Here is a 56,827-nt window from a genome sequence, read left to right as displayed (position 1 = left end):
ATCGGTCTGGTGCAGAACGACATCAAGCGCATCGTCGCTTACTCGACCTGTTCGCAGCTCGGTTACATGTTCGTGGCGCTGGGGACGGGGGCTTACTCGGTCGCCATGTTCCACCTGTTCACGCATGCCTTCTTCAAGGCGCTGCTGTTCCTGGGCTCGGGCTCGGTGATCTATGCGATGCATCACGAGCAGGACATCCGGAAGATGGGTGGCCTGTGGAACAAGATCCCGTTCACTTACGCGATGATGACCATCGGTACGCTGGCGCTGACCGGATTTCCGTTCACGGCCGGCTACTTCTCAAAGGACGCGATCATCGAAGCGGCTTACGCCTCGCACACCCAGTTCGCCTTCTACGGCTTCCTGATGACCGTGGTCGCTGCGCTGCTGACCTCGTTCTATTCATGGCGTCTGGTGTTCAAGACGTTCCATGGCGAGCCGCACGACAAGAAGCATTACGATGCAGCGCATGAAGCGCCGCTGTGGATGCTGGTCCCGCTTGCCGTGCTGGGCATCGGATCGTTCGCCGCAGGCTTCCCGTTCAAGGAGCTGTTTGCTGGTCATCACGTCGGCGAGTTCTTTCGGGAATCGCTGAAGATGAACCCGCACATCATCGAAGAGATGCATCACATCCCGGGCTGGGTGCCCTATGTGCCGACCGTGATGATGGTGCTCGGTTTCCTGATTTCGTATCTGTTCTATGTTCGCAAGCCGTATTTGCCTGTCGAACTCGCGAACCAGCATCCGCTGCTCTACAAGTTCCTGCTCAACAAGTGGTACTTCGACGAGCTCTACGAGATCATCTTCGTTCGCCCGGCCAAGTGGATCGGCCACTTCCTGTGGAAGAAGGGCGACGGCATGATCATCGACGGCCTCGGGCCTGATGGTATCTCGGCCCGCGTGCTCAATATCACGCGCGGCGTGGTCAAGCTGCAGACCGGCTACCTCTATCACTATGCCTTCGCGATGCTGATCGGCGTCGCCGGGTTGATCACCTGGTTTATCTTCGGCCTGGGGGGCCAGTAACAATGGCGTCCGTCATGACATGGCCGGTTCTTTCGGTCGTCACCTTCCTGCCGATCGTCGGTGCGATCCTGATTTATCTCAGCCGCGGCGACGACGAGGCTGCGCAGGGCAATGCGCGCTGGATTGCGCTCTGGACCACGCTGATCACTTTTGCGGTCTCGCTGATCCTGGTGATGCGCTTCGACCCGTCGAACGGCGACTTCCAGTTTGTCGAAAAGGCGCCTTGGCTGGCCGCGACCATCAACTACCATATGGGTGTGGACGGCATTTCGCTGCCCTTCGTAATCCTGACCACGGCCCTGATGCCGTTCTGCATCCTGTGCAGCTGGAAGTCGGTCACCAAGCGCGTCCGCGAATACATGATCGCGTTCCTGTTCCTGGAAACGCTGATGATCGGCACCTTCTCGGCGCTGGATCTGGTGCTGTTCTATCTGTTCTTCGAAGGCGGCCTGATCCCGATGTTCCTGATCATCGGCATCTGGGGCGGCCCGCGCCGCGTCTATGCCTCGTTCAAGTTCTTCCTCTACACGTTCCTCGGCTCGGTGCTGATGCTGCTGGCCATCATGGCGCTGTACTGGAACGCGGGCACAACGGACATCCCGACGCTGATGCACACGGCCGTGCCGCGGAGCCTGCAGACATGGGCGTGGCTGGCATTCTTCGCATCCTTCGCGGTCAAGATGCCGATGTGGCCAGTGCACACCTGGCTGCCTGACGCGCATGTGGAAGCGCCGACGGCAGGCTCAGTCGTACTGGCTGCGATCATGCTGAAGATGGGCGGTTACGGCTTCCTGCGCTTCTCGCTGCCGATGTTCCCGGATGCCTCTCTCTATTTCGCGCCGATGGTCTGGACGCTCTCCGTGATCGCGATCGTCTACACGTCGCTGGTCGCGCTGATGCAGGAAGACATCAAGAAGCTGATCGCCTACTCGTCGGTCGCGCATATGGGCTATGTGACCATGGGCATCTTCGCCGGCACGACACAGGGCGTCTCCGGCGCGGTGTTCCAGATGGTGTCGCATGGCATCGTGTCGGGCGCGCTGTTCCTCTGCGTCGGCGTCGTCTACGACCGCCTGCATACCCGTGAGATCGCGGCCTATGGCGGCCTCGTCAACCGGATGCCGATCTATGCGGCGCTGTTCATGGTCTTCACCATGGCCAATGTCGGTCTGCCCGGCACCTCCGGCTTCGTCGGTGAATTCCTGACGCTGATCGGCACCTTCAAGGTCTCGATCCCGACGGCGACATTCGCCAGCATCGGCGTGATCCTGTCGGCGGCCTATGCACTGTGGCTGTACCGCAAGGTCGTGTTCGGTGAACTGACCAAGCCTGCGCTGCAGGGCATCAAGGACATCACGTTCCGGGAAGGCCTGGTGCTGGTGCCGCTGGTCGTTCTCACCATTTTGTTCGGAGTCTATCCGAAGCCGGTGCTCGATATGTCGGCGGCTTCGATCCAGCTCCTCGTTAACAATTACGCTGCTGCAACGTCTGCCGTGAAGGCAGCCGCGCTGCTGCAATGACCGCAGCAGATCAGGATAACGCGCAATGACGATTACGACCGCCGGATATTCCCTGCTGCCCGTACTGCCGGAGCTGATGCTCGCGGTCGGCGCCATGGTGCTGCTGATGATCGGTGCCTTCAACGGACCGAAGGTCACGGGTCTCGTCACGACGCTCGCCGTCTGCCTGCTGGTGGTGGTCGGCGCGGCTGAAATCATGTTGCCCGCGGGCAAGCATGTCACTTTCGGCGGCAGCTTCATCGTCGATGACTATGCGCGCTTCCTGAAGGTGCTGGCGATCATCGCGTCGGCCGTGACGCTGATCTTGTCGCGTGAATTCCTTGCGGATCAGTCCCGTCGTATTTTCGAATACGCCATCCTGGTGCTGCTCTCGACGCTCGGCATGATGGTGCTGATCTCGGCCGGCGACCTGATCATGCTGTATCTCGGCCTCGAACTGATGAGCCTTGCGCTCTATGTCGTCGCAGCCTCCAACCGCGACAATGCAAAGTCGACCGAAGCCGGCCTGAAGTATTTCGTGCTCGGCGCGCTGTCGTCGGGCATGCTGCTCTACGGCGCTTCTATGATCTACGGTTTCACCGGCACGGTGTCCTTCGCCGGCATCGCCGCCGAAGCCAAGACCGGCAATATCGGCCTGGTGTTCGGCCTGGTGTTTCTGCTGGCCGGCCTCTGTTTCAAGGTTTCGGCCGTGCCGTTCCACATGTGGACGCCCGATGTCTACGAAGGCGCACCGACGCCCGTCACCGCCTTTTTCGCCTCGGCCCCGAAGGTTGCAGCACTCGCTGTGTTCACCCGCGTCACACTGACCGCGTTCCCGGGCATCGTGGTGCAATGGCAGCAGGTCGTGGTGTTCGTGTCGCTGGCCTCGATGGTGCTGGGCTCGTTCGCCGCCATCGGCCAGACCAACATCAAGCGCCTGATGGCCTATTCGTCGATCGGCCATATGGGCTTCGCGCTGGTCGGCCTTGCCGCCGGCACGCAGGAGGGTGCGCAGGGCGTGCTGGTCTATATCGCGATCTATGTCGCGATGACCCTCGGCACCTTCGCCATCATCCTGACCATGAAGCGCAATGGCCAGCCCGTTGAGACGATCAAGGATTTCGCCGGCCTGTCGCGCACCAATCCGATCATCGCCTTCTTCTTCGCGATGTTCCTGTTCTCGCTGGCAGGCGTGCCGCCGCTGGCCGGCTTCTTCGGCAAGTTCTACGTCTTCATGGCGGCCATCAAGTCGGGCCTGTTCGTACTGGCCGTGGTCGGTGTGTTGGCCAGCGTGGTGGGCGCGTTCTACTATCTGTCCATTGTGAAGCTCATGTATTTCGACGAGCCGGTCGGGAAGCTCGATCCGATGCGCGTCGAGCTGCGCACGGTGCTGGCTGTGGCGGGTCTCTTCAACGTGTTGTTCTTCGTCTATCCGGCGCCTCTGGTCAGCGCGGCGGCATTCGCAGCGAAGTCGCTGTTCTAGATGGTATTTTCGCTCGGTCCCCGAGCCCTCGCGGCGGGCACGAAGCTCGCCGCATTCGACACAACCGGTTCGACCAATACGGAAGCCATGGACCGCGCGCGCGCAGGCGAGCGCGGTCCTATGTGGTTTGTCACAACGGAACAGACCGCGGGACGTGGGCGGCGGCATCGGCCGTGGGTCGCTCCCCGCGGGAACCTCGCCAGTTCGGTGCTGGAAGTTCTTGATGTGACGCCCTCAGTTGCGGCGACGCTGGGCTTTGCGGCCGGCGTTGCCGTTGAGAAGGCGCTCCGACAGATCAGCGTCGAAGCCGCGATGCGGGCGCCGCAGTCGGCCGCGAATGATTATCGGCTGAAATGGCCGAACGACGTTCTGGCAGGCGGGCACAAGCTGGTCGGAATGAATCTGGAGGCGGAGGCAGCGCCGAACGGCCAGCTTGCTGTTGTCGTCGGCATCGGCACCAATGTGGTGGCGGCCCCCGACAATATGCCTTATCCGGTTGCTTGCCTGCATGCGATGGGTGTCAGCGCCAGCGCTGAAGACCTGTTTGCGGCGCTTTCGGACACCTGGCAGGAGATGCGCGGCATCTGGGATTCCGGCCGCGGGTTTGCCGAGATCCGGCGACAGTGGCTGGAGCGTGCAGCAGGGATCGGTCAGCCGGTGTCCGTGGACAACGGGGTACAGACGATTTCGGGAATTTTCGACACCATTGATGAGGCCGGTTGTATGATTGTCGCGACAGCGGATCGCCGGCGAATCCCTATTACCGCCGGCGACGTTCATTTCGGATCGGCCGCGTCGACAAGGACAGTACGCAAATGACGCGACCCAACGAATTGACCTTCGCACCGCTGGGAGGCGTCGGCCAGATTGGCATGAACCTGTCGATCTATGGCCTGGCCGGGAAGTGGCTGGCGATCGACCTCGGCGTCTATTTCGGTGACGAGGAGCATCTGCCCGGCATCGATCTGGTGATGCCCGACGTGCGCTTCCTGGAAAAGGAAAAGAAGAATCTCGTCGGTCTCGTGCTCACCCACGCCCATGAGGACCATTTCGGCGCCATCATTGATCTGTGGCCCAAGTTGAAATGCCCAATCTATGCGACGCAGTTCAGCGCCGCATTGTTCGAAGCCAAATGCGCCAGCGAGCGCAACCCGCCGAAGATCCCCGTCACCGTGGTGCCGTCGGGCGGCCGCATCAATCTCGGCCCGTTCGATATCGAGTTCATTCCGGTCGCGCATTCGATTCCGGAATCCCATGCGATCGCGCTGCACACACCGCTCGGCACCGTGCTGCATACCGGTGACTGGAAGATCGATCCGACACCGATCATCGGCCTGCCAACCGACGAAAAGCGGCTGCGCGAACTCGGTGATGCCGGCGTACTGGCCATCATCGGCGACTCCACGAATGCGGTGCGCGATGGCCGCTCACCGTCCGAAACGGAGGTTGCCGCGACGCTCACCAAACTGGTGAAGGCTGCCAAGGGCCGCGTCGCCGTCACGACCTTCGCATCGAACGTGGCGCGGTTGCGGGCCGTTGCCGAAGCGGCGCAGGCCGCGGGCCGCGAAGTGGTGCTGGTCGGCCGCGCTATGGAGCGCGTCGTGCAGGTGGCCCGCGAATGCGGCTATCTCGATGGACTGCCGGCTTTCCGTAACGCCGACTATTACGGCCATTTCCCGCCGGACAAGGTGGTGGCGCTGTGCACGGGCAGCCAGGGTGAAGCGCGCGCGGCGCTGGCACGTATCGCCAGCGACGATCATCCGATGGTGACCCTCAACAAGGGCGATACGGTGATCTTCTCGTCGCGGACCATTCCAGGCAACGAGAAGGCGGTCGGCACCATCATCAACGGTCTTGTCACGCAGGGCATCGAGGTGATCACCGATCGCGATGCGTTGGTGCATGTGTCGGGCCATCCGCGCCGCGACGAATTACGCGACATGATTTCCTGGGTGCGGCCGCAATTGTTGATCCCCGTCCATGGCGAGGCGCTGCATCTGCACGAGCATGCCAAGCTGGCGCGCGCCTGCGGCGTGCCGCGGACCATGATCGTCAAGAACGGCGACCTGGTGCGCCTTGCGCCCGGCGATGCTGCCGTCATCGACGAACTGCCGTCGGGCCGCATGTTCAAGGACGGCCTCATTCTCGAGGATTCCAAGTCTCGTGCCGTAAGCGAGCGGCGCCGGCTGTCCTTTGCCGGCTGTGCGTTCGTGGCACTGGCCGTGACCATGAAGGGCGAACTGGTCGATGACCCTGCGGTCGACCTGATCGGCATTCCCGAAAAGAACCTCAAGGGCGAGGTGATGGAGGATGTCGTGTTCGACATCGTCGTCAACATCGTCGAGAACCTGCCCAAGGCGCGCAAGCGCGATCCCGATGCGATGGCGGAGTCGGTGCGACGCGCCGTCCGCTCGTCACTCGCCGATCAATGGGGCAAGAAGACGATGTGCTACGTTCACATCCTGCAGGTCGAAGACTAAAAGCAAAGAAACAAAGACGACGGAGGACACCATGCTGGGCCGGCTCAATCATGTGGCGATTGCCGTCGCCGATGCGGAGAAAGCTGCGAAGATCTACGGCACCGCCTTCGGCGCCGAGATTTCCGCGACCGTGCCGCTGCCGGAACATGGCGTGATCACGGTGTTCGCGACGCTGCCGAATACCAAGATCGAATTCATCCAGCCGCTCGGCGCGGACTCGCCGATCGCCAAATTCGTCGAGCGCAATCCCGACGGCGGCATTCATCACATCTGTTACGAAGTGCCGGATATCATCGCGGCACGCGACAACCTGATCAAGGAAGGCGCGCGCGTGCTTGGCGACGGCCAGCCGAAGATCGGCGCCCACGGCAAGCCTGTGCTGTTCCTGCATCCCAAGGATTTCTCGGGCGCGCTGGTAGAGATCGAACAAGCTTCCGAAATCGAACAGTCCTGAGGACGCGATGGCCTATACGATCTCGACGTCGCTCGCGGTCTATTTCGTCATCTGGTGGATCACGCTGTTCCTGACGCTGCCGTTCGGCGTGCGCAGCCAGCATGAGGATGGCGAGGGCACCGACGGCACCGATCCCGGTGCGCCTGTGCTGGCCCGGATGGGGCGCAAGCTGATCTGGACCACGGTGATTTCCGCCGTGCTGTTCGCGGGCGGCATGTATGCGTATCGCATGGACTACTTCAACATCGAGCGGCTCTCGAAGCTGATGGGCGTGCCGATCTGAGAGCGATCTTTAACCTGCGGAGTCTGTCCTTTCAGGTGTCGATACGGAGCTGACGCATGAAGCGCTTTCTGCTTTTTCTGTTGCTTGGGCCGGCTGTCGGTTTCGCGGTTTTCGAGCTGCGCGAAATTGCCAGCGGCAGGATCATCGGCGGCTTTCCCGGCTTCATTATGGGATTGCCCTTTGCCTACTGGTTCGGGCTGATCCCGTCGCTGGTGATGTGGCTTGAGGACTGGTTCCTTGAAGACAAGATGCAGCTGTGGCCGAAGGTGCTGACCTCGGCGCTTACTGGCTATGTCGTGAGTATCGGGATGATGTTGATCTGGACGTCGGTGTCGATTCCGCTGCGTCAGATTCTTACATTCGGGATCGTCGGCGCGGTACAGGGCCTGGTCTGTTCGTGGCTGTCGGGCATCAAGCCGAAGGGTGGTGCGCTGTAATACGCGGCGCTTTGCATCTCCGAAAAAAGGCCGGCATGGATGCCGGCCTTTTTTCGTCTCGGACGATATGAAGTGTCGCTATCGTTGTCGGGAATCTGCCGAAAAAAAAGAGCAGGGCCGCAGCCCTGCTCGGAAAATTGTGTCGACCCTATTACCCCAAACTTTGGATTTTATCCTTGCTTAGCGGGTTGACGCTGCTTGAGCGCGTCAGGGCTCCTCCCGAGACTTGGACCACCAGACTCTGTCCTTACGAACCGCCTGAGCTGTGAGTCGTAGCTTAACTTTTTTTGTTTGTCACCAATTTCGGCAATGTGTGTTCAAAATTTAGGCCAAGGGTAGAATCGCGACCTTTTACGCGATTTCCGGTCACGCTGGGGTCGCTGTGGCCGACATCGGAAATGGAGATATTTGACAGCCTGGGAAGCAATTCGCCAGGCGAACGGAATTAAGCCCCGATTGCCAGCTCCATGTCCTAGACTGCCCGGCGTCCGACCCGTCGCCCTTGTATTTTGGCGGCCGATCCGGTTTCACTCGCGTTCTCCCGTGTCCCTCCGATTCCCAGGCCTAACCATGCGATTGTCGCGCTATTTTCTGCCCATTCTCAAGGAAACGCCGAAGGAAGCCGAGATCGTCTCGCACCGGCTGATGCTGCGCGCGGGCATGATCCGGCAGGAGGCCGCCGGCATCTATGCCTGGCTGCCGCTGGGCCTGCGGGTGCTGAAGAAGATCGAGGCGATCGTCCGCGAGGAGCAGAACCGGGCGGGCGCCATCGAGCTCCTGATGCCGACATTGCAGCTCGCCGATCTCTGGCGCGAAAGTGGGCGCTACGACGCCTATGGGCCGGAGATGCTGCGCATCGTCGACCGCCACAAGCGGGAGCTTCTCTACGGGCCGACCAACGAGGAAATGATCACCGAGATCTTCCGCGGTTATGTGAAGTCCTACAAGAGCCTGCCGCTGAACCTGTACCACATCCAGTGGAAGTTCCGCGACGAGCAGCGTCCGCGTTTCGGCGTGATGCGCGGCCGCGAATTCCTGATGAAGGATGGCTATTCGTTCGACATCGACGAAGCCGCGGCGAAACATTCCTACAATCAGATGTTCGTCGCTTATCTGCGCACCTTCGCGCGCATGGGCCTCAAGGCGATCCCGATGCGCGCCGAGACCGGACCGATCGGCGGCGATCACTCCCACGAATTCATCGTGCTCGCCGAAACCGGCGAGTCCGGCGTATTCTGCGACAAGAACGTGCTCGATCTGCCGATCCCGCCGGCCGATGTCGACTATAGCGGTGATCTCACGGGCATCATCAATCAGTGGACCTCGATCTATGCGGCAACCGAAGACGTCCACGACGCCGCGCGGTTCGAGAGCGAAGTGCCGGCCGAGCGGCGGCTCAACACCCGCGGTATCGAAGTCGGCCAGATCTTCTATTTCGGCACCAAATATTCCGACGCGATGAAGGCAACCGTCGCGGGCGCCGATGGCGCGGAGACGCCGATCCATGGCGGCTCCTATGGCGTCGGCGTGTCGCGGCTGCTGGGCGCGATCATCGAGGCCTGCCACGACGAGAACGGCATCAAGTGGCCCGAGGAAGTGGCGCCGTTCCGTGCTGCGATCCTCAACCTGAAGCAGGGCTCGCCCGATACGGATGCGGCCTGCGAGGCGCTCTACAAGGAGCTCTCGGCCAAGGGCGTCGATGTGCTCTATGACGACACCGACCAGCGCGCCGGCGGCAAGTTTGCCACCGCTGACCTGATCGGTGTGCCCTGGCAGATCCTCGTTGGCCCGAAGGGGCTCGCCGAAGGCAAGGTCGAGCTGAAGCGGCGCGATGACGGTTCGCGTGAGAATATCAGTGCCGCTGAGGTCGTCGCAAAGCTGACGTCCTGACGACTTATCCACTGTGTGGTCGCCGCATCACTCACGATGCGGCTAGAATAAGCCCGATTCGTATGGGAGTCGGGCGATGGATGATGCCATGAGCGAGCCAGTTCGAACCCCACCCTTCGCCGCCTTCGAATGGCTGCTGTCCGGACGCTATCTCCGCGCGCGCCGCAAAGAGGGATTCATCTCCGTCATTGCCGGCTTCTCGTTCCTCGGCATCATGCTCGGCGTCGCCACGCTGATCATCGTGATGGCCGTGATGAATGGCTTCCGCAAGGAGCTGCTCGACAAGATCTTGGGTCTCAACGGGCATCTGCTGGTGCAGCCGCTGGAAAGTCCTCTGACCGACTGGAAGGATGTCGCCGACCGCATCAGCGGTGTGAATGGCATTCGTCTCGCGGCGCCGGTTGTGGATGGCCAGGGACTGGGATCATCCGCGTTCGGTGCTGCCGGCATCTTTATCCGCGGTATCCGCTCTGGCGATCTCAATAACCTCACGTCGATCGCCAAGAACATCAAGCAGGGCACGCTCGAAGGCTTCGATGACGGGCAGGGTGTGGCGATCGGTCGGCGGCTGGCAGATCAGCTCTCGATCCACGCCGGCGACATGATCACGTTGATCTCGCCGAAGGGGGCGGTGACCCCGATGGGCACGACGCCGCGCATCAAGCCCTACAAGGTTGCTGCCGTCTTCGAGATCGGCATGTCGGAATATGACTCGACCTTCGTGTTCATGCCGCTGGCCGAGGCGCAGACTTACTTCAATCGCCCCTCTGACGTGACCTCGATCGAGGTCTACACCAACAATCCCGACAGGATCGACGAGTATCGCAAGCTCGTGACCGAGGCGGCCGGGCGGCCGATCTTCATCGTCGATTGGCGGCAGCGCAACTCGACCTTCTTCAATGCGCTGCAGGTCGAGCGCAACGTCATGTTCCTGATCCTGACGCTGATCGTGCTGGTGGCGGCGCTGAACATCGTCTCCGGCCTGATCATGCTGGTAAAGGACAAGGGCAGCGACATCGCGATCCTGCGCACCATGGGCGCCTCTCAAGGCTCGATCATGCGGGTGTTCCTGATCACGGGTGCTGCGATCGGCGTGGTCGGCACGCTGGTCGGCTTCTTTGTTGGACTACTGGTCTGCTTCAACATCGAGACGATCCGGCAATTCATCTCGTGGATGACATCCACGGAGCTGTTCTCGCCGGAACTGTATTTCCTGTCCAAGCTGCCGGCCGAGGTCGACGTCGGCGAGACCAGCGCGGTCGTGATCATGGCGCTGACGCTGTCGTTCCTGGCGACCCTCTACCCGTCGTGGCGCGCCGCGCGCCTCGATCCCGTCGATGCGCTAAGATACGAGTGAGTGACTGATATGGCGCAAGGGGCAGATGATGTACCGGTGGTCTATCTCCACGACATCAAGCGGCAATACACCCAGGGCGAAAGTGTTCTGACCATTCTCGACAATGCCAAGCTGGCATTGTGGGCGGGGCAGTCGGTCGCGCTGGTGGCGCCGTCCGGCTCGGGCAAGTCGACGCTGCTGCATATTGCCGGTCTGCTCGAGAGCCCGGATGACGGCGAGGTCTATGTCGGCGGCACCGCGACCTCGGGCCTGTCGGACACCGAGCGCACCCAGATCCGTCGCACCGATATCGGCTTCGTCTACCAGTCGCATCGGCTGCTGCCGGAATTCACCGCGCTGGAGAACGTCATGCTGCCGCAGATGATCCGCGGCCTGAAGCGCTCCGAGACGGTTGCCCGCGCCAAGGAAATCCTGGCCTATCTGGGTCTGGCCGAACGCATCACCCATCGCCCTGCGGAGCTGTCGGGCGGCGAGCAGCAACGCGTTGCGATTGCCCGCGCGGTGGCCAATGCACCGCGCGTGTTGTTTGCCGACGAGCCGACGGGCAATCTCGATCCGCATACTGCAGATCACGTCTTCAAGGCGCTGATGCAGCTGGTGAAGGCGACCAAGGTGGCGATGCTGATCGCGACCCACAACATGGAACTGGCTGGCCGCATGGATCGGCGGGTGTCGCTGGAAAACGGCAAGGTCGTCGAACTCGACTGACCCCGCCACTCGTTTCATTTGAGAGAGAAAAAGCGAGGCGCCGCGGACGGCGCCGTCGCTCAGTAGCTGCTCTTACGCTTGCGCTTCACGCGCGGCTGCTGCGGTGCGTAGGTCTGCGCATAGGCCAGCGCCGGATTGGCGAAGCAGGTCAGGCCGATGCCCGATGCCGTCGCGGCGCACTGCGCATAGGTGCGGTAGCTGCAGTCGTCGTCGTCATAGAGCGAGCGCATGCAGAACGGATAACCGCTCGGCGTGTTGAACGAGAACGGGCCGGGATCGGTGCGCTGTGCTGCGGCGGGCGTGACGGTGAGGGCCGAGAGGGCGCCGAGGGCGACCAGAGCAAGCAGGGCTGCGCGCATCGAATTCTCCTGCCGACTCAGATGGCCGGCTGCATGTGATCTCTGACCGGCACAAAGCCGGTCAGAGAGGTATTCGTCAACTCACAAAGCCGGATTCCGCTCCGCATCTGGCGCCGGAAACATGCCGTAACAGGGCTTGTTCGGCACACGACGCAATACGGCGTAGGTGATCGCCGGCGAGGGATGGCCTTGGCTGGCTGGGCGTAAAGCGTGCCGGCCTGCCATTTTAACCATCCCGAATATGAGGCGCGACGCGCCCGGATCGGCTGCTTGACTCAGGAACAGAATGAGAACAATGTTCTTCATATGTTCCAGAGATCACGGAGGCCACCATGTTGAAGACCTTTGTTGAAGAAGCCGCTGCACTGGCATCGATCGTTCTGTTCGTCGGCATGATTGCGGTTTGGGCGCAACTGATCCCCCAGCTGTGATCCTGCTCCCGGACGCTGGCTGCGAAGCTGGCGCCGGAACACTGGGGAAGCACTCTCCGGTGGATACGGGAACGCTCCCGGGGAATGACAAGCATTCCCTAGGGAATGCGGGGACGCTTCCGGGCCCGAGCGGGTTTCACATGGACTTGGCCGGGGGCAGGCATCACCATGGGACAGCGAGTCGGCCTGAACAGGCCGCCGCGATCCCCAGTGTCGATGACTGCCCAGATCGGGCGCTGCAAAGTCCGGAACGCCCCACGCCATGAGTCAGAAGCCCGCCGCCGCGTCGAATGCCGGATTTGTCCATCTGCACGTGCATTCGGCCTATTCGCTGCTGAAGGGCTCGATCAAGATCCAAAAACTGGCGGAACTGGCGAAGGCCGACCATCAGCCGGCGCTGGCGCTGACCGATAGCGACAACATGTTTGGCGCGCTGGAATTCTCCGAGAAGCTGGTGGGCTACGGCATCCAGCCGATCACCGGCTGCGAGGTCGCGATCGATTTCGGCGACCAGGATCCCAACGCCCGTAATGCGCTGAACGCCGTGATGCCGCGCATCGTGCTGCTGGCTGCCAAGGAGCGTGGCTATCAGAGCCTGATGAAACTCAACTCGCGCGCGTTTCTGGAAACCCCGGTCAATCATGCGCCCCACATCAAGCTGGAATGGCTGCTGGAGGAAACAGAAGACCTGATCGCGTTGAGCGGCGGTCCTGACGGTCCGATCAATCAGGCGCTGCTCGCCGATCAATCCGCGCTTGCCGCTGCGCGTTGCGACCGACTCGCATCGCTATTCGGCGATCGGCTCTACATCGAACTGCAGCGTCATGGCGCAGAGAAGGAGCGCCGCGCCGAAGCGGGTTTGATAGACCTGGCTTACGCCAAGGGCCTGCCGCTGGTGGCAACGAACGAGCCGTATTTTGCCGCCGCGGATGACTATGAGGCCCATGATGCGCTGCTATGTATCGCCGGTGGCAGGATCATTGCCGAAACGGACCGCGAGCAGCTCACTACCGATCATCGCTTCAAGACTCGCGCCGAAATGGCGGTTCTGTTTGCCGATATTCCCGAGGCATTGGCGTCAACCGTCGAAATCGCCGAGCGCTGCTCGTTCCGGCCAAAGACGCGCAAGCCGATCCTGCCGCGCTTCACGGTGGGCGCCGGCAGTAACGCTGAAGGTGCGGCCCAGGAGGAATCCGACGAGTTGCGTCGTCAGGCCGAGGAAGGCCTGCGCAAACGTCTCGAGATCCACGGCGTGTCGCAGGGCAAGAGCGAGGAGGAATACCACGCGCGGCTCGACTTCGAACTCAACGTGATCTCCCGCATGAACTATGCGGGTTACTTCCTGATCGTGTCCGACTTCATCAAATGGGCGAAGGCACAGGGCATTCCGGTGGGACCGGGCCGCGGTTCGGGCGCGGGCTCGCTGGTCGCCTGGGTGTTGACCATCACCGATCTCGATCCCTTGCAGTTCAATCTTCTGTTCGAACGCTTCCTCAATCCGGAACGCGTCTCGATGCCGGACTTCGACATCGACTTCTGCCAGGATCGTCGCGGCGAGGTGATCTCCTATGTGCAGCAGCGCTACGGCCGCGATCAGGTCGCGCAGATCATCACCTTCGGTACGCTGCAGGCGCGCGGCGTGTTGCGCGACGTCGGCCGTGTGCTGCAGATGCCCTATGGCCAGGTCGACAAGCTGACCAAGCTGGTGCCGCAAAATCCTGCGGCCCCTGTGACCTTGGCTGCGGCGATCGAAGGCGAGCCGAAGCTGCAGGCGCTCCGCGACGAGGATCCAATCGTCGCCAAAGCCTTCGATATCGCGCAGCGTCTCGAGGGCCTGACGCGCCACGCTTCGACCCACGCCGCAGGCATCGTGATTGGCGACCGGCCGCTGTCGCAGCTCGTGCCGATGTATCGCGATCCGAAATCGGACATGCCGGTCACCCAGTTCAACATGAAATGGGTTGAGCCAGCAGGTCTCGTGAAGTTCGACTTCCTCGGCCTGAAGACGCTGACGGTGCTCGATGTCGCCGTGAAGCTACTCAAGCAGCGCAATATTGACGTCAATCTTGCGACCACGCCGATTACCGACGCCAAGAGCTACGAAATGCTGGCGCGCGGTGAAGTGGTCGGCGTATTCCAGGTGGAAAGCCAGGGTATGCGGCGCGCGCTTGTGGACATGCGGCCCGACCGTTTCGAGGACATCATCGCGCTGGTCGCGTTGTATCGTCCGGGCCCGATGGCGAACATCCCGACCTATTGCGCGCGCAAGCATGGCGATGAAGAGCCGGAATATCTGCATCCGATCATCGAGCCGATCCTGAAGGAAACTTTCGGCGTCATCATCTATCAGGAACAGGTGATGCAGATCGCACAGGTCATGGCCGGCTATTCGCTCGGCGACGCCGACCTGCTGCGCCGCGCGATGGGCAAGAAGATCCGCGCCGAAATGGAAAAGCAGCGCGAGATCTTCGTTGCAGGCTCTGTCAAGAACGGCGTGCCGAAGGGGCAGGCCGATACGATCTTCGATCTGCTGGCAAAATTCGCCGACTATGGCTTCAACAAGAGCCACGCGGCGGCCTATGCGCTCGTGTCGTATCACACCGCTTATATGAAGGCGCATTATCCGGTGGAGTTCATTGCGGCGTCGATGACGCTCGACATGGGCAATACCGACAAGCTGTCGGAATTTCGCGCCGAGGCGCAGCGGCTCGGTATCAAGGTCGAGGCGCCGAACATCAATCGTTCGGGCGTAACCTTCGAGGTCAGCGACAACACGATCTATTATGCGCTGGCCGCGTTGAAAGGCGTCGGCGCTGGCGCCGTCGAGCTGATCGTCGCCGAGCGCAACAAGAATGGTTTGTTCACGTCGCTTGCCGACTTTGCGTCGCGCGTGAGCCCACGCGCCGTCAACAAGCGCATCATCGAAACACTCGCTGCGGCCGGCGCCTTCGATACGCTCGATCCACATCGTGCCCGCGTGCATGGCGGCGCGGATGCTATTTTGGCCGCCTGCCAGAGCGCCCACGTGGATACGACAATCGGTCAGGGAAACATGTTTGGCGGCGCGGCCGATGCGCCGACCATCATGCTGCCGCAGATCGACAACTGGCTGGCGGCGGAGAAGCTGCGCAAGGAATACGACGCTATTGGCTTCTTCCTGTCCGGCCATCCGCTCGATGACTATGCGACCGCCCTGAAGCGACTGCGGGTGCAGAGTTGGGCCGAGTTCTGCCGCGCGGTCAAAACCGGTGCTACGGCGGGCAGGGTGGCGGCTACCGTCGTATCCCGCATGGAGCGGCGGACCAAGACCGGCAACAAGATGGGCATCATGGGCCTGTCGGATCCGACCGGGCATTTCGAGGCGGTGCTGTTCTCCGAAGGGCTTGCCCAATACCGCGACGTGCTGGAACCCGGTACCGCGGTGCTGCTGCAACTCGGTGCCGAACTCCAGGGCGAGGACGTTCGGGCCCGGGTTCTCCACGCGGAACCTCTGGATGCCGCCGCTGCCAAGACCCAGAAGGGGCTCAGGGTGACCATGAAGGACACCAAGGCACTGGATTCGCTGGTAAAACGCCTCCAACCGCAGCCGAGCAATGCCGCCGGCGGAGGCGACGTCTCGCTGATCCTGCGCCTCGACCTGCAAACTGAGGTCGAATTCAAGCTCGAAGGCCGGTTCCAGGTGTCCCCGCAGATCGCCGGCGCCATCAAGGCGGTTTCCGGGGTGGAAATGGTCGAAACGCTTTGAGCTGGCAACCCGCGCGGTAAACCGGCCGAAGCCGCCGGATTTCCTTGCTTATCCCGGGAATCCGGCTATAAGCCGGCGCATCTCACACGGAAGCATGGCTTAATCGCCGTCCGGTGGCATCCGGGCTGCACGGCAGAATCCTCTGCCCGAACGCTCGTTTGCTCACACGCTTCCGGAGGAAACAACCGGAGAATTGATACTATGGCACTACCCGAATTTTCTATGCGTCAACTGCTCGAAGCTGGCGTCCACTTTGGCCACCAGTCGCACCGCTGGAATCCGAAGATGGCGAATTACATCTTCGGCGCACGCAACAACATCCACATCATCGATCTCGCGCAGACCGTGCCGTTGCTGCACACCGCGCTGAAGGCTGTGAGCGACACCGTCGCCAAGGGCGGCCGCATCCTGTTCGTCGGCACCAAGCGCCAGGCGCAGGACGTCGTTGCCGAAGCTGCGAAGCGTTCGGCGATGTACTTCGTCAATTCGCGCTGGCTCGGCGGCACGCTGACCAACTGGAAGACCATCTCCGGTTCGATCAAGCGTCTGCGCCACCTCGACGAAGTGCTGAACTCTGGCGACGCGTCGGCCTACACCAAGAAGGAGCGTCTGACGCTGCAGCGCGAGCGCGACAAGCTCGATCGCTCGCTGGGCGGCATCAAGGACATGGGCGGTCTGCCCGACCTGATCTTTGTGATCGACACCAACAAGGAAGACATCGCGATCCAGGAAGCTCAGCGTCTGGGTATCCCTGTCGCGGCGATCGTCGACACCAACTCGGATCCGAAGGGCATCACCTATGTGGTCCCGGGCAACGACGACGCCGGTCGTGCGCTGTCGCTGTATTGCGACCTGATCGCACGCGCTGTCATCGACGGCATCTCGCGCGCCCAGGGCGACTCGGGCTTCGATATCGGTGCATCGGCTGCCCCGGTGGCTGAGGCCATCCCGGCTCCGGAAGCAGGCTTCCAGGGGCTGGCCGGTCCGCGCGGCACCGCCGACGATCTCAAGAAGCTCACCGGCGTGTCCGGTGCGATCGAGAAGAAGTTCAACGACCTCGGCATCTTCCACTACTGGCAGCTGGCCGAACTCGATCACGACACCGCACACAAGATTGGCGAAGAAGTTGGTCTTCCGGCCCGTGCCGACGGCTGGGTCGCCCAGGCCAAGGGTCTGACGGCGGAAGCCGAGTAACGCGCAGGCGTGATCCCGGAACCGGTGTCCCGGTTCCGGACAAAATCATGCCGAGCGACAGCCAAGAAACTATTGTGCGGCCGTCATCCCGGCCGCACTTTCCATCTCTACACTTCTCTCGATGATAGTTCCTGCGGCGTAACGCGATTGACCAGCACCGGCTGGCTCGCAGGCGCCCTGACAGGCAAAGGGTTCAACGATGGCAACGATTACTGCAGCGATGGTCAAGGACCTCCGCGAAACCACCGGCGTCGGCATGATGGATTGCAAGAACGCACTGGCTGCCAATGACGGAGACATGCAGGCGTCAATCGACTGGCTGCGCGCGAAGGGCCTGTCCAAGGCCGCCAAGAAGGCTGACCGCGTTGCGGCCGAAGGCCTGATCGGCGTTCTCACCGCCGGCAACAAGGGCGTCGTGGTCGAAGTCAATTCCGAGACCGACTTTGTCGCGCGCAACGATCAGTTCCAGGGTCTGGTCAAGATGATCGCCCAGGTGGCGCTCAAGGTCGGCTCCGACGTCGAAGCCATCAAGGCTCACAAGATTGGCGAAGCTACCGTCGAGACCGCGATCACCGAAGCCATCGCCACCATCGGCGAAAACATGACCCTGCGCCGCGCCGCGACGCTGGAAGTCTCGGCCGGCGTCGTGTCGAGCTACGTGCATAACGCCGTGATCGAAGGTCTCGGCAAGATGGGCATCATCGTCGCGCTGGAATCCACCGGCAAGGCTGACGAGCTCGCGACCCTTGGGAAACAGATCGCGATGCATGTCGCTGCTGCCAACCCGCAGGCGCTGGACTCGGCCGGCCTCGATCCGGCCGTCGTTGCTCGCGAGAAGGAAGTGATGGCGGATAAGTATCGCCAGCAGGGCAAGCCGGATGCGATGATCGAGAAGATCGTCGAGAACGGCCTGAAGACCTATTACAAGGAAGTCTGCCTGCTGGATCAGGCCTTCATCCACGACACCGGTAAGTCGGTGGCGCAGGCCGTCAAGGAAGCCGAAGGCAAGGTTGGCGCGCCGATCAAGCTCGCTGGCTTCGTGCGCTACGCGCTCGGCGAAGGCATCGAGAAGCAGACTTCGGACTTCGCTGCCGAAGTTGCCGCCGCCAGCGGCCAGAAGTAAGACGAATTGGAAGACCTCCCGGCGATCTACGCCGGGAGCTGCCGCCTCGAAAGGAAGCGATCGCATCATGGGTGAGCCGCTCTATCGTCGCGTCGTGATCAAGGTCTCGGGTGAGTCTTTCGCCGGAGGCCAGTCATTCGGTATCGATCAGCCGACCATCGACCGCATTGCCGTCGATCTCATTGCAGCCCAGAAACTTGGTGTCGAAGTCGCGGTCGTCGTCGGCGGCGGCAATATCTTTCGCGGCGTCGAAGTCTCCTCGCGTGGTGTGTCGCGCCCGACCGGCGATAGCATGGGCATGCTCGCTACCGTTATGAACTGCCTGGCACTGGAAGCTGCGATCGAGCGCCACGCCGTGCCGGCCCGCACGCTGTCGGCGATGGTGATGCCGCAGGTCTGCGAACTCTTCACACGTGCTGCCGCACACAAATACCTGTCCGAGGGCCGCATCGTGCTGCTGGCCGGCGGTACCGGCAATCCGTTCTTCACCACCGACACGACCGCAGTGTTGCGCGCTGCCGAGATCGGCGCATCGGCCGTGCTGAAGGCGACCAATGTGGACGGCGTCTACAGCGCCGATCCAAAGAAGGATCCGAACGCGACGCGCTTCGAGCGTCTCAGCCATTCGCAGGCCGTGGAGGGGAACTACAAAGTCATGGATGCGACGGCTTTCGCGCTTGCCCGCGAGACCTCGCTGCCTATCATCGTGTTCTCGATCGCCGAACCGGGTTCGATCGGCGCCATTTTGACTGGTACTGGCCGCGGCACCATCGTCGCGGGCTGATTTTAGACGGGTTCGGAGCGCCATACCCGCTTCGCACCAGCAGGATACAAGGGAGAGCTGCATGGCCACCATGGCCCCATTCGACATCAACGACCTCAAGCGCCGTATGCAGGGCTCGACCCAGTCGCTGAAGCATGAGCTTGGCGGCTTGCGCACCGGACGTGCGGCAGCCTCGATGCTGGAGCCGGTCCAGGTGGAAGCCTATGGCAGCCACATGCCGCTGAACCAGGTTGCGACCGTCAGCGTTCCCGAGCCGCGCCTGCTGTCGGTGCAGGTTTGGGACAAGTCGATGGTCAAGGCGGTGGAAAAGGCGATCGTCGATTCCAATCTTGGCCTTAGCCCGGCAACCGAAGGCCAGATTCTGCGGCTACGCATTCCCGAATTGAACACCGAGCGCCGCAAGGAACTCGTGAAGGTCGCGCATAAATATGCCGAGGCAGCCAAGGTCGCCGTGCGCCACGTCCGCCGCGACGGTCTCGACATCATCAAGAAGCTCGAGAAGGCTCACGAGATTTCCGAGGACGACCAGAAGCGCCACGATACCGAAGTGCAGAAGGTCACGGACAGCATAATCGCTGAAATCGATCAGTTGCTGGCGGCTAAGGAAAAGGAAATCATGACGGTTTAAGCGTTAGAAGCCGCTTTTAAGCTGTTGAAAAGCGTATGGTCCGCAAATTGGTCACATATGTGCCGGACCATAGGCTGGGGATTTTAATCGATGTCGAATGCCGCCGCGCCCGCAAATGATGGATCGGACCGATCCACGCCTTTGCATGTCGCGATCATCATGGACGGCAATGGGCGCTGGGCTGCAGCGCGGGGGCTTCCGCGCGCCGAGGGCCATCGCCGCGGCGTCGAGGCACTTCGCCGTGTGGTGCGGGCATCCAACGAACTCGGCATCCAATATTTGACGATCTTCTCGTTCAGCTCCGAGAACTGGTCGCGGCCCGCATCCGAGATCAGCGATCTGTTCGGCCTGCTGCGTCGCTTCATCCGCAACGACCTTGCCACCCTGCATCGCGACGGCGTGCGGGTCCGTGTGATTGGAGAGCGCCAGGGCCTCGATTCCGATATCGCGTCATTGCTGAAAGAGGCCGAGGACCTGACGCGGGGCAACACCCAGCTCAATCTCGTGGTCGCCTTCAACTACGGCTCGCGGCACGAGATCGCCATGGCAGCGCAGCGCCTTGCGCGCGAGGTTGCCGAGGGCAAGCGGACGCCCGAAAGCATCAATGTCGATACGCTCGGCCAGTATCTCGACGCGCCTGATATTCCGGACCCGGACCTGATCATCCGCACGTCGGGTGAACAGCGGCTATCGAACTTCCTGATGTGGCAGGCTGCCTATAGCGAGTTCGTCTTCGTGCCGATCCACTGGCCCGATTTTGACAAGGCCGCGCTGGAAAGCGCCATTGCCGAATATGCCCGCCGCGAGCGGCGTTTCGGCGGTCTCGCCGCGAAAACCGGTTCGTGACCGGCGTGACCCAGGACGACAGTACGCCGAAGCAGGCGGATGACCGGGGGCTGCGCAATCTCTTGATGCGCGTCCTGGCCGCGCTGGTACTGATCCCCGTCGCGATCTTCGCCGCCTATACCGGTGGCTGGCTGTGGTTCGGCCTCGTGACGCTGGTGTCGGTTGGTCTCTTCCTGGAATGGCGGGCCATTGTCGGCAATCATGTCGGCTGGATCGGGCTCGGCGTCGTCTATGCCTTGGCTGCGTTTGCGGCGTCCATTGTCGTGCGCCTCGATCCCGTCTGGGGCTTCTCGGCCCTGATGTTCATTCTGTTGGTGGTCTGGATGACCGATATCGGCGGCTATTTCGCCGGGCGCGGCATCGGCGGCCCGAAACTGTGGCCGCGCGTCAGTCCGAAGAAGACATGGGCCGGCGCTATCGGCGGTTTTGTTCTCAGCCTTGCTGTGGCTGCCGGTTTTGCCATGAATGGTTTGGGCAGGCTGCTGCCGCTGCTCATGGTCGCAACCGTGCTGACGGTGCTGTCGCAACTCGGCGATCTCTTCGAGTCCGCAGTGAAGCGCAAATTCGGCGTCAAGGATTCCGGCCAGATCATTCCTGGTCATGGCGGTCTGCTGGATCGCCTCGACGGCTACGTGTTCGCGGTGGTGGCTGCTGCGGTGATCGGTCTTTTACGCGGCGGCGCAGATGGCGTCGGCCGCGGTCTTATGGTTTGGTGATTTGATGAGCGCTGTTCCCCTGCGAAATAACAAGCCCGCCGCGTCCAGTCTGCGCAGCATCACTGTCCTCGGTGCAACCGGTTCGATCGGCGACAGCACCATGGATTTGCTACGAGCGTCGCCCGAGCGGTACCAGGTGGAGGCTTTGACGGCTAACGGCAACGTCGAAGGCGTGGTCAAGCTGGCCAAGGAATTCAACGCGCGCTTTGTGGCCGTCGCTGATGAATCCAAGCTGGACGAACTCCGCGCGGCGCTCGCCGGCACCGGCATCGCCAGCGGGGCAGGGGATAGCGCCATCGTCGAGGCTGCAGAGCGTCCGGCCGACTGGCTGATGGCCGCCGTATCAGGCGCCGCCGGCTTGAAGCCTGCGCTCGCCGCCGTCGACCGCGGTGCAACGGTTGCACTGGCCAACAAGGAATGCCTCGTTTGCGCCGGCGATTTCTTCATGGATCGCGCCGCCAAAGCTGGCGCCTGCATCCTGCCGGCGGACAGTGAGCACAATGCTCTGTTCCAGGCGCTGGCTTCCGGCAGCCGCGAGGAACTGACCCGCGTCATCATCACCGCCTCGGGCGGACCGTTCCGCACCTGGGCTGCCGCCGATATCGAGCAGGCAACGCTGGCGCAGGCGCTGAAACATCCGAACTGGTCGATGGGGCAGAAAATTACCATCGACTCCGCATCGATGATGAACAAGGGCCTCGAAGTGATCGAGGCGTCCTATCTGTTCGCGCTGGCGCCGGACGAAATCGACGTATTGGTGCATCCGCAGTCGATCATCCACGGCATGGTCGAGTTCCGCGATTATTCTGTCATGGCGCAGCTCGGTTCGCCCGACATGCGCACGCCGATCGCGCATTGCCTGGGTTGGCCGGACCGCATTCCGGGCCGGGCGGCACCGCTCGATCTCGCCAAAATTGGTTCGCTGACCTTCGAGGCACCGGATTACGCGCGCTTCCCTGGCCTGAAGCTGGCCTATGACGCGCTGCGCACCGGCAGCGGCGCGACCACCGTCTACAACGCGGCCAACGAGATCGCCGTGGCTGCCTTCACCGCCCAGAAGATCCGCTTTGGCGCCATTGCACGGCTGGTCGAAGCCACCATGAATGAATGGGTGCGGGCAGGGAATTTGGCGCCGTTGTCGTCGGCGGATGACGCCATCGCTGTTGACCATAAAGCGAGAAAAATGGCTGCCACCCTCTTGCCTCAAATTGCCGCAAAGGCATCCTAGAGCATTGGGGACGGGGCCTTTGGCCTCGCGTTAGGGGATCGGGATGCTTGAGTTTTTCCAACATAGTTTCAATACGTTAAGCCACGGCTTTATCGGCTATATCATCCCCTTTCTGTTTGTCCTGACGATCGTGGTGTTCTTCCACGAACTCGGCCACTTCCTGGTCGCCCGCTGGAACGGCGTTAAGGTCCTGACGTTCTCGCTCGGCTTCGGTCCCGAACTGGCCGGCTTCAACGATCGCCATGGCACGCGCTGGAAGATTTCCGCGATTCCGCTTGGCGGCTACGTGAAGTTCTTCGGCGACGAGAGCGAAGCCTCGACCCCCTCAAGCGCCGCGCTGGAAGGCATGACGGCGGATGAGCGCAAGGGCAGCTTCCATCACAAGCGGGTTGGCCAGCGTGCGGCCATTGTGGCTGCCGGTCCGATCGCCAACTTCATCCTCGCGATCGTCATTTTCACCTGCCTGTTCACGTTCTTTGGCAAGCCGAGCACGACCGCCAAGGTCGACAGCATTCAGGCGGGCAGCGCGGCCGAGAAGGCTGGGTTCCAGTCGGGCGACATCATCAAGGCCATCGATGGCAAGGTCATTGGCAGCTTCTCCGACATGCAGCGCATCGTCGGCACCAAGGCTGGCGAGCAGCTGGCCTTCAGCGTCAAGCGCGGCGAAGCCACGGTCGAGCTGAAGGGCACGCCAGAACTTCGCGAAGTCAAAGACAGCTTCGGTAACGTCCATCGTCTCGGCGTCCTCGGCATTACCCGCGCGACAGCGGTTGGCGAAGCGACCACCGAGCGGGTCAATCCGGCGACCGCTTTCGTGCTGGGCGTCAAGGAAACCTGGTTCGTCGTGGACCGTACCATCGCCTATATCGGCGGTGTATTCACCGGACGCGAGGCGGCCGACCAGATCGGCGGTCCGATGCGAATCGCCCAGATCTCGGGGCAGGTGGCGACAATAGGCCTGACCGCCCTGATTCACCTGGCGGCGGTACTGTCGATCTCGATCGGCCTTCTCAACCTGTTTCCGGTGCCGCTTCTCGATGGCGGTCATCTTTTGTTCTATGCCGTCGAAGCCGTTCGTGGGCGCCCGCTGTCGGAGCGCGCGCAGGAGATGGGCTTCCGCATTGGCCTCGGTTTAGTGCTGATGTTGATGGTATTTGCGACCTATAACGACATTCTTCACCTGGCTTCGTCATGATCGAGGCTGGGGGTAACGTGGCCGATGGGCAACGTCTTGGAATGAAATTAGAATTGCAGCGCGAAAGGTCGTTTGCCAGTCAGGTAAAATTGGCTACAAGCTGGGCCACTAAAGGGATTCTGTCAGACCGTAGGGGTGCGGGCTGGCGATGGAATGATAAGGGCGCTTTGCGCATGATTTTTGGTTTGCGGGGTTTCCGGGGCGGCCTTCTTGCTGCTTCGATCTTGGTCGCCATGCCGGTCGCCGTTACAGCGACTGCTGCGCTCGTTTCTTCGACTGCCGTGGCTCAGACCGCCGCTTCGATTGTTGTTGAAGGCAATCGTCGCGTGGATGTGGAGACCATCCGCTCCTATTTCCGTCCCGGCCCGAGTGGCCGGCTGGATCAGGGCACCATCGATGACGGCCTCAAGTCGCTCATCGAGACCGGCCTGTTCCAGGATGTGAAGATCAATCAGGCCGGTGGCCGTCTGGTCGTCAGCGTCGTCGAAAACCCGGTCATTGGCCGTGTCGCCTTCGAAGGTAACAAGAAGGTCAAGGACGACCAGCTGAACGCTGAAGTGCAGTCGAAGCCGCGCGGGACGTTGTCGCGCCCGATGGTGCAGGCCGATGCCCAGCGCATTTCCGAAATCTATCGTCGCTCTGGCCGTTATGACGTCAGCGTCGTTCCGGAATTCATTGAGCAGCCGAACAACCGCGTCGACCTGATCTTCACGATCAACGAAGGCGCGAAGACCGGCGTGAAGTCGATCCAGTTCATCGGCAACAACTATTACTCGTCCTACCGCCTCAAGGACGTCATCAAGACCCGTGAATCGAACCTCCTGAGCTTCCTGGCTTCGGGCGACATCTATGATCCGGACCGCATCGAAGCCGATCGCGACCTGATCCGCCGCTATTACCTGAAGAACGGCTTTGCCGACGTTCAGGTCGTCGCCGCGCTCACCGAATACGACCCGAACCAGAAGGGCTTCCTGGTCACCTTCAAGATCGAAGAAGGCCAGCAGTACCGCGTGTCGTCGGTCGACTTCTCGTCCACCATTCCGCAGTTCGATCCGAACTCGCTGCGCAGCTTCTCGCGCGTTGGCGTCGGCTCGCTTTACAACGCGGAAGCGCTGGAGAAGTCGGTCGAGGAAATGCAGATCGAAATGTCCCGCCGCGGCTACGCCTTTGCCGTCGTGCGTCCGCGTGGCGATCGCAATTTCGAATCTCACACCGTCACCATCGGCTTCACGGTGGAAGAGGGCCCGCGCGTCTATATCGAGCGCATCAATGTGCGCGGCAACACGCGTACCCGTGACTATGTCATCCGTCGCGAATTCGATCTCGCAGAAGGCGACGCCTATAATCGTGCGCTGGTCGATCGTGCCGAGCGCCGCCTGAAGAACCTCGACTTCTTCAAGAGCGTGAAGGTGACGACCGAGCCTGGTTCATCCAGCGATCGCGTGATCCTGGTTGTCGATCTGGAAGAAAAATCCACCGGCGACTTCTCGGTCTCGGGTGGTTACTCGACCACCGACGGTGCACTCGGCGAAGTCAGCGTCTCGGAACGTAACTTCCTCGGTCGTGGCCTGTTTGCCAAGGCGTCGGTCCAGTATGGCCAGTATGCCCGTGGCTACTCGCTGTCCTTCGTCGAGCCTTACCTGCTCGACTACCGCGTGGCCCTTGGCCTCGATTTCTATCAGCGCGAGCAGCTGTCCAACAGCTACATTTCGTACAACACCAAGACGCTAGGCTTTAGCCCGCGTCTCGGCTTCCAGCTGCGTGAAGATCTCGCGCTGCAGCTGCGCTACTCGATCTATCAGCAGCAGATTTCGCTGCCGAGCACGCTCGCGAATTGTAACAATCTTCCGGGCAGCCCGACTGCAACCAACACGCCTGGCTATCTGAATTCGTTGTTTGGCCTTGGCTTCGCCGAAACAGGTTCCGGCAACTGGGGCTGTTATGCAGATGGCGAGTCGTCGCTGCCGGTTCGCCGCGAGCTGGCCAGCGGCAAGACGCTGACCTCGGCTCTGGGCTATACGCTCAACTACAACACGCTCGACAATAACAAGAACCCGACAGATGGTCTGTTCCTGGAGTTCAAACAGGACTACGCCGGCGTCGGTGGCGACGTGACCTACCTGAAGACCACCGTCGATGCGAAGTACTACACCCCGCTTGTGGCCGACATCGTTGGTTTGCTGCGTGTCCAGGGTGGCATGCTGAACAAGGTCGGCGAAGACATCCGCATGCTGGATCACTTCCAGATGGGTCCGAACTTGGTGCGTGGTTTCGCGCAGAACGGTATCGGTCCGCGTGACATCAGCTACGTTGCGCTGGGATCCTACGGTGACGCACTCGGCGGCACGAAGTATTGGGGCGCTTCGGCTGAATTGCAGATGCCGTTCTGGTTCCTGCCGAAGGAAGTTGGCATCAAGGGTGCGGTCTATGCCGATGCTGGCGGTCTCTGGGATTATCAGGGACCGACGAGTTGGGCTCAGACTGGCGAAGTCAACGCTGCCGGTTGTGTGGCTGCTAGCCGGACTTCGGTCGGTAACTGCGCTGGCATGACCTATGACGATGGCAATGTCGTCCGGTCGTCGGTCGGTGTTGGCCTGATCTGGCAGTCGCCGTTTGGTCCGCTGCGCTTCGATTACGCAGTGCCGATCACCAAGGGCGCCTATGATCGCGTGCAGCAGTTCAAGTTCGGCGGCGGAACTTCGTTCTGAGTTTGATCTCCGGCCGGACCGCGACGGGTGGAATGGTTCTGCCGACGTTCTTCAAGCAATCGCCGTCGTTGACGCTGGCTGAAATAGCCGCGTCAACGAAGGCACGACTGGTCGACCCGACGCGGGCCGACCAGGTCGTGACTGGCGTAGCCTCGCTTGATGAGGCCGGCCCCCATCACCTGACCTTCTTCGAAAATCTCCGCTATATCGACCAGCTCACCCACACCAAGGCCGGTGCGTGCCTGGTGAGCGAGAGCTTCAAGGGCGATATTCCGGCTCACGTAACGGTGCTGCGCGCCAAGCGGCCATTTGCGGCCTTCGTGGAATTGGCGCGCGAACTGCACGCGGACACGCTGCGTCCGGTCTCCGGCTTTGACATTACTGGCATCGCCGCATCCGCCGTCATCCATCCCTCTGCTCAGCTCGAGGATGATGTTACGGTGGATCCGCTGGCCGTGATCGGCCCGGATGTGGAGATCGGTTCCGGCACCATCATCGGTTCTGGCGCGGTGATCGCCGCCGGGGTCAAGATCGGACGCGACTGCAATATCGGCGCTGGCAGCACGCTGCAGTTCACACTGATCGGCAACAACGTACTCGTTCATCCCGGCTGCAAGTTCGGCCAGGACGGCTTTGGCTTCGTCTTCGGCCGGGACAAGCACATCAAGGTCCCGCAGACCGGTCGTGTCCTGATTCAGAACGACGTCGAGATCGGCGCCGGCACCACCATCGACCGCGGCAGCTTGCGCGATACCGTGATTGGCGAGGGGACCAAAATCGACAATCAGGTCCAGATCGGCCACAATGTGACAATTGGACGGCACTGTGTGATCGCTGCAAAATGTGGCCTTGCAGGCAGCCTGACCATCGGCGACAACGTCGCGCTGGGCGCCATGGTGGGCCTCAACAATCACATTACGATTGGCGATGGCGCGCAGGTCGCCGCAATGGCCGGAGTGAAAGACAGCATTCCGCCGCGCGCGCGGTGGGGTGGCATCTTTGCCCGGCCGACCAAGCAATGGTTCCGCGAGATCCTCGCGGTTGAGAAACTCGCCCGCGAGAGCATGCCGGGAACGGATGCGACGACGCAGGATACGAAAGACGAGGGGCGGGAATGAGCCAGGATTTACCAAGCGATGGCGCATCGCCGATCATCATCGAGACGGTCGACATCAACACCATCCTCAAGACCCTTCCGCATCGCTATCCGTTTCTTCTGATCGATCGTGTCGTCAACATCCGCAAGGACTTCAGCGGCATTGGTATCAAGAACGTCACGATCAACGAGCCGGCATTCCTCGGGCATTTTCCTGATCGCCCGGTCTATCCCGGCGTGTTGATGATCGAAGGCATGGCTCAGACAGCGGGCGTGATCGGCATCTCGTCCGTCGAAGGCACCGAGAAGCCGCGTGCGGTGTATTTCCTCACCATCGACAAGTGCAAGTTTCGTAAGCCGGTGATGCCTGGCGATACGATCGAATATCATCTGCACCTGATCGGCCGGAAAAAGGCGATGTGGTGGTTCCATGGCGACGCCAAGGTAAATGGCAAGGTCGTCGCCGAGGCCGATGTCGGTGCAATGCTGACAGACTGATTGGCACCTACCTGAACGCGCATGATGCCATCGAAGACCTCGATGGCATCATGCGTTTGTAAGTCATGGTATGAGACGTGTCGTAACAGATCGCAATCAGACGTCACTGGACAGGCTCGGGAACCCACGTTAACCAACGGAAAAACCTAGATATTTGTAGGCAGCTTGATGGCTGGGATTGGACTGTTTCGATGAGCAAGATCGACCCGACGGCGCGGATCGAGGACGGTGCTGTCATTGGCGAGGGCGCCGAAATCGGACCCTTCTGCATCATCGGACCGCATGTCACGATCGGTGCAGGCACGAAGCTGCTGTCGCATGTCAACGTGACGGCGCAGACGACCATCGGCGAGAATTGCACGATCTATCCGTTCGCCTCATTAGGCACGCCTCCGCAGTCGCTCAGCTACAAAGGCGAACTGACCCGGCTGACCATCGGCAATGGCTGTACCATCCGCGAGTCCGTGACCATGAATGCCGGTACTGTCGCCGGCGGTGGCATCACGTCGGTGGGCGATCGCGGCTACTTCATGAATTGCGCCCATGTCGGCCATGACTGCCATGTCGGCAACGACGTGATCTTCGCGACTTCGGCGACGCTTGGCGGCCATTGCGAGATCGGCGATTTCGTTTTCATGGGCGGGCTGTCGGCCGTGCACCAGTTCACCCGCATTGGCTCGCAGGTCATGGTCGGCGGCATCTGCGGCGTGCGCGGCGACATCATCCCGTTCGGGCTCGTGAATGGCCAATATGCAGCGCTGGAAGGCCTCAACATTATCGGCATGAAGCGCCGCAAGTTCACCAAGGAGCGCGTCGCCGCCGTGCGCTCGTTCTATCAAAAGCTGTTCCATGGCGCGGGCGTCTTCGCCGAGCGGCTTGAGCGCGTGCAGCCCTTGGCAAATGACGATCCGGCGATTGCAGAAATCCTGACATTCATCGCCGGCGCCAAGCACCGCGCGCTGTGCCTGCCCGAGGATAGCAAGAGCAGTTCCTGAATTCGAGTATCGCGGGGCGAAGCATGACTGACCAGGCTCAAATACAGCACCCGCAATCACATCCGCCGATAGGCTCGCCGTTCGGCATCATCGCCGGCGGCGGCTCGTTGCCCTTCGCTGTCGCGGACTCGCTGCAGGCGCGTGGCATCAAGCCTGTCGTGTTCGCGCTGAAGGGGTTCTGCGATCCGGCGCTGGTGGCGCGATTTCAGCACCACTGGATTCCCATCGGCCAGTTCGGCCGTTTGCTGAAGCTGATGCGCAGCGAAAATTGCCGGGATCTCACGTTCATCGGCACGCTGGTACGGCCGGCAATCTCCGAGATCAGGCTGGACTGGGCAACGCTTCGCGTGATGCCGAAAGTGTTTCGCGCGTTTCGCGGCGGTGACGATCATTTGCTGACGAGTATCAGCCGCCTGTTCGAGCATGAAGGTTTTCGTCTGCTGGGGATCAAGGACGTCGCGTCCGATGTGCTGATGCCGGAAGGCAGCGTGACGCGTGCCGTACCGGATCAAGATGCTGAAGCCGATATCGCGCGTGGGCGCGACGTCTTGCGCGCCTTGAGCCCGTTCGATATCGGCCAGGCGACCGTGGTGATCGACGGCCATGTGGTGGGGATCGAGGATATCGAAGGCACCGATGGATTGCTGGCCCGCGTGGCGCTCTTGCGTGAGCAGGGACGTATTCGCGCCAAGGCAGGGCGGGGTGTACTGGTGAAGGCGCCGAAGAGCGGTCAGGATCTGCGTTTCGATCTGCCGACATTGGGACCGCGGACCATCGAGCGTGCTGCCGCTGCGAAGCTCGCCGGCATCGCCATCGTCGCAGGCAATACGATCGTCGCCGAACCGCAGCAGATGATTGTCGCTGCCGATGCCGCAGGTCTTTTCGTAACGGGACTTCCGACGTGACGAAGACGATCTATCTCATCGCCACCGAAGAATCCGGCGACCGTCTCGGCTCCGCGCTGATGAAGGTGCTACGCCAGCGGCTCGGCGACGATGTGCGCTTCGAAGGCGTTGGTGGTTCGTCGATGGCACGTGAAGGTCTGCAGTCACTGTTCCCTATCGAAGAGCTTTCCATCATCGGCCTTGCCGCCGTCCTACGGAAGTTGCCGTCGATCCTGAAGCTCATCACGCGCGCGACCGAGGACGTCTTGCGGGCCAGACCCGACGTGCTGGTCATCATCGACAGCCCGGACTTCACCCATCGCGTCGCCAAGCGTGTGCGCCAGCGCGATCCCTCCATTCCCGTCGTCAACTATGTGTCGCCAACGGTGTGGGCGTGGCGGCCGGGGCGCGCGAAGGCGATGCGTGCTTATGTCAACCATGTGCTGGCGCTGCTGCCATTCGAGCCGGAGGCGCATCGGCGGCTCGGTGGTCCACCATGCACCTATGTCGGTCATCCCCTGATCGAGCAGATCGATGCGCTGCGTCCTAATGCGGAAGAGCAGGCGCGTCGCGAAACGAAGCCGCCGGTGCTGCTGGTGCTGCCGGGTAGCCGTCGGAGCGAGATCCGTCATCACATGGCGACCTTTGGTGCCACGCTCGATCTGCTGCAAAAGCAGGGCACGCAATTCGAACTGATCCTGCCGACCATGCCGCATCTCGTCGAGGTCATCGCCGAAGCGCTCAAGGCGTGGCCGGTGCAGCCGCGGATCGTTGTGGGCGAAACAGAGAAGCGCGCCGCGTTCCGCATCGCGCATGCGGCCTTTGCCAAATCGGGGACGGTGACGCTGGAGCTTGCCTTGTCGGGCGTGCCGATGGTCACCGCCTACAAGGCCGGCAGTGTCGAGGCCTGGATCATCCGCCGCCGCATCACATCATCGTCGGTCATCCTAGCCAATCTGGTGATCGGCGAGAACGTCATTCCGGAGTTCATCCAGGAAGACTGCACGCCGGAGAAGCTCGCGGCGTCGTTGCAAGAGGTGCTGGCAGACACACCCATGCGGCGCCGTCAGATTGAAGCCCTGGCGCGGCTCGACGGGATCATGGCGACGGGCGAAGCGTCGCCGAGCGTCGGTGCGGCCAATGTCGTGCTGGCTACGATGCGGAAGAGTTGAAGACCTCAATTCAAGAGATTGCAGCGAAATAAACAAAAACGGCGGATCTTGCGATCCGCCGTTTTGATTTTCGCACTCTGCGAAACGAGGTCTTAGGCGCGCTTGGCGATATCTACGTAATCGCGGCGGGCAGCACCCGTGTAGAGCTGGCGCGGACGACCGATCTTCTGCTGCGGATCGCCGATCATCTCGCTCCACTGGCTGATCCAGCCAACGGTGCGGGCAACCGCGAACAGCACGGTGAACATCGAGGTCGGGAAGCCCATCGCCTTCAGCGTGATGCCCGAATAGAAATCGACATTCGGATACAGCTTGCGGTCGATGAAGTACTGGTCCGACAGCGCGATCTTCTCGAGCTCCATCGCAACGGCGAGCATCTCGTCGCCACCGTGACCGGTTTCCTTGAGAACCTCGTGGCAGGCCTGCTGCATCAGCTTGGCGCGCGGATCGTAGTTCTTGTAGACACGGTGACCGAAGCCCATCAGGCGGACGCTGGAATTCTTGTCCTTCACCTTGGCGATGAATTCCGGAATCTTGTCGACGGTGCCGATTTCGGCGAGCATCTGCAGCGCGGCTTCGTTGGCACCACCATGCGCCGGTCCCCACAGGCAGGCGATGCCGGCAGCGATGCAGGCGAACGGATTGGCGCCCGACGAACCGGCGATGCGGACCGTCGAGGTCGATGCGTTCTGCTCATGGTCGGCGTGCAGCGTAAAGATCTTGTCCAGCGCTTTGGCGAGCACCGGATTGACCTTGTACTCCTCGCACGGCACGGCGAAGCACATCTTCATGAAGTTCGCCGCGAAATCGAGTGAGTTGGTCGGATACACGAAGGGCTGACCGATCGTGTACTTGTAAGCCATCGCCGCCAGCGTCGGGATCTTGGCGATCATGCGGATCGACGCGATGTCGCGTTGCTTCGGATCGTTGATATCAGTTGAGTCGTGGTAGAAAGCGGCGAGGGCACCAACCGATGCGACCATCACGGCCATCGGATGCGCGTCGCGGCGGAAGCCCTGAAAGAAGCGGCTCATCTGGTCGTGAACCATGGTGTGGTTCGTGACCAATGCGTCGAACTTTGCCTTCTGCGCCTTGGTCGGGAGTTCCCCGTATAGCAGCAGATAGCAGGTCTCGAGGAAGTCGCCCTTCTCGGCGAGCTGCTCGATGGGGTAGCCGCGGTATTCGAGGATACCGGCATCGCCATCGATATAGGTGATCTTGGACTGGCAGCTGCCCGTCGAGGTGAAGCCGGGATCGTAGGTGAACATCCCGGACTGGGCGTAGAGCTTGCCGATGTCGATGACATCAGGGCCGACGGTCCCGCTGTGGATCGGCAGTTCGAAGCTCTTGCCGTCGACTGTCAGCGTTGCGGATTTGGTATTGGTTTTTGCGTCCATCGCGTGGTCCCCGATGAGATCGTTGAGGGGCCGGCAAGCCACCGACATTTCAGGAGAAATGGGGAGGCTAGCCGGGAATTCCAGAGCATTCGCCAGAATGCGTAGCGTATTGCTGTGTGCGCTGCAAGGCGGGCAAAAGCAGCCTACAGCTATGCTAAATAGATGCCTGATCGGCGAGCCGGTCCAGGCATTCCTGCCGTCCCAATACCGCCAGAACATCGAAAATGCCGGGCGATGTGGTCTTGCCGGTCAGCGCCACGCGAAGCGGTTGCGCAACCCCGCCAAGCTTGATGCCAGCTTCCTCGGCAAAGGCGCGGGTGGCGGCTTCGGCATTTGCTGCGGTCCAGTCGGTGACGGCTTCCAGTGCCGTGCGCAACTTGCCAATCAACACACGGGTTTCCGGCGTCAGCGCGGCCTGCGCCTTCGGCTCCATCGCCAGTGGGCGATCGGCAAAGATGAAATTGGCGCCGTCGATCAGTTCGATCAGCGTCTTGGCGCGTTCCTTCAGGCCGGGCATGGCGCGCAACAGCTGGGCGCGCGTGGTGTCGTTGAGCTTCGCCTTCAGTTCGGGGCCGCCGGGCACGTAATTCAGCACGTCCTCGAACATGGTCACGAGGGATTGATCGTCGGTGTGACGGATGTAGTGACCGTTGAGATTTTCGAGCTTGGCGAAATCGAAGCGCGCGGCGGAACGGCCGATCCCCGACAGGTCGAAGGCGTCGATCATCTCCTGGGTCGAGAAGATTTCCTGATCGCCATGGCTCCAGCCGAGGCGTACCAGGTAATTCCGCAGGGCAGCCGGCACATAGCCCAGCGCGCGATACGCTTCGACGCCGAGCGCACCGTGGCGCTTCGAGAGTTTCGAACCATCAGGCCCATGGATCAGCGGAATATGCGACATGCTGGGCACGGTCCAGCCGAGCGCGTCGTAGATCTGCTTCTGGCGCGCGGCGTTGATCAGATGATCGTCACCGCGGATCACGTGCGTCACGCCCATGTCATGGTCGTCGACGACCACCGCCAGCATATAGGTCGGATTGCCGTCGCCACGCAGCAGCACGAGGTCGTCGAGATTTTCGTTCTGCCAGACCACACGACCCTGTACCTGATCCTCGATCACGGTCTCGCCGGTGAGCGGCGCCTTCAGGCGGATCGTCGGTTTGACGTCGGGGCGCGGATCCGACGGATCACGGTCGCGCCACAGTCCGTTATAGAGCTTGGACTTGCCCTCGGCGCGGGCGGTCTCGCGCATCTGTTGCAGTTCCTCGGCGCTGGCATAGCAGTAATACGCCTTGCCCTCGGCGAGCAGCTGTTCGGCGACTTCGCGGTGCCGGCCGGCACGGGCAAACTGGAAGACAGTGTCGCCATCCCATTCGATGCCCAGCCACTTTAACCCGTCGATAATGGCGTCGATCGCGGCATCCGTTGAACGCTCGCGGTCCGTATCCTCGATCCGCAGCAGCATCTTGCCGCCGGTCTTTTTGGCATAGAGCCAGTTGAACAGCGCGGTGCGTCCACCGCCGATATGGAGGAAGCCGGTCGGCGAGGGGGCGAAACGGGTAACGACGGGAGCGGTCATATCAGCGGGTTCGATCGAGTTGGGTGTGAGTGTTGGCGGGCGTTTATCACAACGACAGGGCGCTGTCTCACGGCGAATAAACGCGGATTTGGGGCCGGAACCGCATCGGAAAAGGCCCTTTCGCGGGACCCGGCCCCTGATCCGGCCTTGGCGCGGCCTTCCGGATTTGGCACATAGGGCGCAGCTTGAAAGGCAGCAAATGACAGACGAATCGGTATCCGACGCAGGCCGTGACTTCATCCGCGACATCGTTGCGGCGGACCTGCAATCCGGCAAACACAAGAGCGTGGTGACGCGCTTTCCGCCGGAGCCCAACGGCTACCTGCATCTCGGCCATGCCAAGTCGATCTGCCTGAATTTCGGCGTCGCCGAGGAATTCGGCGGTCACTGCAACCTGCGTTTCGACGACACCAATCCGACCAAGGAAGAGCAGGAATATATCGACGCCATCCAGCGCGATGTGCGCTGGCTCGGCTTCGAGTGGGGCGAGGGCAACCTGCATTACGCCTCGGACTATTTCGAGCAGCTCTATGACTGGGCGGTACATCTGATCCGCGCGGGCAAGGCCTATGTCGATGACCAGTCGCAGGAAGAAATCCGCTTTAAGCGTGGCACCCTGACGGAGCCCGGCCAGAACAGCCCGTTCCGCGATCGCCCGGTCGACGAGAACCTCGATCTGTTCGCGCGGATGCGCGCCGGCGAATTCCCGAACGGCGCCCGCGTGCTGCGCGCCAAGATCGACATGTCGTCGGGCAACATCAACCTGCGCGATCCCGTGATCTATCGCATCCTGCATGCGCACCATCCGCGCACGGGCACCGCTTGGAGCATCTATCCGAGCTACGACTTCGCGCACGGCCAATCCGACGCCATCGAACACGTGACGCATTCGATCTGCACGCTCGAATTCGAGGATCACCGGCCGCTTTACGACTGGTGCCTGGAAAATCTGCCGGTGCCATCGCGGCCGCATCAGTATGAATTCGCGCGCCTCAACATGACCTACACGCTGCTGTCGAAGCGCGTGCTGACCGAACTTGTCCGCGGCGGCCATGTCACCGGCTGGGACGATCCACGGATGCCGACGCTGGCCGGCCTGCAGCGCCGCGGCATTCCTGCCGAAGCACTGCGCGAATTCGTCAAGCGCATCGGTGTCGCCAAGGCCAACTCGACCGTCGATATCTCGATGTTCGATTTCGCCGTGCGCGAGACACTGAATCGCACGGCGCAGCGCCGCATGGCGGTGCTGAAGCCGCTGAAGGTGGTGATCGAGAACTACCCGGAAGGACAGACCGAGCAGCTCGAAGCCATCAACCATCCCGATGATGCGTCGCTCGGCAACCGGCAGATTTCATTCGGCCGCGAGCTCTACATCGAGCATGACGACTTCATGGAAGAGCCGCCGAAGAAGTTCTTCCGCATGGCGCCGGGCCGCGAGGTCCGCTTGCGTTACGGCTATTTCATCACCTGCAAGGACGTGATCAAGAACGCTGCCGGCGAGGTGGTCGAACTGCGCTGCACCTATGATCCGGAAACCCGGGGCGGCAATGCGCCGGACGGCCGCAAGGTCAAGGCGACGATCCATTGGGTGAGCGCTGCAGATGCCGTGCAGGCGGAAGTGCGCGTTTACAATCAGCTGTTCGCCGATCCGCAGCCCAATGCGACCGAGTTCGCATCGCAGCTCAATCCGGACTCGCTGGAGAAGCTGACCGGCGCCATGCTTGAGCCAGCGCTGGCGAGCGACAACACAAGCGATGTCGTGCAGTTCGAGCGCCAGGGTTATTTCTGTCGCGACAAGGATTCAGCGCCGGGCAAGCTGGTCTTCAACCGTACCGTCGGTCTGCGCGACAGCTACGCCAAGCTCGCTTGAGCAACCCTAGGGATTAGTTTTCGTATTCTGCATCCGTTCCGCTAGCCGCCGCTTGCCCTTCCGATAGCATTCGGAAGGACAAGCTTGGCGTGCGGGCGTTCGATGGCGCGGGGCGGGGATCAGCAACAGCGGCGGGGCCGATCCGGCACGGCGACCACATGGCCGCCGCCGGCCACGGCAGGCGTCGCTCTCCCGTCACCGACGTCATCAACGTCGGGCTTCGAGACGCTCTGGACGTGGGTGTGGGCCGAAGCTGGTCCCGGTCGCTTGCTGCCTTGGGTGCCGATCGCTTTCGGGACCGGCATCGCGCTGTATTTTGCCGCTGAGCATGAGCCGGTGGCCTGGGTTGCCGCTGCGACGGCAGGCCTTCTTTGCGTGGCTGCGTTTTTGCTGCGGCGGCAGCGATGGTTTCCCTTGATCTTGCTCATTGCGGCAATCGCGGCCGGCTTTGCGATGGCTGCAATGAAAACCGCGCGCGTGGCTCATGAGGTTCTGGCGAAGCCGCTCTATTCCGTCGCGCTGACCGGCTTCGTTGAAACTCACGAGGAACGGGAGCGCACGGATCGCTTCGTGCTGCGCGTTGCCACGATGGACAGCCCGCGCGCCGCACCGAAGCTCACCCGTGTGCGGCTGTCGGTGAAGAAGGGCATGGCGCCTGCCGTCGGCAGCTTCGTCGAATTGAAGGCAAGGCTGCAGCCGCCGCTGCCGCCGCTCCGGCCGGGGAGCTACGACTTCGGACGGGATCTGTATTTTCAAGGGATCGGCGCGTCCGGTTTTGTGATGGGCGGCATCAAGGCAGTCGATCCGCCGATACAGCCGAGTGTGGCGCTACGCTATTCGGCGACCATGCAGGGGCTGCGCGACGCCATCGACGCGCGGATCCGCACCGTGCTCTCGGGTGATAGCCGCGCCATTGCCACGGCGCTGCTCACGGGCCGCCGCGATGCGATTTCGGCTGACGTCAATGATGCGATGTTCATCTCCGGCCTCGGTCATGTGTTGTCGATCTCCGGCTATCACATGGCCGTTGTCGCCGGCGTCGTGTTCTTTGCGATCCGCGCGCTGCTGGCACTGATCCCCGTGCTGACGGTGACGTTCCCGATCAAGAAAGTCGCTGCTGCTGCGGCATTGCTGGCTGCGCTGTTCTATCTGCTGCTGTCCGGCGCCGAGGTCGCCACGCAGCGTTCGTTCTTCATGACGGCCGTCGTGCTGATCGCTGTCATGGTCGATCGCCGGGCGGTGACGTTCCGTACGCTGGCGGTGGCAGCAATGGTTGTGCTGATCGTGGCGCCGGAAGCGTTGGTGCATCCGAGTTTTCAGATGTCATTCGCGGCGACGCTGGGGCTGGTCGCATTGGTGCAGATAGGCATGCCCGCGCTGTTTGCCTCGCCCGATCATTCCGCGACGGCGCGCGTGGCACTATGGGGCGGACGCGAGATCGCGATGCTCGTACTGGCTTCGCTGGTCGCGGGCCTTGCCACCACGCCCTATGCCGCATTTCATTTCCATCGCGTCACGCCTTATGGCGTTGTCGCCAATCTCCTGGCGATGCCGGTGGTCTCGGCACTGGTTATGCCGGCGGGCATTCTCGGTTTGGTGGCCATGCCGTTTGGCTTTGACGGTGTGTTCTGGCGGTTGATGGATGTCGGCATCCAGTGGATGATTGTCGTCACGCAATGGGTGGCAGCCTTGCCCGGCGCCATCGGCCGGATGCCGGCCTTCGGGACGGGACCGCTGATATCAGCCAGTATCGGCATCATCGTGCTGGGATTGCTGCGCACGCCGTTGCGCCTCGCAGGGCTTGGTGTGCTTGCGCTCTCGATTGTCTGGGCGTTGCTGGTCAAGCAGCCCGATGTGCTGATCTCGGGTGACGGTCACAGCGTTGCGGTACGGGGCAGGGACGGGCGCCTGCATATGATGCGCAGCGCCAAGGATGCGTTTCTCGCGAAGGAGTGGCTTGCCGGTGATGCCGACGCCCGGCTGCCAACGGATGCCTCCCTCAGCCACGGTGTGTCCTGCGACCGCGACGGGTGCATCACGGCGCTGGCCGATGGGGCTTTGGTGGCGCTGGTTTTACAGCCGGATGCCTTCACAGATGATTGCGAGAAAGCGGCGCTCATCGTCACGGCGCGACAATCGCCGAGAGATTGCAGGGCGCTGGTGATCGATCAGGATCGCCTGCAACGAAATGGTGCGGTGAGCCTGCAGCGAACCGCGAATGGCTTTACGATGGATGCCGTGCGACCGCGTGGCCTGGACCGTCCGTGGTCGCGCGCAATTCCCGATGAGCCCCAGCAAGATCTGATCCAGAACAGTCGCACGCCGCAAAATCGGCCGGTGGATGCGACGCCGGCGGAAACCGATGTTCAACCCGAAGATCAGTAATCCGTCGATGCGCAAATCTCAGTAGCGGCGATACAGGCCAATCAGCTTGCCCTGAATGCGCACCCGGTTGGGTGGCAGGATACGGACCTCGTAGGCGTCATTCGCAGGCTCCAGCGCGATCGACGCGCCGCGGCGGCGGAAGCGCTTCAACGTGGCTTCCTCGTCGTCGATCAGGGCCACCACGATGTCGCCGGTGTCGGCGCTCTCGTTGCGCTGGATCAGCACGGTGTCGCCATCGAGAATGCCGGCGTCCTGCATGGAATCGCCGCGCACTTCGAGCGCGTAATGTTCGCCGGAGCCGAGCATGTCGGCGGGCATGCTGATGGTATGGCTGCGGGTCTGCAGCGCCTCGATCGGCGTACCGGCCGCGATCCGGCCCATCACCGGGATAGCAACCGTGCGGCCATTGTCATCATCGCCGCTGTTGCTGGCGATGCTGGCGGCCGAACGCACCTTGCCAAGCGTGCCTTCGATGACGCTGGGCGTGAAGCCGCGGCGCCCGGTGCCGCCGGTGACCGGCGCGCCGAGCTCTGGCAGCTTGATGACTTCGATGGCACGGGCGCGGTTGGGCAGACGGCGTATGAAGCCGCGTTCTTCTAGCGCCGTGATCAGACGATGGATGCCGGACTTCGAGCGCAGGTCGAGCGCATCCTTCATCTCGTCGAAGGACGGCGGGACGCCGGCTTCCTTCAGCCGTTGATCGATGAATCGCAGGAGTTCGTATTGTTTGCGCGTGAGCATCTGAAGCCATCCTCAGTTGACGGTGTCGGCCGCCGCGTGCGTTTCAAAGGGCCTTCGAACGGTGAGCCTCAATCCGGAGACGATCGTTCGAAGATCGGTTGCGCGAGTTCGGGCACTCTCAAACTACTCAAAGCCACAGAATCTCGAAACAAATCATGAACGAACACTATATGTTCCATATGTGTTCTGCAATGCTTAATTTGCCGTCAACAGAATGCACGTTGAGGGAGGTTTGAGGAGGCTGTTCCTCACCAGTCGTCGATCCTCGACGGATACGGAAAATGCTTCCCGGTCGCCTGGGCTACGCGGACGTCATGCGCCCGATGGGCGGCGGCGGAGTTGTGGAGCCGGTGGCCAACGAGCGCTGAACCATGATCGTGTCGGCCCAGCGGCCGGAGCGATAGGCGACGCCGGGCAGCAAGCCGACGCGGGCAAAGCCGAAGCTCTCATGAAGGCCGAGCGAGGCCGTGTTGTCGGCATCGATATAGCCGATGATCTGGCGAAAGCCGGCCGCCGCGCAGACGTCGATCAACTCGCGCATCAACAGCCGGCCGATGCCCCGGCCGACATGTCCGTGGTGGATATAGATCGAATGCTTGACCGTGTAGCGATAGGCCGGTCGCTTCCGAAACAGCACCACATAGGCGTAGCCGACGACCTCGCCGCCTTGCGTGGCGACGAGATGCGGGAACCGTTTGCTGCGCAGGTTCTTGCGCCGGTCTCTGAGATCGTCGGGCTGCGGCGTGTCGGCGTCGCTGACGCCTTCCTCGACGCCTTGCCGGATGTGCCGGCGATAGATCGCCAGCATGGCATCGACGTCGGTGTCGCGTGATGGTCGGATGACGACCGGCTGTTCGAGTTCCGTTGGCAAATCAGGCTCCTTACGTGCTCCCTATTCGGAGACCACGTAAGTGTAAAGTCGGATCCGGCCATTGGCGTCGACCTTGCGGTAGATGCCCTGGATTTCGACGTCGAAGCCCGGGAAGGTGTTGAAGCAGGTCTCGAACATCCTGAGATAATCGATCATCGGCTTTGACCGTTCGGTGAGCCGTTCTCCGGGGACGATCGTGGCGATGCCGGGCGGGTAGACCACGAACGGCGTCGTCGCGACGCGCCCGAAGATCTCATCGATCGGGAGGTAATCGACGTCGTTGCGCACCAGACAGCGCGCGGCATCATGGGGTGACATGGCAATCTCCGGCAGATGGTCAGCGGAGAATTGCCTGGTCTGAAGTTCGCTCACATTGGCCTCGCGGAAGAACCGGTGCATGTCGCCGCATAGATCCCTCAGGCGTATGCCCGCGTAACGCGCGGGCCTGCGCCGTGCGAATTCCGGGATGACGTCTTCGAGCAGGGCGTTGTCGTCATGAAGCTTCTTGAAGGCGACGAGGCCCGATATCAGCGTGCCGGCCTTGCTGGCTTCCACGCCGGGCGTCAGCAGGAAGAGCAGCGAGTTGAGATCGTTCTTCTCCGGCACGATGCGATTTTCGCGCAGGAACTGCGCGACCACGGGCGCGGGGATGCCGTGTTCCGCATAGCCGCCGGTGGTGCGGTCGAAGCCGGGTGTCAGCACCGTCAGCTTGTTGGGATCGGTCATGGTGAAACCGGCTTCCATGCCGGGGAAGCCATGCCAAGCGGCGTCAGGCGCGAGCTGCCAATAAGCCGGATTGGTGGCGAGCTGGTCAGTGCCGATGCTTTCCCACGGCACATTGTGAACAGCACCTTCGCTGGCTGCGTCGGGAATCGCGACGCGCTCGGGCACGAAGGGTTCGAAGAACCAGCGACGCTCGGCGCGGGTTTCCTTCTCCTCGAACTCGCGGCGCACCGCGCGCATCTTCTTGCGCAGTTCGATGCCGAGGCGGATCGTATCGTCCCACAACACTTCGCCCGAGCGGCCCTTCATCATCTGCGCGCCGACATCCAATGATGCGAACAGTGGATAGAATGGCGAGGTCGAGGCGTGCTGCATGAAGCTTTCGTTGAAGCGCCGGTGCTCGACGCGGCGCTTCTGCCCGCGGATGTGGCGATCCTTCATGTGGATCTGCGACGCCTGCGAGAAGCTCGCGAGCTGCTTATGGGTCGACTGCGTCGCGATGATACCCGGGGAATCCGGACCAAGCTCCTTGAGCCCCATGGCGAAGCGACCGGCATAGAGCGGGTGGAATTTCATGAAGCCCGCCCAGGCTTCGTCGAACAGGATGTAATCGCAGAGATGGCCGATGCGCGCGATGATCATCTCGGCGCTGTAGATGGTGCCGTCATAGGTGCACTGTTCGACCACGGCGACGCGGAACGGGCGTGGACGCTTCCAGGCCTCGGGATCCGTGACCAACGGATTGATACGGATGCGCTCGCGCAGCGCGTCCTCGTCGAGCGCGTCCCAGTTCATCGGGCCGATCAGGCCCCAGGGATTGCGCGTCGTTGGCACATAGATCGGCACACCGCCTGAAATCATCAATGCGCCGTGCAAGGCCGCCTTGTGGTTGTTGCGGTCGAACAGCACGAGGTCACCATCGGTGACCAGAGCCGATAGCGCGACCTTGTTGGAGGTCGAGGTGCCGTTGAGCACGAAATAGGTTTTCTCCGCCCCGAAGATCTGCGCGGCTTCCTTCTGCGCCTGCAAAGCAGGGCCCTCATGGGTCAGCAGATCGCCGAGATCGAGCACCGAATTGTCGAGGTCGTCGCGAAACACGGCTTCGCCGAGATGTTCCATGAACACGCGGCCGATCGGGCTGCGGCTGTAGAACACGCCGCCATTGTGGCCCGGGCAGGTCCAGAGCTGGTTGCCTTCCTCGGCATAGTCGACCAAAGCGCCGAAGAACGGCGTCTTCAGTGTCTCGGCATATTGCTTCAACCGGCTGATGAGATTCTTGGCGATGAACGGCGGTGTTTCCTCCGACAGGAAGACATAACCGTCGATGAAATCGAGCACCTCGACCGGGACGTCTTCAAACCGCTTGCGACGGATCAGCAGGATGATGGGGAAATCGAGGCCCCGTTTGCGCATCAGGTTGATCAGCGCCGCGGTCTTGCCTTCGAGGCCCTTCTTTCCCCAGTCGACCACCATGCAGCCGATCGCCGCGTCGGTCTGGACCGCGATCGTTGCGTCTTCGAGCTTGCGCGCCTTGACGACTTCGAAGCCGGAACGCTCGATCTCATCGACGATCTGATTGAGGCGAATGCCCTCGAGATCGTCGGCGTCGAATGTTGGCATCGCAAACAGGAAATTGAAGCGTTTGAAATAGTCCATTTGTGCACCGATCTTGTTTCGCTGCGATGTCTCGCTGCGTTACGTGACAATTCAGTGACTGAAGCCGCGTTAAGGTATCTCAGTCAGAAAAAAGCTCAGAGAACATGCCGCGCGGCGGAAGTTCCGGTGGCCCGGCATCCCATCGCGCATCTCGGCCTTTAAACAGGCAGTCGCATGATCGCGCAGGAATCACCAGCGGCGGCGGCGGGAGCGAATGGCTTGCGGATCAGAAGTCCTTCGGCGACAGCCAGATTTCCCAGCAGCGACGAGTCCTGTTTCATCACCGGCGTCGCCACCACGGTGCCGTCGGCGCGGGTTTCCAGACGCGTGCGCAGGTAATCCTCGCGCTGGTCGTTGGCGGCGAGGTCGCGGCCGAGCACGGCGGGTTCGAGCGCGTGAGCGACCTCGTTTCGACCGGACAGCGCGCGCAGCAGCGGCACCATGAACAGGAAGCCGCAGACATAGGACGAGACGGGATTGCCGGGCAGGCCGATGACCCGCATGCTCTGGCGGCGTCCGTGCATCATCGGCTTGCCCGGCCGCATGGCGATGCGCCAGAACGCCATCTCGACGCCGGCATTGATCAGGGATTGCTGCACGAGGTCGTGGTCGCCGACCGACGCGCCGCCGGTGGTGATCAGCACGTCCGCCTTCAGATCGATCGCGCGCTGAATGGCCGATGTGGTCGCCTCCAGCGTGTCGACGGCGATGCCGAGATCGATCACCTCGGCGCCTTCGGCACGGGTCAGTGCACGCAGCGCGAAGCCATTGGAGAGCACGATCTGGCCGGGGCCGGGGACCGCACCGGGCATTACCAGTTCGTCGCCGGTGGCGAGCACCGCAACGACCGGCCGTCGCCGCACGGGCAGTGACGGATGGTTCATCCCGGCAGCAAGCGCCAGGTCGCGATCGGTAAGGCGGGTGCCGGCGCGCAGCAGCACATCGCCTTCGTTGAAATCGACGCCAGCCGGGCGGATATGTTTGCCGGAAATTGCAGCTTCGTTGATCCCGACGACGTCACCTTCGCGCGTTGTGTCTTCCTGGATCACGACGGCGTCGGCGCCAGCGGGCAAAACGCCGCCGGTGAAGATTCGCAGGGCTTCGCCGGTCTGCAGCGGGCGGTCGAACGGCTTGCCTGCGGCGATCTCGCCGATGACGCGGAGCTTGGCGCCCAACGTCGCATCGGCGGCGCGCACGGCATAGCCGTCCATCGCTGACATGGGCTCCGGTGGTTGCGTTCGCCGCGAAGCGATGTCGCGGGCGAGCACGCGGTGGAACGCGTCTTCCAGCGGCACCATCTCCTCAGGCAGCGCATCGGCGCCCGCGAGAATCGCGGCCATGGCATCGGTAACCGGCATCAGGGCCATCGCGGGGATCTCCGGCAGTGTGGGCGCCCGTCATAGCGGAGAGCGGGAGCGGACGCAAAACCACAGCCGCTTTGGCAGGGCAGGGAAACACGGTAGACATCGGCGATCATGACCGACAACCACGCCGCAACCGACGATGAAGCGCCTGTCTGGCGGGCGGATGTCGATGCGCTGGCATTCCGGCCGTCCGGCCATTGCGGGCTGTGCATGGTGCACCGTCATGCGTTCCGGACGCTGCTCCGGCGTTATCCGTCGCCGGAGGACTGCGCGGCCTATTTCCGCGACCACAGAGACGTGTTCCAGGCGGCGGCCGGCGCCAAGCTGGTGCGTGCGCCGGTAGCGGCAGATGCGAATTTTCATCTGACCAGCCGCGATCTCGCCCGCGCGATGTAAAATTAACGGTCGCGCCGCCGGTGCAACTCGGCTAAATTGGGCGTCTATTTCGCGAGGATTCCGATGCAACAGACCCAGACCGCCCAGATCTCCGCCGTCACCACTGACGTCAATGTCGTCGTGCAGGCAGTTCTGGCCATGGCGCTCGGTCTGTTCATCGTCGGCATGGTCGGCTTCTCGCATATCAGCGCCGTCCACAATGCGGCCCATGACACGCGCCACGCCAACGCATTCCCCTGCCACTGAGACATGTCCGTCTTCAGGTCGATCGTCTTCTCGGCAGCGCTGGCTGGCGTGATCTCTGGCGCTGCCATCACCGGCGCCCAGATGGTCGGGACCATTCCCCTGATCCAGAAAAGCGAAGTTTATGAGCGCAAGGCGGAAGCTCCGGCCGCTGTTGCGCCGACGGCTGCTGCCCAGCCCGCCCATACGCACGACCATGGCGCCGCCGCCCATAGCCATGAGGCTGAATGGGAGCCTGCCGAGGGCTTGCAGCGCAATGCCTTCACCACCGGCGCCAATATCCTGACGGCCATCGGCTTCGCGTTGCTACTGGCCGGCATCTTCGCGCTACGTGGCCGGGCCGTGAGCTGGCGGGAAGGGCTGTTCTGGGGTCTCGGCGGTTTCGTCGTCTTCACGGCGGCGCCCGGCCTCGGCCTGCCGCCGGAGCTGCCTGGAATGCCTGTCGCCGACCTCACACTGCGCCAGACCTGGTGGATCGGCACTGCCTGCGCCACCGCGGCGGGGCTCGGCCTGCTGGTCTTCCGCAAGGCGTCATGGGCCGCCATTCTCGGCCTTGGCCTGATCGTCCTGCCGCACCTGATCGGCGCACCGCTGGCGCCGGCTGGCCATACGGATGTCCCCGAGGCACTGTCGCACAGTTTCGTCGTTGCAGCGGTCCTGACCAGCCTGCTGTTCTGGGCACTGCTCGGCGTCCTCACCAGCATCGCCTTCCAGCGCATCTCGCGGACCTAAAGCCCGAGTGCCTTGAGCGCCTCGGCGACCGATGTCGGCGAGGTGACGTGGACGGTTTGCAATCCGCAAGCGCGAGCGGCCTCGATATTGTCGGCAAGATCGTCGAAGAACACGATGCGGTCGGCGGGGATGCCGATTTCCGCGATGACGTGCTCATAGGATTTTGCATCGGGCTTGCGAAGCCCGATCGAGGACGACAGAAACACCGTGCGGAAGTGACTGAGCAGATCGGCATGGTGTTCCGAGAAATGCGTGACATGCGCGACATTGGTGTTTGAGAACGCGTAGAGCGGCCAGCGCTTCGAGGCATGCGCGAGGAGTTCGGCGATGCCCGGCATCTCCCCGACGAAGATCGCATTCCAGCCTTCGAGAAATTGTGCCGGCGTCAGATCGATACCGAGCGTGTCGTGCAGATGCGCAAAGAATGCGTCGTCGGAAATCTCGCCGCGCTCGTGTCGCATATAGACGTCGCCGCGCGCAAACCGGCTCACGATGTCGTCCGGTGTACACTGCGCGTAGTCCGACCAGACCTTCAGCACGCGCGTGAAATCGATATCCAGCACGACGCGGCCGAGATCAAACAGCAGGGCGTCTGCGGAATTGGGCGTAAGCGACATCGTCATCTGTATCTTTTGGCTCAACGATTGAACATGTGCAGCGCAGGTTAGCGGATGGTGGCAGAAAATCCTTGCCTCCGCGTGACAAACCGTCTCGATATTTCTGTTGCCTAGGCAACTAATTCGTGAGAGCCTTTCCAAAGAGGGCGCTACCTAGAGCAGTCAACTGCCGGGCCCTGCAGGGAGAGAAACGATGGTGGACCGCTTATGCGGGACAGCGATTGATGACGCGCGAGTAACGCGTGGTGGCCTAGCCGGTTACCGCGCCGAGATTGCCGTGAATGCGTCGCAGCAAGTCGATCAGCACTTCGCGTTCGCTTTCATCCAGGCAGGACAGCAGCTTTCGCTCGCGTTCCAGTGCGGTCACGATGACGGCGTCATGGGTCGTGCGACCCTTCGTGGTCAGCGTAATCGAATGGGTGCGCGCGTCGTCCGGGTCGGCATTGATGGCGACCAGGCCGCGCTCTTCCAGCATGGCAAGCGTGCGGCTGACCGGTCCCTTGTCGAAGCCGATGACGTGGCAGATGCGCGAGGCGGGAATGCCGGGCTCGATCGCCAGCAGCGACATGATGCGCCACTCGGTGACATTCACGCCAAAGCGCTTCTGATAGAGCGCGGTCGCGTTGCGCGAGAGCTTGTTCGCAATGAAGGTGATGAAGGCCGGCACATAGCGCTCAAGATCGAGCAACTGCCCGCCTTTCGAAGCGGGCGCTTTCGCGGCGACAGTCCTGACATTGACCTTTGTCACTTTCGCCTTGGCGGGCTTTCGAACCGTTTTTCCCGATCCATTCTTGCTCATGCACCACGATCCTGCCTGCCAGCGTGACGTCGTCGAAATCGGCGAGATCACGTGGTTCTGAGGAATAGAGACACGCAGCCACAATTGCCAACAAGAAAATATGGGAGATTCACATGGTCGCCACGGTCACGACGGCATCGTCCCACACCCCGCCGGTGCTGTCCTTTGGCGGAGCCTTGCCGAACGACGCATCGTCTCAGCCCGTCGTCCACCTCGACGTCGATCCCTTCGCCATGGACTTCTTCGCCGATCCTCACCCCACCCACGAGGTGCTGCGTGAGGCCGGGCCCGTGGTGTATCTCGACAAATGGAACGTCTACGCGGTCGCGCGCTATGCCGAAGTTCATGCAGTCCTGAACGATCCTGCGACGTTCTGCTCGAGCCGCGGCGTGGGTCTTAGCGACTTTGCCAGGGAGAAACCGTGGCGCCCGCAGAGCCTCATCCTCGAAGCCGATCCGCCGGCGCATACGCGCACGCGCGCGGTACTCAACAAGGTCCTGTCACCCGCGGTGATGAAGCAGCTGCGCGATGGCTTCGCTGCGGCGGCCGATGCCAAGGTCGACGAACTGCTGGAGCGGCGCAGTTTCGACGCGGTCGCGTATCTTGCCGAAGCCTATCCACTATCGGTGTTCCCCGATGCGATGGGACTGCAGAAGGAGGGCCGCGAAAACCTGCTGCCTTATGCTGGTCTTGTCTTCAACGCCTTCGGCCCGCCGAACCAGCTGCGCCAGGACGCCATCGAACGCTCTGCGCCGCATCAGGCCTATGTCGCCGCGCAATGCCAGCGCGACAATCTCGCGCCCGGCGGTTTCGGCGCCTGCATCCATGCGCGGGTCGACACCGGCGACATCACCGCCGACGAGGCGCCGCTGCTGGTGCGCTCATTGCTGTCAGCAGGGCTGGACACGACGGTGAACGGTATCGGCGCTGCCGTTTATTGCCTGGCGCGCTACCCGCAAGAATTCGCGCGGCTGCGCAGCGACCTGTCGCTGGCGCGCAATGCTTTCGAGGAGGCCGTGCGTTACGAAAGCCCCGTGCAGACCTTCTTCCGCACCACGACGCGCGACGTCGAGATCAGTGGATGTCGTGTCGGTGAGGGCGAGAAGGTGCTGATGTTCCTGGCCGCCGCCAACCGCGATCCGCGCCGGTGGGCCGATCCCGAACGCTACGACATCACCCGCAAGACATCGGGTCATGTCGGTTTCGGCTCCGGCATCCACATGTGCGTCGGCCAGCTCGTGGCGCGGCTTGAGGGCGAGGTGATGCTCTCCGCACTGGCGCGCAAGGTCGCGTCGATCGAGATCACCGGCGAGGTCAAGCGCCGTTACAACAACACGCTGCGCGGGCTCGAAAGCCTGCCGGTCACCTTCACGCCTGCCTGAGGATTCCATGCCGAGCATTACGTTCATTCATCACGACGACCGTGCCGAGACAGTCAGCGCCAATGACGGCGATAGCGCCATGTATACGGCGCTGCTGCATGGCATCGACGGCATCACGGGCGAATGCGGTGGCGGCGCGGTCTGCGCCACCTGCCACGTCTATGTCGACGACAGCTGGCTGGGCAAAGTTGGCGCAGTCGGTGCCGACGAGGATGAGTTGCTGGAAGGTGTCGCCAGCGAGCGGCTGCCGAACAGCCGGCTGTCGTGCCAGATCAAGATCACCGAGGCGCTCGATGGCCTCGTGCTCCGGCTGCCGGAGCGACAGGTATAACTCGCAAGCAAGACCGCGACCGGCAACGTCCGGACCCGCGCAATCAAGGTAGAGGGGAGAGACGACAATGAAGGGCTTCAAGACAGTTTTGGCTGCTGCGGCATCCTGCGTAATGGCGACGGCAGTGCAGGCGCAGGTGTCCGACGATGTGGTGCGGGTCGGTGTGCTTAACGATATTTCCGGCGTGTTTCAGGATACCAACGGCATGGGCTCGGTGGAAGCCGCGCGGATGGCGGCCGAGGATTTCAACGGCGGCGGCAAGAATATCAAGGTCGAGATCGTCTATGCCGACCATCAGAACAAGGCGGATGTCGGCTCCGCCATCGCGCGCAAATGGCTCGATGTCGAAAAGGTCGATGCCATCGTCGACGTGCCGAATTCATCGGTGGGTCTCGCCATCAACAATATCGCCCGCAACACCAAGATGACGTTCCTGGCCTCGTCGACAGCGACCTCGGACCTGACCGGCAAGGACTGTTCGCCGAACACCATCCAGTGGGTCAATGACGCATGGGCCACCGGCAACACCACCGCAGCGGCGATGATGCAGCGGGGCGGTGACGACTGGTACTTTCTCACGGTGAATTACGCGCTGGGGCAGGGCATCGAGGCCGAAGCCACCAATTACATCACGAAGAACGGCGGCAAGGTGCTGGGGTCATCGAAGCACCCGCTCGGCACTTCCGATTTCGCCTCGCTCTTGCTGCAGGCGCAGAGCTCCAAGGCCAAGGTGATCGGCCTGGCTAATGCCGGCGCGGATGCTATCAATGCGGTCAAGCAAGCTGGTGAGTTTGGCATGCAGGATGGCCCGCAGAAGCTGGTCGCATTCCTGATCTTCATCAATGACGTTCACGGCATGGGCCTGAAGACAGCGCAGGGCCTGTTGCTGACGGAATCCTTCTACTGGGACATGGATGACGACACCCGCGCCTTTGGCAAACGCTTTGCGGCGCGGCCGGGCATGAACGGCAAGATGCCGAGCGCCAATCAGGCGGGCGTCTATGCCTCCACGCTGGCCTATCTCAATGCCGTAGCCGCCAAGGGCAGCGACGATGCCAGTGTCGTCGTACCGCAGATGAAGACCTTCAAGGGCAAGGACAAGCTGTTCGGTGAGGTCACGATCCGCGCTGATGGCCGCGTCATCCACCCGATCTACCTGTTCGAGATCAAGAAGCCGGCAGAGTCGAAGGGGCCGTATGACTATTACAAGCTGCTCTCGACCATCCCTGCCGAAAAGGCGTTCCGGCCGATGGCCGAGGGTGGTTGTCCGATGATCAAGTAGCCTGTCGCGCATCGATACCGGCAACATCAGTCGTTCCCGGTATCGATGTGGCGCCAGTTGCGGGAATTGGCGGATCGGTAGGTAACTTGCTGCTCCGCAGAAAATACATGCGGGCAATTTCAAACCTAAAAGGCTATTCCACGTACCTAATGACATCGAAACCCTTTGATTTAAAGGATTTGGAATGTCGATTATGGTTGGATTGATGGCCTTGCTGCTGCCACCTGCTGCGTGGTTGCTGGTCAAACGATATGAGCGTCATCTCGATGCGCAGATCGGGCCGTGGATCGTCAGTGAGATGAAGCCGCAGCGCAGCCGGCAGCGTCTCGTGCGCGAGCACCGTGATGACAGCGATTGCTGAAATCCGCCCCTATTCAGGTTACCGCAAAACTTACAATGCGCGCGCGTAACTAAGTAGTGCGCATTCACACTTGGCCTCGCCCTGCTTGGTAGTGCTGATCCCGCCACGAGCACCAGCCTGGATGTCTCATCCGTCCGGTTGGTTGCTTGATGTGGCCCGGGACCGCCGCCAAACACCCCCCATGTCGCGCGCGGTCCCGGTTATTGTTTGTAAACAAGAACATGAGGGATCGATGATGGCGCAGGATCACGATTTCACAGTGATGTCGGTGGACGCGCTCTGGGACCTTCATGAGAAGTTGCGCGTCGTGCTCGCCGCGAAGATGGCTGAGCAGCGACAGGAACTCGACGAGCGTCTGCGCGATCTCGAGCAGTTCTCAACCTCATCGAGGCGTGCTGTCGCAGCATTGCGGCCGAAGGCCGGTCCGGTCTATCGCAATCCGGAGCAGCCGTCGCAGATCTGGTCGGGCAGAGGTCTGCGTCCGCGCTGGCTGGTGTTTCAGCTCACCGCGGGGCGCTCGCTGGATGAGTTTCGGGTCGAGCCTGACAGCATCTTCCGAATGCCATCGAATGTACCGCAGGCGCACAAGAGCGCCTGATCGCAATCAGTCGGCGGCGTTGTCCGTCACCAGATAGTGCCCGGACTTGCCACCCTTTTTCTCGACGAGGTGGATGCCCTCGATGCGGACACCGCGCTCGACGGCCTTGATCATGTCGTAGATTGTCAGGCATGCGACGGAGACGGCCGTCAGCGCTTCCATCTCGACGCCCGTGGGGCCCGTGACCTTGACTGATGCACGTACGCGGCAGCCCGGCAGTTTCTTGTCGGGCGTGATGTCCAGCGTGACTTTGGATAGCGCCAGCGGATGGCACAGCGGGATCAGATCCGATGTGCGCTTTGCCGCCATGATGCCGGCGATACGCGCCGTGCCGAGCACATCGCCCTTCTTGGCATTGCCGGAGACGATCATGTCGAGCGTCGCCTTGCTCATGATCACCAGACCTTCGGCAACCGCGATGCGTTCGGTCGCCGGTTTCTCCGACACATCGACCATGCGGGCCTCGCCCGAGGAATCGATGTGGGTGAGGGCCGGGGCCTGCTTCGATTTTTTCGTCTTGCCGGACATGATCAATGCGTTCCGTTCGCGCGCTTGAGCAGCGTTTGCGTTGCAGCCGTCACGTCCGCCTGCCGCATCAGGCTTTCCCCGACCAGGAAGGTGGAGATGCCGACGCGCTCGAGGCGTGCGAGGTCGTCTGGCGTGAAGATGCCGCTTTCGCCGACCTTGAGACGATCCCGGGGGATCATCGGCGCCAGCGTTTCGCTGGCGGTCAGCGTGGTCTCGAAGGTGCGCAGATTGCGGTTGTTGATGCCGACCATCGGCGAGCGCAGGTTCAGCGCGCGTTCCAGCTCCGGCTGGTCGTGGATTTCGATCAGCACATCCATGCCGTGGTCGATGGCGGCGTCTTCGATGTCACGCGCCTGCGCATCGTCGAGTGCAGCCATGATGATCAGGATGCAATCGGCGCCATGGGCGCGGGCCTCGACCACCTGATAGGTGTCGAACATGAAGTCCTTGCGCAGCACCGGCAGTTTGGTCGCGGCGCGCGCCGCGACCATGAAGTCGAGATGCCCTTCAAACGACGGCGTATCGGTCAGGACGGAGAGACACGCGGCGCCGCCGGCTTCATAGGCCTTGGCCAGCGTCGGCGGATCGAAGTCCTCGCGAATGAGCCCTTTGGACGGCGAGGCCTTCTTGATTTCGGCGATCAGCGCGAACTCGTTCTTGTCGAGCTTTTTGTGGATCGCGGTCATGAAGCCGCGCGGCGCCGGCGCAGCCTTGGCCAGCGCTTCGATGGAAGCGATGGGATGGGCGCGTTTCGCCGCCGCGATTTCTTCGCGCTTGTAAGCTTCGATCTTGGTCAGGATGTCGGACATCGTCGTCTCACAGGTTTGCGTTGGAGACGGCGACCAGTCGCTTCAGCTTCTCCAGCGCCGCGCCGCTGTCGAGCGACTTCTGACCGAGGGCCACGCCTTCCTTCACGTCCTTGACCTTGCCGGCCACGATCAGGGCCGCGGCTGCATTGAGCAGCGCGACGTCACGGAAGGCGCTCGGCTTGCCATCGAGCACGGCCTGCAGTGAGGCGGCGTTCTCCTGGGCGTCGCCGCCCTTCAGGGAATCCGGACCGGTGCGCGGCAGGCCCGCGTCCTCGGGCGAAATCTCGAAGCTACGGATATTGCCGTTCTCCAGCGCTGCCACAAAGGTCGGGCCGGTGAGGGTGATCTCGTCGAGGCCGTCGGAGCCGTGCACCACCCAGGCGGATTCGGAGCCGAGATTCTTCAGCACCTGTGCCAGCGGCAGCACCCATTGCCGCGAGAACACGCCGACCATCTGCCGGGTGACTCCCGCCGGATTGGAAAGCGGTCCCAGCAGATTGAAAATCGTGCGGGTGGCAAGTTCGACGCGGGTCGGGCCGACATTCTTCATCGCGGGATGATGCGCCGGCGCAAACATGAAGCCGATGCCGGTTTCTTTGAGGCAGCGGCTGACGTCGTCGGGCGTGAGGTCGATCTTCACGCCAAGGGCGGCCAGCACGTCGGCCGCGCCGGAGCGCGACGACAGCGCACGATTGCCATGCTTGGCCACCGGCACACCGCAACCGGCGACGATGAAGGAGGCGCAGGTCGAGACATTCACGGAGCCGGAGCCGTCGCCGCCGGTACCGACCACATCGACAGCGCCGGCCGGTGCGTCGACCCGCAGCATCTTGGCGCGCATCACCTCAACCGCGCCGGTGATCTCGTCCACGGTCTCGCCGCGCACGCGCAGCGCCATCAGCAGGCCGCCCATTTGCGAAGGCGTGGCTTCGCCCGACATCATGCTGTCGAAGGCCGCCGAGGCTTCCTCACGCGAGAGGGAGGCGCCGGTCGCGACCTTGGCAATGATTGCCCTGAGATTGTCCATCGGATGCTTTCAGAGTGATGCACATCTCATTGCAGGCGACATCTGCGACGAAGCCATCCAGCCTTTGCTTGTTGCTTCTGGATGGCTTCGCTGCGCCCGCAATGACGACGTGGGTTTCCTAATTGGTGTTGCTGTTCGCGGCACCAGTGGCGATCGCAACGGCTTCCGCGTTGATCTTGGTGCCGATCTGCGTCTCGAGCCTGGTGACATATTGCGCGACCTGTTCGTCGGTCAGCCCGCGCTGCAGCGTCTCCTTGAGCTTCTTGGCATCTTCGGAGGCCATATCGACCGCAGGCGCGGTGACATCGGTGATCCGGTAGACGATCCATTCCGATGGCGTGGCACCCTGCGCTTGTCCGGCCGAATCCTTGACGCCGCGGAATACGGACTGGATCACGCCGGCCGACAGGGCAGGGTCGCTCGCGTCGCGCTTGAATGGCGCGGAGGTCACGACCTTGAGGCCGGCTGTTGCAGCTTCGTCGGCGAGCTTGGCGCCGCTTTCGAGCTTCTTCGCCATGTCGACAGCCTTGTCGCGCAGGCGGGTGGTGATCTGCTCTTCGCGCCAGCGTGCCTCGACCTGCGGCTTCACTTCGTCGAGCGTACGGTCGCGCGCCGGCGTGACGCCAAGCACGTCGTACCAGATGTAACCGCCGCCGGCCTGCAATGCGTCGTTGTCGACGCCGACATCGCTGTTGAAGGCCTGGGTCACGACGTCCACACCCGTGGGCAGGCCGGCAACGGGCTGGCCGTCGGGGGTGCGACCGGAGCGATCGACCGCCTCGATGGTGACGGCGGTGAGGCCGAGCTTCTTGGCGGTATCGACGACATTGGCGCCGCCACCGCGTTCGTCCTCGATCTTGTTATGCATGTCGGACACGACGGCACGGGCGCGCTCGATGGCAATATCGCGCTTCAGGTTGGCGGCAACGCTGTCATAGCTCGGCGTCGTGCCGGCCTGAACCTTGCCGACCTTGACCAGCGTCACGCCGAACCGTCCGGTGATCGGCTGGCTGATGCCATCCGGTGCCAGCGAGAAGGCAGCATTGGCGACGGAGGGATCGATAATGCCTGCTTTGGCAACCATGCCGAGATCGATGTCGGAGGCGGACAGGCCGCGTTCCTTGGCGAGGTCCTCGAACTTGAACGTATCGTTCAGCTTGGCGCGACCCGCTTCGGCGTCCGCCGCATTCGGGAAGACGATCTGCGAGATCTGGCGCTGCTCCGGCGTGGAGAGCTTGTCCTTGCGCTCCTCGAACACTTTCCTGGCGTCGTCGTCCGACACCGTCGACCACTTCGCCATCTCGTCGGGCGTCAAAGCGAGGAAGGCAATCTTGCGATATTCGGGGGCGCGGAACTGGGTCTTGCGCTCGTCGAAATAGGCGGCGAGGGCTTCGGGCGAGGGCGCCTCAATGGTCCCGGCCTGCGCAGCATCGAGCTTCACGTAGTCGATGGTGCGGGTCTCGTTCTGATAGCGGCTCAGTGCCTCGATCATCGTTTTCGGCGGCTCGACGCCTGACGTGACCGTGCCGGCGATCTGGCGGCGCAGAGAGACCTTGCGCTGTTCGGCGATGTAGCGCTGTTCGGTGAAGCCCAGCGAGCGGATCAGCTGCTGGAAGCGCGGCGCATCGAAGCCGCCGGTCGGGCTCTGGAAATTCGGGTCCGCAATGATCTGCCGCATCACCTCGGCGTCGCCGACACCGAGACCCTTGCGACGTGCGTCTTCATCCAGGGCCGCTTCGGCGACGACCTGCTGCAGGACCTGGCGGTCGAGGCCGAAGGCGCGGGCCTGATCGGAGGTCAGCGGGCGGCCGAATTGGCGGCCGATCTGCTGCAGCTTGTCGTTATAGAGCTGGCGGAACTGCTCGGTCGTGATCTCGGTCGAGCCGATGGTGGCGAGCTTGGATTGCCCATAGCCCTTGAACGCGTCGGCGATGCCCCAGATGCCGAAGCTGACAATCAGCACGCCCATCACGACGGCCATAATCGTCTTGCCAATCCAGTTGGATGAGGCTTTGCGCATTCCTCGAAGCATAGGGTCTTCTTATCTGTCAGGAGGGGAATCGGCTCGCACCAGCAGCCCATGGGGCCGGAGGGCGTCGCCAAATAGGAGGCGCATCATAAAGTGGCAAAAGCCCGGTCGCAACCGGCTGGGGCGGGGCGGATTGAAGCGGTTTCCGGCGCTACCGCGAGGCATTAGCGGCATATGGAACTTTCCGGCCCGCTGCTGCTTTGTTGAGCGGGCGTTCAGGCCTGCCGGGAGACATCATGCGCATCGGTTGGCGATCGGGAGTTGCCGCCTGCGGCATCTGGATGGCGCTGACGCCGGCAGGCGCGCAGCCAAATCCGGCGATGCAGAATCCCACGGTGACGAAGTCGACAAATTCGCCGCCGAAAACAGAAACGCCGCCACTTCCCGGCGCCAATAGTTTCACTGAAGGTCAGGCTCGCAAGTCGTTGGAGTCACAAGGCTATGTCGACGTTTCGCCGCTGGTGAACGACAGCCAGGGGATCTGGCGCGGCACTGCGATGAGCGGATCCAAGAAGGTCCATGTCAGCGTCGACTACAAGGGCAACATCTCGGCGAAGCCGGAATGACCGTGGGGATAGCGCGATGAGCAAGGTGACGATCTCCCGGCTGTTCGACGACTACGCCGACGCGCAGAAGGCCGTGATCAACCTTCGTGAAGCCGGTGTGCCCGAGGACGACATCAGTATCATCGCCAACAATGCCGACAAATGGTACGCGCCCGACTATGCCGCGGGCGCCGGCAAGGGCGCCGCGATCGGTGCCGGTTTTGGCGGGGTCGGCGGACTGTTGGCTGGCCTCGGACTGCTGGCGATTCCCGGCCTCGGACCGGTTGTGGCTGCCGGATGGCTGGCAGCGGCCGCAGCCGGCGCCGTGGCCGCGGGCGCAGCTGGTGGCGTGATCGGGATGCTGGCCGAAGCCGGCGTCGCCGTGAACGATGCTGAGGTCTATGCCGAGAGTATCCGCCGCGGCGGTAGCCTCGTCAGTGCCAAGGTGGAGGCGGCCGACAGGGACAGGCTGGAGGCGCTGCTGCATCCATCCTCGGTCGATATCGCCCAGCGCCGCAGCGACCTGGCCGCAACGGGCTGGAGCAAGTTCGATCCCTCGGCCCCGGACCTCACGGCTGACCAGATCAAGCAAGAGCGCGGGTTGCGGGTCACCAAACCGGCCTGAACTCCAAGCCTGCCTGAACTCCAGGTCGGCTTGAGCTGATGGATCGCCTCTGTTAGCTCAGATAACCTCTTTCAAATGACAGGATATCCTCATGACTGATGCCGTTCGGCCGCTGATCGCGGGCAACTGGAAAATGAACGGCCTCATGGCGTCGATGACCGAGTTCGAAGCGATGCTGCGCGGTGCGCCGGATGTGCTGGACAAGGCCGATCTGCTGGTCTGTCCGCCGGTCACGCTATTGGCGACGTTTGCGTCGAAGGCATCGAGCTTCGGTCAAGAGGGCAGCCATGTCGTCTCAGTTGGGGCGCAAGATTGTCACAAGAACGTCTCAGGAGCGCATACCGGCGATATCGCGCCCGAAATGCTGGCTGATGCCGGCGCGACCGCTGTTATCGTTGGACATTCCGAGCGCCGCGCCGATCACGGCGAGACCGATGCCGTGGTTCGTGAAAAGGCACTGGCCGTCTGGCGCGCCGGGCTCACGGCGATCGTCTGTATCGGCGAGACCCGGGCCGAACGTGATGCCGGCAAGACCCTCGACGTCTGCGGCACCCAGCTGAAAGGCTCGCTGCCGGATGATGCCACCTCGGGCAACCTGATCGTGGCCTATGAACCGGTCTGGGCGATCGGCACAGGATTGACGCCGACAGCCCAGGATGTTGAGCAAGTTCATAAGTTTATCCGGGATCGTTTGACTGAACGCTTTAAGAACGAGGGG

At 62.2% G+C, this 56,827-nt stretch carries 53 protein-coding genes (2 of these 53 running past the window's edge); 39 read left to right on the top strand and 14 right to left on the bottom strand.

Annotated features, from left to right (window positions below; genetic code table 11):
* The 11 genes from nuoL to HP556_RS11535 all read left to right on the top strand — a co-directional run.
* On the top strand, window positions 1-1,026 hold the end of the coding sequence (gene nuoL, locus HP556_RS11585; RefSeq protein ID WP_175367096.1) for an NADH-quinone oxidoreductase subunit L. Its footprint begins 1,059 nt before the window's first position; the window shows 1,026 of its 2,085 coding nt (coding positions 1,060-2,085); its start codon lies beyond the left edge, outside the window; its stop codon occupies window positions 1,024-1,026.
* Between the two features lie 14 nt (window positions 1,027-1,040).
* A complete protein-coding gene (locus HP556_RS11580; RefSeq protein ID WP_420878661.1) occupies window positions 1,041-2,546 on the top strand; it encodes an NADH-quinone oxidoreductase subunit M in 1,506 nt (501 codons plus the stop codon).
* Window positions 2,547-2,571: 25 nt separating this feature from the next.
* Window positions 2,572-4,008: an NADH-quinone oxidoreductase subunit NuoN gene (gene nuoN / locus HP556_RS11575; RefSeq protein WP_120290021.1), complete on the top strand. Its 1,437-nt coding sequence runs from the start codon at window positions 2,572-2,574 to the stop codon at window positions 4,006-4,008.
* Complete coding sequence (locus tag HP556_RS11570; protein ID WP_175367094.1) at window positions 4,009-4,827, top strand: biotin--[acetyl-CoA-carboxylase] ligase; 819 nt, start codon at window positions 4,009-4,011, stop codon at window positions 4,825-4,827. It abuts the gene before it with no gap.
* Entirely contained in the window at window positions 4,824-6,488 is a 1,665-nt protein-coding gene (locus HP556_RS11565) for a ribonuclease J (RefSeq protein WP_089264553.1), read from the top strand. The genes HP556_RS11570 and HP556_RS11565 overlap by 4 nt, the downstream gene beginning before the upstream one ends.
* A 31-nt stretch (window positions 6,489-6,519) precedes the next feature.
* The gene (mce, locus tag HP556_RS11560) at window positions 6,520-6,942 is read left to right on the top strand and encodes a methylmalonyl-CoA epimerase (protein WP_068730877.1); all 423 of its coding nucleotides are present in this window, start codon (window positions 6,520-6,522) and stop codon (window positions 6,940-6,942) included.
* A 7-nt stretch (window positions 6,943-6,949) separates the two neighbouring features.
* Entirely contained in the window at window positions 6,950-7,225 is a 276-nt protein-coding gene (locus tag HP556_RS11555) for a DUF1467 family protein (RefSeq protein ID WP_175367093.1), read from the top strand.
* Between the two features lie 56 nt (window positions 7,226-7,281).
* Window positions 7,282-7,662: a hypothetical protein gene (locus tag HP556_RS11550; protein WP_089264551.1), complete on the top strand. Its 381-nt coding sequence runs from the start codon at window positions 7,282-7,284 to the stop codon at window positions 7,660-7,662.
* Between the two features lie 570 nt (window positions 7,663-8,232).
* Window positions 8,233-9,552 carry a proline--tRNA ligase gene (proS, locus tag HP556_RS11545; RefSeq protein ID WP_089264550.1) on the top strand — a complete coding sequence of 440 codons (1,320 nt, stop codon included), beginning with the start codon at window positions 8,233-8,235 and terminating at the stop codon, window positions 9,550-9,552.
* Window positions 9,553-9,628: 76 nt separating this feature from the next.
* Window positions 9,629-10,909 (top strand): lipoprotein-releasing ABC transporter permease subunit, encoded by a 1,281-nt coding sequence (locus HP556_RS11540; protein WP_068730873.1) that lies wholly within the window; start codon window positions 9,629-9,631, stop codon window positions 10,907-10,909.
* 9 nt (window positions 10,910-10,918) lie between these two features.
* Window positions 10,919-11,617, top strand: coding sequence for an ABC transporter ATP-binding protein (locus tag HP556_RS11535; RefSeq protein WP_068730961.1), 699 nt, complete (start codon window positions 10,919-10,921; stop codon window positions 11,615-11,617).
* A 59-nt stretch (window positions 11,618-11,676) separates the two neighbouring features.
* On the opposite strand, the gene HP556_RS11530 is transcribed toward HP556_RS11535, so the two are convergent.
* Both HP556_RS11530 and HP556_RS11525 read right to left on the bottom strand, forming a co-directional pair.
* Window positions 11,677-11,976: a DUF3551 domain-containing protein gene (locus HP556_RS11530; protein WP_175367092.1), complete on the bottom strand. Its 300-nt coding sequence runs from the start codon at window positions 11,974-11,976 to the stop codon at window positions 11,677-11,679.
* An 81-nt stretch (window positions 11,977-12,057) separates the two neighbouring features.
* Window positions 12,058-12,282 carry a hypothetical protein gene (locus HP556_RS11525; RefSeq protein WP_175367091.1) on the bottom strand — a complete coding sequence of 75 codons (225 nt, stop codon included), beginning with the start codon at window positions 12,280-12,282 and terminating at the stop codon, window positions 12,058-12,060.
* Window positions 12,283-12,669: 387 nt separating this feature from the next.
* Between HP556_RS11525 and dnaE the strand changes: the two genes are divergently transcribed.
* The 15 genes from dnaE (at window position 12,670) to lpxB (ending at window position 31,219) form a co-directional block, all read left to right on the top strand.
* Window positions 12,670-16,152 carry a DNA polymerase III subunit alpha gene (gene dnaE, locus HP556_RS11520; RefSeq protein WP_089264548.1) on the top strand — a complete coding sequence of 1,161 codons (3,483 nt, stop codon included), beginning with the start codon at window positions 12,670-12,672 and terminating at the stop codon, window positions 16,150-16,152.
* A gap of 201 nt (window positions 16,153-16,353) precedes the next feature.
* Window positions 16,354-17,346 (top strand): 30S ribosomal protein S2, encoded by a 993-nt coding sequence (locus tag HP556_RS11515; RefSeq protein ID WP_068730869.1) that lies wholly within the window; start codon window positions 16,354-16,356, stop codon window positions 17,344-17,346.
* Window positions 17,347-17,545: 199 nt separating this feature from the next.
* The gene (gene tsf / locus HP556_RS11510) at window positions 17,546-18,469 is read left to right on the top strand and encodes a translation elongation factor Ts (protein ID WP_089264547.1); all 924 of its coding nucleotides are present in this window, start codon (window positions 17,546-17,548) and stop codon (window positions 18,467-18,469) included.
* A 67-nt stretch (window positions 18,470-18,536) separates the two neighbouring features.
* On the top strand, window positions 18,537-19,253 hold the full coding sequence (gene pyrH, locus HP556_RS11505) for a UMP kinase (RefSeq protein WP_068730867.1): 717 nt from the start codon (window positions 18,537-18,539) through the stop codon (window positions 19,251-19,253).
* A 70-nt stretch (window positions 19,254-19,323) separates the two neighbouring features.
* Window positions 19,324-19,881: a ribosome recycling factor gene (frr, locus tag HP556_RS11500; RefSeq protein WP_374725665.1), complete on the top strand. Its 558-nt coding sequence runs from the start codon at window positions 19,324-19,326 to the stop codon at window positions 19,879-19,881.
* A gap of 90 nt (window positions 19,882-19,971) precedes the next feature.
* Window positions 19,972-20,727, top strand: a complete 756-nt coding sequence (locus tag HP556_RS11495) for an isoprenyl transferase (protein WP_175367090.1) — start codon at window positions 19,972-19,974, stop codon at window positions 20,725-20,727.
* Window positions 20,728-20,732: 5 nt separating this feature from the next.
* Window positions 20,733-21,443, top strand: coding sequence for a phosphatidate cytidylyltransferase (locus tag HP556_RS11490; protein WP_338117564.1), 711 nt, complete (start codon window positions 20,733-20,735; stop codon window positions 21,441-21,443).
* A 4-nt stretch (window positions 21,444-21,447) separates the two neighbouring features.
* The gene (gene dxr / locus HP556_RS11485) at window positions 21,448-22,671 is read left to right on the top strand and encodes a 1-deoxy-D-xylulose-5-phosphate reductoisomerase (protein ID WP_093758765.1); all 1,224 of its coding nucleotides are present in this window, start codon (window positions 21,448-21,450) and stop codon (window positions 22,669-22,671) included.
* 43 nt (window positions 22,672-22,714) lie between these two features.
* Complete coding sequence (gene rseP, locus HP556_RS11480) at window positions 22,715-23,866, top strand: RIP metalloprotease RseP (RefSeq protein ID WP_089264545.1); 1,152 nt, start codon at window positions 22,715-22,717, stop codon at window positions 23,864-23,866.
* Between the two features lie 173 nt (window positions 23,867-24,039).
* Window positions 24,040-26,574, top strand: coding sequence for an outer membrane protein assembly factor BamA (bamA, locus tag HP556_RS11475; RefSeq protein ID WP_120290003.1), 2,535 nt, complete (start codon window positions 24,040-24,042; stop codon window positions 26,572-26,574).
* Window positions 26,575-26,606: 32 nt separating this feature from the next.
* Entirely contained in the window at window positions 26,607-27,692 is a 1,086-nt protein-coding gene (gene lpxD, locus HP556_RS11470) for a UDP-3-O-(3-hydroxymyristoyl)glucosamine N-acyltransferase (protein WP_089264543.1), read from the top strand.
* Window positions 27,689-28,168 (top strand): 3-hydroxyacyl-ACP dehydratase FabZ, encoded by a 480-nt coding sequence (fabZ, locus tag HP556_RS11465; RefSeq protein WP_068730861.1) that lies wholly within the window; start codon window positions 27,689-27,691, stop codon window positions 28,166-28,168. The genes lpxD and fabZ overlap by 4 nt, the downstream gene beginning before the upstream one ends.
* Before the next feature lie 191 nt (window positions 28,169-28,359).
* Window positions 28,360-29,163 carry an acyl-ACP--UDP-N-acetylglucosamine O-acyltransferase gene (gene lpxA, locus HP556_RS11460; RefSeq protein WP_175367089.1) on the top strand — a complete coding sequence of 268 codons (804 nt, stop codon included), beginning with the start codon at window positions 28,360-28,362 and terminating at the stop codon, window positions 29,161-29,163.
* A 23-nt stretch (window positions 29,164-29,186) separates the two neighbouring features.
* Window positions 29,187-30,068, top strand: a complete 882-nt coding sequence (locus tag HP556_RS11455) for an LpxI family protein (protein ID WP_089264538.1) — start codon at window positions 29,187-29,189, stop codon at window positions 30,066-30,068.
* Window positions 30,065-31,219, top strand: a complete 1,155-nt coding sequence (gene lpxB, locus HP556_RS11450; protein WP_175367088.1) for a lipid-A-disaccharide synthase — start codon at window positions 30,065-30,067, stop codon at window positions 31,217-31,219. Before HP556_RS11455 ends, lpxB begins: the two co-directional genes overlap by 4 nt.
* A gap of 92 nt (window positions 31,220-31,311) precedes the next feature.
* Here lpxB and gltA read toward each other — a convergent pair whose 3' ends face one another.
* Together gltA and gltX are read right to left on the bottom strand one after the other, a co-directional pair.
* Window positions 31,312-32,616 carry a citrate synthase gene (gene gltA, locus HP556_RS11445; RefSeq protein WP_089264726.1) on the bottom strand — a complete coding sequence of 435 codons (1,305 nt, stop codon included), beginning with the start codon at window positions 32,614-32,616 and terminating at the stop codon, window positions 31,312-31,314.
* A gap of 154 nt (window positions 32,617-32,770) precedes the next feature.
* Window positions 32,771-34,195, bottom strand: coding sequence for a glutamate--tRNA ligase (gltX, locus tag HP556_RS11440; protein WP_175367087.1), 1,425 nt, complete (start codon window positions 34,193-34,195; stop codon window positions 32,771-32,773).
* A gap of 199 nt (window positions 34,196-34,394) precedes the next feature.
* On the opposite strand from gltX, the gene HP556_RS11435 reads away from it, so the two are divergent.
* Together HP556_RS11435 and HP556_RS11430 are read left to right on the top strand one after the other, a co-directional pair.
* Entirely contained in the window at window positions 34,395-36,065 is a 1,671-nt protein-coding gene (locus HP556_RS11435) for a glutamine--tRNA ligase/YqeY domain fusion protein (protein WP_175367086.1), read from the top strand.
* A gap of 102 nt (window positions 36,066-36,167) precedes the next feature.
* Entirely contained in the window at window positions 36,168-38,450 is a 2,283-nt protein-coding gene (locus HP556_RS11430; RefSeq protein WP_175367085.1) for a ComEC/Rec2 family competence protein, read from the top strand.
* 18 nt (window positions 38,451-38,468) lie between these two features.
* On the opposite strand, the gene lexA is transcribed toward HP556_RS11430, so the two are convergent.
* From lexA to HP556_RS11410, 4 genes are all read right to left on the bottom strand, one after another.
* Complete coding sequence (gene lexA / locus HP556_RS11425; RefSeq protein ID WP_068730850.1) at window positions 38,469-39,191, bottom strand: transcriptional repressor LexA; 723 nt, start codon at window positions 39,189-39,191, stop codon at window positions 38,469-38,471.
* Window positions 39,192-39,492: 301 nt separating this feature from the next.
* Window positions 39,493-40,062: a GNAT family N-acetyltransferase gene (locus HP556_RS11420; protein ID WP_276509735.1), complete on the bottom strand. Its 570-nt coding sequence runs from the start codon at window positions 40,060-40,062 to the stop codon at window positions 39,493-39,495.
* Window positions 40,063-40,083: 21 nt separating this feature from the next.
* A complete protein-coding gene (locus HP556_RS11415; RefSeq protein ID WP_068730849.1) occupies window positions 40,084-42,441 on the bottom strand; it encodes an Orn/Lys/Arg family decarboxylase in 2,358 nt (785 codons plus the stop codon).
* Window positions 42,442-42,599: 158 nt separating this feature from the next.
* Window positions 42,600-43,808, bottom strand: a complete 1,209-nt coding sequence (locus HP556_RS11410) for a molybdopterin molybdotransferase MoeA (protein WP_175367084.1) — start codon at window positions 43,806-43,808, stop codon at window positions 42,600-42,602.
* Between the two features lie 108 nt (window positions 43,809-43,916).
* Here HP556_RS11410 and HP556_RS11405 point away from each other — a divergent pair, with 108 nt between their 5' ends.
* From HP556_RS11405 to HP556_RS11395, 3 genes are all read left to right on the top strand, one after another.
* The gene (locus HP556_RS11405; RefSeq protein ID WP_175367083.1) at window positions 43,917-44,201 is read left to right on the top strand and encodes a hypothetical protein; all 285 of its coding nucleotides are present in this window, start codon (window positions 43,917-43,919) and stop codon (window positions 44,199-44,201) included.
* A gap of 63 nt (window positions 44,202-44,264) precedes the next feature.
* Window positions 44,265-44,447, top strand: coding sequence for a CbtB domain-containing protein (locus HP556_RS11400; RefSeq protein ID WP_175367082.1), 183 nt, complete (start codon window positions 44,265-44,267; stop codon window positions 44,445-44,447).
* 3 nt (window positions 44,448-44,450) lie between these two features.
* Window positions 44,451-45,176 carry a CbtA family protein gene (locus HP556_RS11395; protein ID WP_175367081.1) on the top strand — a complete coding sequence of 242 codons (726 nt, stop codon included), beginning with the start codon at window positions 44,451-44,453 and terminating at the stop codon, window positions 45,174-45,176.
* Here HP556_RS11395 and HP556_RS11390 read toward each other — a convergent pair.
* On the bottom strand, window positions 45,173-45,799 hold the full coding sequence (locus tag HP556_RS11390; protein WP_175367080.1) for an HAD-IA family hydrolase: 627 nt from the start codon (window positions 45,797-45,799) through the stop codon (window positions 45,173-45,175). The genes HP556_RS11395 and HP556_RS11390 overlap by 4 nt on opposite strands.
* Window positions 45,800-46,043: 244 nt before the next feature.
* On the bottom strand, window positions 46,044-46,592 hold the full coding sequence (locus HP556_RS11385; protein ID WP_175367079.1) for a MarR family winged helix-turn-helix transcriptional regulator: 549 nt from the start codon (window positions 46,590-46,592) through the stop codon (window positions 46,044-46,046).
* A gap of 233 nt (window positions 46,593-46,825) precedes the next feature.
* Here HP556_RS11385 and HP556_RS11380 point away from each other — a divergent pair, with 233 nt between their 5' ends.
* The 5 genes from HP556_RS11380 (at window position 46,826) to HP556_RS11360 (ending at window position 50,546) form a co-directional block, all read left to right on the top strand.
* Window positions 46,826-47,974 (top strand): cytochrome P450, encoded by a 1,149-nt coding sequence (locus HP556_RS11380; RefSeq protein ID WP_246297633.1) that lies wholly within the window; start codon window positions 46,826-46,828, stop codon window positions 47,972-47,974.
* Between the two features lie 7 nt (window positions 47,975-47,981).
* Window positions 47,982-48,305 carry a 2Fe-2S iron-sulfur cluster-binding protein gene (locus HP556_RS11375; protein WP_175367077.1) on the top strand — a complete coding sequence of 108 codons (324 nt, stop codon included), beginning with the start codon at window positions 47,982-47,984 and terminating at the stop codon, window positions 48,303-48,305.
* A gap of 67 nt (window positions 48,306-48,372) precedes the next feature.
* Window positions 48,373-49,587, top strand: a complete 1,215-nt coding sequence (locus HP556_RS11370) for an ABC transporter substrate-binding protein (protein WP_175367076.1) — start codon at window positions 48,373-48,375, stop codon at window positions 49,585-49,587.
* Between the two features lie 184 nt (window positions 49,588-49,771).
* Complete coding sequence (locus HP556_RS11365; RefSeq protein ID WP_175367075.1) at window positions 49,772-49,948, top strand: hypothetical protein; 177 nt, start codon at window positions 49,772-49,774, stop codon at window positions 49,946-49,948.
* A 235-nt stretch (window positions 49,949-50,183) separates the two neighbouring features.
* Window positions 50,184-50,546: an H-NS histone family protein gene (locus HP556_RS11360; protein WP_231080799.1), complete on the top strand. Its 363-nt coding sequence runs from the start codon at window positions 50,184-50,186 to the stop codon at window positions 50,544-50,546.
* A 6-nt stretch (window positions 50,547-50,552) separates the two neighbouring features.
* Here the strand turns inward: HP556_RS11360 and moaC are convergent, their stop codons facing one another.
* From moaC to HP556_RS11340, 4 genes are all read right to left on the bottom strand, one after another.
* Entirely contained in the window at window positions 50,553-51,074 is a 522-nt protein-coding gene (gene moaC / locus HP556_RS11355) for a cyclic pyranopterin monophosphate synthase MoaC (protein ID WP_175367074.1), read from the bottom strand.
* Window positions 51,075-51,076: 2 nt separating this feature from the next.
* The gene (gene trpC, locus HP556_RS11350) at window positions 51,077-51,883 is read right to left on the bottom strand and encodes an indole-3-glycerol phosphate synthase TrpC (RefSeq protein WP_175367073.1); all 807 of its coding nucleotides are present in this window, start codon (window positions 51,881-51,883) and stop codon (window positions 51,077-51,079) included.
* A 7-nt stretch (window positions 51,884-51,890) separates the two neighbouring features.
* Window positions 51,891-52,910 (bottom strand): anthranilate phosphoribosyltransferase, encoded by a 1,020-nt coding sequence (trpD, locus tag HP556_RS11345; RefSeq protein WP_089264520.1) that lies wholly within the window; start codon window positions 52,908-52,910, stop codon window positions 51,891-51,893.
* Window positions 52,911-53,028: 118 nt separating this feature from the next.
* A complete protein-coding gene (locus tag HP556_RS11340) occupies window positions 53,029-54,942 on the bottom strand; it encodes a peptidylprolyl isomerase (RefSeq protein WP_175367072.1) in 1,914 nt (637 codons plus the stop codon).
* A 233-nt stretch (window positions 54,943-55,175) separates the two neighbouring features.
* Between HP556_RS11340 and HP556_RS11335 the strand changes: the two genes are divergently transcribed.
* The 3 genes from HP556_RS11335 to tpiA form a co-directional block, all read left to right on the top strand.
* Window positions 55,176-55,505, top strand: coding sequence for a hypothetical protein (locus HP556_RS11335; RefSeq protein WP_175367071.1), 330 nt, complete (start codon window positions 55,176-55,178; stop codon window positions 55,503-55,505).
* Between the two features lie 16 nt (window positions 55,506-55,521).
* Window positions 55,522-56,109 (top strand): general stress protein, encoded by a 588-nt coding sequence (locus tag HP556_RS11330; protein WP_175367070.1) that lies wholly within the window; start codon window positions 55,522-55,524, stop codon window positions 56,107-56,109.
* A 91-nt stretch (window positions 56,110-56,200) separates the two neighbouring features.
* On the top strand, window positions 56,201-56,827 hold the 5' portion of the coding sequence (gene tpiA, locus HP556_RS11325; RefSeq protein WP_175367069.1) for a triose-phosphate isomerase. Its footprint extends 147 nt past the window's final position; the window shows 627 of its 774 coding nt (coding positions 1-627); the start codon lies at window positions 56,201-56,203; the stop codon falls past the right edge of the window.

The sequence above is a fragment of the Tardiphaga robiniae genome (assembly GCF_013359755.1).
Taxonomy (GTDB): Bacteria; Pseudomonadota; Alphaproteobacteria; order Rhizobiales; family Xanthobacteraceae; genus Tardiphaga; species Tardiphaga robiniae.
The sequence above is the reverse complement of the archived record's forward strand: the minus strand, read 5'-3'. Positions and strand labels throughout refer to the sequence as shown.

What these genes read in the sequence shown, in the direction of transcription:
- HP556_RS11580 (WP_420878661.1), top strand. Translation starts at nt 1,041, where the DNA reads ATGACATGGCCGGTTCTTTCGGTCGTCACCTTCCTGCCGATCGTCGGT.
- nuoN (WP_120290021.1), top strand. Translation starts at nt 2,572, where the DNA reads ATGACGATTACGACCGCCGGATATTCCCTGCTGCCCGTACTGCCGGAG.
- HP556_RS11570 (WP_175367094.1), top strand. Translation starts at nt 4,009, where the DNA reads ATGGTATTTTCGCTCGGTCCCCGAGCCCTCGCGGCGGGCACGAAGCTC.
- HP556_RS11565 (WP_089264553.1), top strand. Translation starts at nt 4,824, where the DNA reads ATGACGCGACCCAACGAATTGACCTTCGCACCGCTGGGAGGCGTCGGC.
- mce (WP_068730877.1), top strand. Translation starts at nt 6,520, where the DNA reads ATGCTGGGCCGGCTCAATCATGTGGCGATTGCCGTCGCCGATGCGGAG.
- HP556_RS11555 (WP_175367093.1), top strand. Translation starts at nt 6,950, where the DNA reads ATGGCCTATACGATCTCGACGTCGCTCGCGGTCTATTTCGTCATCTGG.
- HP556_RS11550 (WP_089264551.1), top strand. Translation starts at nt 7,282, where the DNA reads ATGAAGCGCTTTCTGCTTTTTCTGTTGCTTGGGCCGGCTGTCGGTTTC.
- proS (WP_089264550.1), top strand. Translation starts at nt 8,233, where the DNA reads ATGCGATTGTCGCGCTATTTTCTGCCCATTCTCAAGGAAACGCCGAAG.
- HP556_RS11540 (WP_068730873.1), top strand. Translation starts at nt 9,629, where the DNA reads ATGGATGATGCCATGAGCGAGCCAGTTCGAACCCCACCCTTCGCCGCC.
- HP556_RS11535 (WP_068730961.1), top strand. Translation starts at nt 10,919, where the DNA reads ATGGCGCAAGGGGCAGATGATGTACCGGTGGTCTATCTCCACGACATC.
- HP556_RS11530 (WP_175367092.1), bottom strand. Translation starts at nt 11,976, where the DNA reads ATGCGCGCAGCCCTGCTTGCTCTGGTCGCCCTCGGCGCCCTCTCGGCC.
- HP556_RS11525 (WP_175367091.1), bottom strand. Translation starts at nt 12,282, where the DNA reads ATGAAGAACATTGTTCTCATTCTGTTCCTGAGTCAAGCAGCCGATCCG.
- dnaE (WP_089264548.1), top strand. Translation starts at nt 12,670, where the DNA reads ATGAGTCAGAAGCCCGCCGCCGCGTCGAATGCCGGATTTGTCCATCTG.
- HP556_RS11515 (WP_068730869.1), top strand. Translation starts at nt 16,354, where the DNA reads ATGGCACTACCCGAATTTTCTATGCGTCAACTGCTCGAAGCTGGCGTC.
- tsf (WP_089264547.1), top strand. Translation starts at nt 17,546, where the DNA reads ATGGCAACGATTACTGCAGCGATGGTCAAGGACCTCCGCGAAACCACC.
- pyrH (WP_068730867.1), top strand. Translation starts at nt 18,537, where the DNA reads ATGGGTGAGCCGCTCTATCGTCGCGTCGTGATCAAGGTCTCGGGTGAG.
- frr (WP_374725665.1), top strand. Translation starts at nt 19,324, where the DNA reads ATGGCCCCATTCGACATCAACGACCTCAAGCGCCGTATGCAGGGCTCG.
- HP556_RS11495 (WP_175367090.1), top strand. Translation starts at nt 19,972, where the DNA reads ATGTCGAATGCCGCCGCGCCCGCAAATGATGGATCGGACCGATCCACG.
- dxr (WP_093758765.1), top strand. Translation starts at nt 21,448, where the DNA reads ATGAGCGCTGTTCCCCTGCGAAATAACAAGCCCGCCGCGTCCAGTCTG.
- rseP (WP_089264545.1), top strand. Translation starts at nt 22,715, where the DNA reads ATGCTTGAGTTTTTCCAACATAGTTTCAATACGTTAAGCCACGGCTTT.
- bamA (WP_120290003.1), top strand. Translation starts at nt 24,040, where the DNA reads ATGATTTTTGGTTTGCGGGGTTTCCGGGGCGGCCTTCTTGCTGCTTCG.
- lpxD (WP_089264543.1), top strand. Translation starts at nt 26,607, where the DNA reads ATGGTTCTGCCGACGTTCTTCAAGCAATCGCCGTCGTTGACGCTGGCT.
- fabZ (WP_068730861.1), top strand. Translation starts at nt 27,689, where the DNA reads ATGAGCCAGGATTTACCAAGCGATGGCGCATCGCCGATCATCATCGAG.
- lpxA (WP_175367089.1), top strand. Translation starts at nt 28,360, where the DNA reads ATGAGCAAGATCGACCCGACGGCGCGGATCGAGGACGGTGCTGTCATT.
- HP556_RS11455 (WP_089264538.1), top strand. Translation starts at nt 29,187, where the DNA reads ATGACTGACCAGGCTCAAATACAGCACCCGCAATCACATCCGCCGATA.
- gltA (WP_089264726.1), bottom strand. Translation starts at nt 32,616, where the DNA reads ATGGACGCAAAAACCAATACCAAATCCGCAACGCTGACAGTCGACGGC.
- gltX (WP_175367087.1), bottom strand. Translation starts at nt 34,195, where the DNA reads ATGACCGCTCCCGTCGTTACCCGTTTCGCCCCCTCGCCGACCGGCTTC.
- HP556_RS11435 (WP_175367086.1), top strand. Translation starts at nt 34,395, where the DNA reads ATGACAGACGAATCGGTATCCGACGCAGGCCGTGACTTCATCCGCGAC.
- HP556_RS11430 (WP_175367085.1), top strand. Translation starts at nt 36,168, where the DNA reads ATGGCGCGGGGCGGGGATCAGCAACAGCGGCGGGGCCGATCCGGCACG.
- lexA (WP_068730850.1), bottom strand. Translation starts at nt 39,191, where the DNA reads ATGCTCACGCGCAAACAATACGAACTCCTGCGATTCATCGATCAACGG.
- HP556_RS11415 (WP_068730849.1), bottom strand. Translation starts at nt 42,441, where the DNA reads ATGGACTATTTCAAACGCTTCAATTTCCTGTTTGCGATGCCAACATTC.
- HP556_RS11410 (WP_175367084.1), bottom strand. Translation starts at nt 43,808, where the DNA reads ATGGCCCTGATGCCGGTTACCGATGCCATGGCCGCGATTCTCGCGGGC.
- HP556_RS11405 (WP_175367083.1), top strand. Translation starts at nt 43,917, where the DNA reads ATGACCGACAACCACGCCGCAACCGACGATGAAGCGCCTGTCTGGCGG.
- HP556_RS11400 (WP_175367082.1), top strand. Translation starts at nt 44,265, where the DNA reads ATGCAACAGACCCAGACCGCCCAGATCTCCGCCGTCACCACTGACGTC.
- HP556_RS11395 (WP_175367081.1), top strand. Translation starts at nt 44,451, where the DNA reads ATGTCCGTCTTCAGGTCGATCGTCTTCTCGGCAGCGCTGGCTGGCGTG.
- HP556_RS11390 (WP_175367080.1), bottom strand. Translation starts at nt 45,799, where the DNA reads ATGACGATGTCGCTTACGCCCAATTCCGCAGACGCCCTGCTGTTTGAT.
- HP556_RS11385 (WP_175367079.1), bottom strand. Translation starts at nt 46,592, where the DNA reads ATGAGCAAGAATGGATCGGGAAAAACGGTTCGAAAGCCCGCCAAGGCG.
- HP556_RS11380 (WP_246297633.1), top strand. Translation starts at nt 46,826, where the DNA reads ATGGACTTCTTCGCCGATCCTCACCCCACCCACGAGGTGCTGCGTGAG.
- HP556_RS11375 (WP_175367077.1), top strand. Translation starts at nt 47,982, where the DNA reads ATGCCGAGCATTACGTTCATTCATCACGACGACCGTGCCGAGACAGTC.
- HP556_RS11370 (WP_175367076.1), top strand. Translation starts at nt 48,373, where the DNA reads ATGAAGGGCTTCAAGACAGTTTTGGCTGCTGCGGCATCCTGCGTAATG.
- HP556_RS11365 (WP_175367075.1), top strand. Translation starts at nt 49,772, where the DNA reads ATGTCGATTATGGTTGGATTGATGGCCTTGCTGCTGCCACCTGCTGCG.
- HP556_RS11360 (WP_231080799.1), top strand. Translation starts at nt 50,184, where the DNA reads ATGGCGCAGGATCACGATTTCACAGTGATGTCGGTGGACGCGCTCTGG.
- moaC (WP_175367074.1), bottom strand. Translation starts at nt 51,074, where the DNA reads ATGTCCGGCAAGACGAAAAAATCGAAGCAGGCCCCGGCCCTCACCCAC.
- trpC (WP_175367073.1), bottom strand. Translation starts at nt 51,883, where the DNA reads ATGTCCGACATCCTGACCAAGATCGAAGCTTACAAGCGCGAAGAAATC.
- trpD (WP_089264520.1), bottom strand. Translation starts at nt 52,910, where the DNA reads ATGGACAATCTCAGGGCAATCATTGCCAAGGTCGCGACCGGCGCCTCC.
- HP556_RS11340 (WP_175367072.1), bottom strand. Translation starts at nt 54,942, where the DNA reads ATGCTTCGAGGAATGCGCAAAGCCTCATCCAACTGGATTGGCAAGACG.
- HP556_RS11335 (WP_175367071.1), top strand. Translation starts at nt 55,176, where the DNA reads ATGCGCATCGGTTGGCGATCGGGAGTTGCCGCCTGCGGCATCTGGATG.
- HP556_RS11330 (WP_175367070.1), top strand. Translation starts at nt 55,522, where the DNA reads ATGAGCAAGGTGACGATCTCCCGGCTGTTCGACGACTACGCCGACGCG.